Genomic DNA, 57257 nt, shown 5'->3' with positions numbered 1-57257 from the left:
AAATTACCGGCTGAGTTCCAGGGATGCACCATTCTCCACTTGACTGATTTACATAGTAAGGAATACGGAGATAGTCAAAGGGATTTAATCGAGTTGATTAATCAACAGCAATTTGATGCGGTTGCAATTACTGGGGATTTAGTTGATAAGAGTAACCCTAGTATGAAACCAGCAATATCACTAGTGAAGGGTTTGCAATCTAAACCGATATTTTTTGTTCCTGGAAATCACGAGTGGTGGACAAACTACCAAATCAAATCTTCCTTGGAAGACCAAGGAGTACATATATTGGAAAACGGGCATTTCAAATATAATATAGGCAATTCTCATATTTGGATAATGGGTGTCGACGACCCCTATCTAGGAAGGGATCAGTTAGAGAGGGCAATTGCAGGTGTCTCGGATTCTGAACCAAAGGTTTTATTAGCACATGCTCCTAACATATTTCCTAAAGCTATTAACCGCAAGATAGATTTAGTTTTGGTGGGACATACCCACGCCGGACAAGTTAGACTTCCATTGGTTGGTGCAGTGGCAGTACCAGGGCAAGGACTTTTCTCTGAGTTAGATTACGGTCAATTTACTGCCGGTTCTACTAACATGATTATTAATGGCGGTTTAGGAGAAAGCGTTCTACCAATAAGGGTTTACAATAGACCGGAAATTGTACTGATAACCTTAGTTTCTTTCCGTAAATATATTAGATAGAAAGAAGAGCTAATCTACGTGATGTGAGCTTGAAAAAGGGCTTGTAAATAAAAGGTATATCTAGGTCCACCTAGAATAGTAATTTAACACCAAAAAATGACTGCGGAAGAATAAACTCGGCAGATCTTTCTTCGACCCAGATTTAGAAGCCATTCTGGAGGCGGTAAAAAATGAATGTTTTAATTTTTGGTGGTACAGGTTTTGTCGGGAGAAACCTAATTGAAGAATTACTTGTGAATGGATATAAAGTATCTGTTGTAACGAGAAATCACCAAAAAACAGTCAACCAATTTGGCAATAAAATTCAGGTGATAGAATGGGATAATATTGCTCCTCTATCTTCAATTTATAAGTTGGATCAAATTGACGTTGTAATTAACTTAGCAGGTGAGTCAATCGGTAGTCGTCGATGGACCAATTCAGTGAAAGACGAGATTATAGCAAGTCGGATTAGAACGACTGGTGCAATAGTTGCTGCAATTAATAATGGTACTATTCAGCCAAAAGTTCTAATTAATGCTTCAGCAGTTGGATATTATGGGCTATGTGAGGATGAAGAGATAACTGAGTCTGCAGAAGCAGGACAGGATTTCCTAGCACAAGTTTGCCGAGAGTGGGAAAATGAAGCATACAAGGTTCAAAATACTGGAACCAGAGTAGCGACCATCCGGATTGGCGTAGTTTTAGGAAATGAAGGTGCACTAAACAGAATGGCATTGCCATTTAGATACTTTATCGGAGGCCCATTAGGTAACGGAAATCAATGGCTCTCATGGATACACATTCGAGATTTAACGAGTATGATAAGGTTTATAATCGAACATCAGGAGCTAGCTGGCCCTATAAATGCTGTTGCTCCAAATCCGGTAAGAATGGGAGAATTCAGCAAGATGCTGGGTAAAATTCTAGCTAGACCATCATGGTTACCAGTTCCAGAAATATTATTAAAAATCGCATTAGGTCAGATGGCGGAAATGTTATTGCATGGACAAAGAGCTGTACCGAAAAAAGTACTCAGTGCTGATTTTAAATACAAGTTTCCAAAGTTAAAAGTAGCTTTAGAGAATGCTATGGGGAACCGGAAAGGCGTCTGAGAATAATATTTTGGGAGATGTTTATGATTGGATCGAATAGTGTCGGCCGGTACATAAGATATATTGAATTAAATAGAGACAAAGTTCCTTCATTCACTGAATATCCTTTTAATTTACCAGCGATCAAGAGTTTAGACACCTTATCGTTTCATCCAAAAGTAACTTTTATTGTTGGAGAAAATGGTACTGGGAAATCAACTATCCTGGATGAACCCGAAGCGGCTTTATCGCCTTCGCGGCAAATGTCAATGATTACAAGAATGCATCAATTAATTGAAGAAGGTTCTCAATTTATTATAGCTACTCATTCCCCAATCATAATGGCTTATCCTCATTCATTAATTTATCAAATTGAAGAGGGATTTGAACATGTAACTTATGAAAAAACCGAACATTATCAAGTTATGCGAGCTTTTGTTAACAATACTCAGAAGATGTTAAAGTTGCTGTTGGAAGACGATAAAGATGATTCATGAAGGAGTGATTTGCTTGGAAGGCATACTGTTTTTGGCCCCAATGCTTATATTGTTCATCATCTATATATAAGGTATTTAGAATTGCTTCAGATATAAAGGAAATTAAAGAAACACTCAAGAACAATAATAAGATAGAACTTCAGCGCAAATAGTCCATTGAACATCAAAATACCTTTAGTTAGGAGAGTTTTAAGAAATGGCGTCAAATTATATAATCAGAAGAGCTGTCCACTCTGACGTTAACAGTCTCATTGGGTTGCTCGAAATCCTGTTTTCTATAGAAAGTGATTTTACAGCTGAAGAATTCAAGCAACGCAGTGGTCTTGAAATGATGCTGAATGATGATACGAGGCGTTGCATTATGGTTGCGGAAATAAATCAACAGGTCGTAGGAATGTGCACTGCTCAGATTCTAGTCTCTACTGCAGAAGGCGGATTTGTAGCAATTATTGAAGATTTGGTGGTACATAAAGAGTATAGGGGAAAAGGTATCGGTCGGGGATTACTTTTATCTGTTGAAAGTTGGGCGATTGCTAAAGGAGTAAAGCGGTTACAGCTCTTGGCTGATCGTAACAACACAGTGGCTTTGGAATTTTACAAAAGTTTGAGTTGGAAAAGTACTCAGCTAATATGTTTGCACAAGAAGTAATTGATATTTTTTATGGTAAAAAAGGAATTGTGCGAGGAACAGTTTTTTCAAGAATATAAAATACTGTCTGGAATGGAGTTTTAAGGAGGTAATAATTAATGAATAAGAGTCAGATGATAGAACTTTATGGTTATAATGCTTGGGCAAATAAAAAATTACTCGATACCGTAGATAACTTGGAAAATGAAGAATTTACTCGAGACTTATCAAGTAGCTTCAGGTCAATTCGAGATACAATGGTACACATTTTAGGAGCGGAAGAATTATGGTTGTCCCGTTGGACGAGGGAACAAGGCAGAACCCTTCTAAATACTGACGATTTTTCGACTTACACTACTTTAGCTGATCGCTGGGGTGATTTTAGAAATCAGATTGACAGATTTTTGGTGTCATTAACGGAAAAAGATTTGCTTGAAGAAATTAATTATAAGAATTTATCGGGGATATCGTATTCTTTAGAATTGTGGAAACAGATGCTTCACGTTAACAATCATTCAACTACTCACCGAGGGCAAGTTGTCACTATGCTTAGGCAGTTGAAGAAACAACCACCTTCACTGGACCTGATTTATTATTATTTAGGAGAAAGGTAATAGGGGGTGCGTTAAACTATTATTAGGGTGGGTGTATGCGGGTTAGCTATAATAGGAAATAGCTAATATCTTAAGAGAGGATAGGTTTTGCCGTTGTCAGTTAAGAGGGATGCTTTCAGATATTTATTCCTGGTTATAACTGTCATGATACTTGGTTTATGCAGCAGACGTTTCTCAATATTTTTTCCGAGTTGCGTTAATTTGTATTTAGGCGATGTTTTATGGGGACTCATGATTTTTTTCTTATGCGGTTTCGCATTTAAGGCTAGTGAAACAAGAGTAGTCACAGTGAGAGCACTCTTATTTTCTTTCGCCATTGAATTTAGTCAACTATACCATTCCCAATGGATTGATTCATTAAGGAAGACTAGGATTGGTGGGCTAATTTTAGGGTATGGATTTCTGTGGAGTGATTTGGTTTCTTATGCCGTAGGGATTGGAGTTGGCTTTCTGATTGAGAGCTTAGCAACGGGAGATAACAACAGGTAATCCAATAAATAGTCTAATAGTAGCCCTAGGCCGGGGGCTACTATTATTTTGAAGACTGATTGTAAATGTATTTGAAGCACAATCAGAGTTTGTTAGAAAACAATGTGTATGGTATAGTAAATCGAAAGAAAATGACTGTCACTAATAGCAATGGAGCGGGTGCGAGAAAAATGAGTGTTTTATTTAGCCGGGATTGCGGCGTCGATATATCAGGTGAACCGCTTTTTCGGCGGATCAGTTTTGCTTTAGAAAATGGAGAAAAGGCTGCCTTGGTCGGCCCGAATGGAGCGGGTAAAACAACTCTGATTCGGGCTTGCTTAGGAGATGTGCGATTAGAGAGTGGAGAGGTCCAAATTCTGGGTTCCTATGGGTACCTGCCTCAAACTCCTATTGTGGAGGCTGAAGGGAACGTCTTTGAATGTGTGATCCAAGAACGAGCGGATTTATTACAAATGCAGGAACAACTGCGTGAGTTAGAGGATAAGATGGCCTCGACTCCGAGCGAGAAAGTCATGGAACAATATGCTGCCTTGACCGAGTCCTTTGAACGTCAGGGTGGCTACGCTTTGGAAGCCTTAGTGAGGAGAATCTTGGCCGGCCTGGGACTTGAAGCAGAGGTCAATTCTCAAGTTGTTAGGTTGAGCGGAGGGCAGAAGACCCGGTTAGCTTTATGTAAGCTTTTGCTTCGCGCTCCCGAACTCTTGATATTAGATGAACCGACGAATCATTTAGATATTGCGGCTCTGGAGTGGCTGGAGGGATACCTGCGAGATTATCCTGGTGCCTTGCTGATTGTTTCACACGACAGATACTTTTTAGATCGTATAGTTTCGCAAGTTTTCTGTCTGGAAAACGGTGAGCTAAAAGGGTATACCGGTAACTATTCCGAATACGAATTATTGAAGATTTTAGAAGCAAAGACATTAGGCCGAGAAGCAGAGCGCTTAGCAAATAAAATTGCTAAACTTGAGGATTATGTCCGCAGAAATAAGGCGGGAGTCAATTCTAAGCAGGCGCGGGGACGGGAAAGTCAACTTCAGAAGCTCAAGCCAATTCAGGTTACCAAGGTGGATCACGGACTTTCTATTTCACTGGGAAGTGGAGGCCGAAGCGGAAATCGAGTTCTTTCAATAGAAGATCTATCGATTTCGTTTGCTGCCCGAAATCTTTTTTCAAACGCGCAATTGGATTTGAGACGGGGAGACAAAGTAGCCCTTCTGGGAAAAAACGGAATTGGGAAAACTACGCTTCTCAAGGCTATTCTCCAAAAGGCTCCATTTAAGGGAACCATCCGTTTGGGCGCTAATGTAAAAATTGCTTATTATTCACAGGAACATGAGAATTTAGGCACGTCAGGGACGGTAATGGATGAGATCCGGAATGTCACCAAATTAAAGGACCCGGAGATCCGGAATCTACTGGCTCGATATGGTTTTAGAAAAGATGATGTATTTAAGCTGATTAACGTGCTAAGTGGGGGAGAAAAGAGCCGTTTGGCTTTATGCAAGCTTTTCTTAGAGCAAGGAAACTTACTTTTGCTTGATGAACCAACAAATCACCTTGATGTTGAAACCCGCGGGGTTTTAGAAGAAGCTCTTCAAGAATACGAAGGAACCGTACTTGTGGTTTCCCATGATCGTTATTTTTTAGATAAAGTAGTTAATAAAATTGCGGAACTCACACCTCAGGGGCTGTTGCTCTTTGAGGGAGATTACACAGGGTTCAAGGAATATAAACAACAAGAAGAAATGAGTGCTGCTCCCATCGAACGGGCTTTAAAGCCAAGCAACCAAGATAAGCAAGAAAGCCGTAATTTGGCGCGTGAAAAGAAGCGGATGAAGCAACTTGAACTGGAAATAGAAGAGTTAGAAGAAACCCTCCAAGCGTTAGAGGCGGAGCTCGCTATGGCGGATACAAATTACGAATTGGCAATGAAGCTTCATGAAGAGTGTGAGAAAGTAAAGTTGCGTAGAGATAGTGCCTTAGAAGAATGGATTGCTGGAAATGATTGATTTCACCAAATAGCCTTTGACTCCATATATTATCCTGAAGTCGCAAGATGGAGGGATACATATTATGGGAGTAGCTATGCTTATGGCAGTGGCTTTAAGTCTGGATGGATTTGGAGTCGGATTGGCGTATGGATTACGTCGCATTCGAATACCCATAAATTCGCTTATTGCTATTGCAATGTGTACAGTTTTGGCAATGGGAATATCGATGCTTTTTGGTGGTTGGGTAACGTTATGGCTTGAGTTAATTCAGGCACGTTTATTAGGAGCTGCAATTTTACTGGTCTTAGGGATCTTTCAATTAGGGAAAGCTATCTGGAATCGTAATGAGGAGGTCTTTCCCGAAGCAGTACCCGCGATGGCTGTGACCCATCCAAAGCCAACTTTGGAACCAGTGTTCCGATTCCAACTGCGGTTTTTTGGCTTAGTAATTCAAGTACTTAAGACGCCTGATATTGCGGATGTTGATGGTTCGGGAGTCATCAGTCTACGAGAAAGCTTATTGTTGGGGTGTGCTCTGGCGGTAGATGCTTTTGCTAGTGGAATAGGTGCCGCGATGGCGGGAATGACGTTATCGGTTATCGGAATCGTGGCTTTAACCCAAATTATGATGTTGCGTCTAGGTCAACAAATGGCTGGTAAAATTCCAGTATACTGGACAAATAAAGCGGAATATTTGCCAGGTGCTGTTTTAATCTTGATCGGATTGGGAAAATTGATCTGAGGTGAGAAAGAATGTTGAACATTGGACTGACGGGTGGAATAGGTAGCGGTAAATCTACAGTAGCCCAGTGGTTTATAAAACAGGGGGTTCCAGTGTTAGATGCTGACAAAACGGTGCACCGTTTATTGCAATCGGATCAGACAACCATTTTGAAATTAATCGAGGAGTTCGGCAAAGATATTATAGATGAGAATGGACAGATCGATCGTTCCAGTTTAGGGAAACTGGTTTTCAGGGAGGAGGATGCACGAAAGCACTTAGAGCGCATCGTGCACCCTCGCGTTGTAGAATCTATGAACGAAGAGAGAGATGCACTTAGAGATACAGGAGTTAAGATCTGTGTATGGGATGTGCCTTTGCTTTTTGAAGCAGGTTTTGAAAAGTTTGTGGACGAAGTTTGGGTTGTATGGATACCACGAAACCTGCAAATTTCTCGCGTTCTTGCGCGGGACAAGCTGAGTCTTAGCGAGGTAGAAGCGCGTATAGCTTCTCAAGGATCGTTAGATGAAAAGTGTCAGCTCGCGGATGTTATAATCGACAATACTGGGAGCGAGAGTCAAACGATAGGTCAACTTGAAGATGTGTGGCAAAAATTACTACTAAGACAATGGGATTATTGCTCATAATAGTCGATGCTATGAAAATAGACTAAAATAAGGACCTTTCCTAGGTGAGAAGGAGATGGGATGGCTAAAAGGATTTTGAAGCATTGGATTAATGGCCGGAAAATTGGTATTATTATTGTTCTATCAATCCTTGGGGCTTATAGTGTATTGCAAATATCAGATTTGCAGAGGATAATCTATCCTTATCCACACCGGACAGTAGTAGAAAAATATGCTGCACAATACGGGGTCGATCCATTATTTGTACTTGCCGTAATCCGAGAAGAAAGTAAGTTTCTTCCTCGATCTGAATCTCACAAGGGTGCTAAAGGGTTAATGCAGTTGATGCCCAGTACTGCGCAATCTATTGCAGAAAGTATTGGAGATAAAGCATATAGTGAGGAGTATTTACTCGATCCTGAGAAGAACATTCAATATGGAACGTGGTACCTTGCCAGTCTGCAGAAATTGTTTTCAAATAACCGCCCTTTAGTAATTGCAGCCTATAATGGCGGTAGAGGACGTGTACAAGAATGGATCAATTCAGGTCAGATTGACCCTGAAAATATTCGCCTTGAGGATATTCCCTTCAAGGAAACTCGGGATTATGTGGATCGTGTCTTGAAAAGTTATCAGAAATACATTAAACTTTATCGTACATAGTTAGTTTAGGCAGCAACCATGGTATGCAAGAACCTGACAAGTTAATTTAAAAGGTTTGAAAAGATAAGATTAAATTAACTTGCGAAAGGAATGTGTCAATTTGAAAGAGGTCGATCCTGAAGAAGTAAAAAAAATCCTGACAAGGCTAAAGACTGTTCGTGGGCACATAGCTGGTGTAGAACGCATGATAGAGGAAGAGAAAAGTTGTGAAGAAATTTTATTACAACTTGTAGCTGTCCGCTCTGCAGTACATAAAACTTCTGTCATAATAGCACAACGTTATGCAAGTTCATGTTTGCTTGATGCGATTGATTCAGGGGAAGATCGCCAAGAGGTTTTGAACAACGCGATTGAGACTCTTATGAAACTTAATCAATAAACAAGGCTTTCACCGTCACCATTTACTGGGTGGCGGTTTTTTGTTTGATTAGATATCTAGTGGATAAGAGTAAAGACCCGTGAAATAATAGAATTAAAATGGTACTGCCAATAATTTTTGTATTTGTCTAAGTTTTGATTGCTTTATTCAGTATATTTGATATACTTTATTTGAGCATATGCCCAAAAGGAGCTGATTTAATGCCAAGGCGACGTTGTTGTGGCCTGATAGACGATGCAATAGTTTGCCAAACTTTTATTCCTCTTGGACAATCTTGTTTGGAAGAGATAATAATTAAGCTTGAGGAATTAGAGGCCATTCGTCTTAAAGACAAGGTTGGTTTGGATCAAGTCGATTGTGCAGCGTCCATGGGGGTTTCCAGAGCTACGTTTCAGCGAATTTTAGGTGCTGCCAGGTCAAAGATTGCTTCTGCTTTAATAGAAGGCCGACCTATAATCATTCGAGGTGGCCACTATTTGATGAAAAATCGTGTCTTCGAATGTGTTGGATGCAGGCATGTCTGGGAAGTTGAACCATGTGAGACTGGAGGTAAACACGGCTATGAAATCGCATGTCCAGAGTGTGGAAGCATGAAAAAAATGAAACTTGGAAACGGAAGTAAACATACTTGCAGTAGTCGGCATCACGATGGGCATAGCAAGCCCGGTTGCTGTGGAGGACACTCCTAGAAGCAATCAAAGCCTGGAAAGTAGATTAATTAGTTCAGCTGAATTAAGTCGAGACATTGAATTGACTAGAACAGATTCAAACGTTCCTCTAAATCTGCTACAGACAGGCTTAGAGTGACGTAAATAATGATTAGGAGGGCTATTTATGTCAAAGAAAATTGCAATTCCAACAAATGGTGAGGATTTAGACGCGCATTTTGGACGGGCAGCAGGTTTTACGGTGTTTGAGATTGAGGGAACTGAAGCTCGTTTTGTAGAATTACTCAGTTCTACGGGTCTACAGCATCAGCATGAAGGTCTTGCCAATATGTTCAAGAGTAAAGGCGTCGAAGCTCTTGTTTGTGGTGGTATCGGTGGAGGCATGATCAATGGTCTTAATGCAGTGGGGCTCGAAGTCGTTTCGGGTGCTTCTGGAAAAGTAGTTGATGTCGCAAATCGTTATGCATTAGGTAAGGTCGTCAGTACTGGCTCTGTTTGCGCACACGATCATGATCATGAGCATGGACACGGTCACCACTAAGAATAATCTATTCAACTTCTGATCGGCTTTAAACTTGTTTTTATACACGTTAAATTATATGCTCAAAAAGATTTCCTGCGGGATTAACACCTAAGTGGACAAACCTTGACAAATAAAGAATTTGGAGAGTAAGATGAATTTTGGTTACTCATCCATGTAAGGGTAAATAGTTTTTATTTTAGAATTGGAGGTAGTAAAGTGAGCGAATCATGTAATAGCTGTGCTGCTGCAGGCTCATGTAACACAGAAAGTTGTTCTAGTGCGCCCGAATTAACCAAGGCTCAGAAAGCCAGTAATGTTAAGAAAGTTATTGCAGTCATGAGTGGCAAAGGCGGGGTTGGTAAATCCTCTGTAACAGGTATGTTAGCCGTAAGTCTCATGCGCCAAGGATTTAAAGTAGGGATTTTAGACTCGGACATAACCGGTCCAAGCATTCCTAAAATTTTTGGAATTAAGGAAAGAGCTGGAGCCAGCCAAGGAGGGATTATTGCACCTACCAGTCGTGGCGGAATTAAAGTTATGTCACTTAATCTTATGATTGAAAATGAAGATGATCCTGTAATCTTACGTGGACCATTGATTACTCAAGTCGTCAATCAGTTTTGGAAGGATGTAATCTGGGGAGAACTGGATTATTTATTAATTGATATGCCTCCTGGGACAGGGGATGTAGCGATCACAATATTCCAATCCTTGCCGATCAATGGGGTTGTGATGGTAACAAGCCCACAGGCTTTGGCCAATATGGTGGTAAGAAAAGCTATCAAAATGGTAAGAAACTATGAACCGCCAATTTATGGATTAGTTGAAAACATGGCTTATGTCCAATGCCCGGATTGCAGTAAAAAGATAGAAGTCTTTGGGAAGCCTCAAGGGGAGGAAGAAGCTAAGCGTTCTTCTATTCCTTTCTTAGGAGCGCTTCCCCTTGATCCGGTTTTAGCTACACTGTCAGATGCAGGTAAAATAGAGGATTATCAATCCTCTGACTTTGATCATATCGCGCGTAGTTTGGCAGAGCAGATTAAGGCGGGCAGTGAGAAGTTAGCGTGATTTATAGTCTTTTATACTTGTTTATTCTTAAGGGGTTGGAGCGACCAATTTTGCAGTTATTTCAACTCCATCTAGTATTGTAAAATCAATAAAGTGGGCGTAGCGAAACTCAATCTTGCTGCGCCCACTTTATTAATTCTGAGGCTAATGGTTATTTGCGAAGTTCTAATTCTGCAATTATCTCAGCAATAGATGTTTTTAAGGTTTGAACTTCGGCTTCATATCGCCTTACAGTATGTCCAGGAAGATGCAATCCGGTTTGCTTTAGGACATAGCTTTGTTCTTCTTCTAACTCTTTAAGCTCTTCAGACAATGTTTTTAGACGTGTCCTTAAACGTGTCCTTAAATTTTCGTCGCACATGACTGATCTCTCCTTTGATTTGATAGCATCATTATAATACAAGGTAAAGATTTTAAGTGTCTTGTTTTTGACTATCAATCAGAATGTTTTACACAGATTTAAAGGTATTGACAAGAATTTTCCATTCATAATGTTCAGTAACACCATGGATGGAACGATGTCGTAATGGCAACATTAAATGCAGGATTGCGGTCAGGGTGATCACGAACATATCAATAATTTACACAGTTACATTTAAAATGATTACAGAGAATGATAGGCCGAAAGGGTTGACAAATTAACGAGAGGCGAATATATTATAAATGTGATACGGTATGGGGGTATATGGGGGCCGGGTAAAATAGTAAATGCAGAATCTGTGATATAGGGATGAGCTATTGTAACATTGGCTAAATTATTCACGATATTATATTTAAGTAATGGGTCAATAAGGGAGGTTTAATCAAATGCCAAGTTATGATTTGGTGTGCCAATCGTGTGGGCATAAGTTTTCAATCTTTTGTACGATTAGTGAAAAAGACCAACTGAGTTGCCCAATATGTGGGGGAAATCAAATAAAGCAGCGGTTTACAACGGTCAATGTCATGGACTCAAGTGGAGATAAAGGGTCCCAAGGAGCACCAAACTCAGCTCCTCGCGGCTTTGGCTGAGCAGGCTGCTAAGCGAGAAATCGTGTGTTTCTCTTAATGAGAGGAGTTGCAGATAGATGGCCGCGTTCATCTTAGAAAAACTGTGTCGAGGGTGTAAACGCTGTGTTAATGCATGCCCTGTTCAAGCGATCACTATTTTTTCACATCTGCCAGTTGTGGACCCGGCAATTTGTATTGAGTGTGAGGCTTGTATGGAATCGTGTATGCATGGCGCAATTACGTTTACTTCGTCAGAGGAGAGGGGATCGAATGGATGAGAAAGGACAATGGATCAATAAAAGAGAACCCTGTAAAGATCAGCAGAAGCTAATGCTGCTTCTAAAAGATGTGGAGGAAAAGTTAGCCGACTTAAAAGCCCGCTGGCCCTTTCATTCAGTGCAACCAAGAATGGTGTCAGAACGAGAGGACTTAGAAGAGGAACGAGAACGGTTGATGCGCTTGCTTGATGAGCAGCAATGAGGCTACAAAATTGTAAGATCAAAGCCGAATAGGCGGTCTAAACAAGACGGAATTTCGGCTGGGAGCCTCCACTATTGGGGGCTTTTTTATTTTGCCAACTACGATTTGGATTCCGATGTCAATATGTTATGTTTAGAATGCTAGAATTGCTGGAGTGAGCTAGGTCTTGTCTTCTCTGGCACATAAATTTATTGAAAAAGCACCGAAGTCTAGTCGAATTAATGTATAAGCTGGAGATGTATTTCGATTCTGGGTGTATAGGTTAATAATTGAATTTAATGAAGGACATGTAAGATGTTTGTCGAATTTCTAATTTAGGATAGTTTTAGGTATTTAATTCGGACTGTAATTTACGAAGTGTGGTTGGGGTTGATGTTGGTTGAGTATGAGCTTAGCAATTGCAGTAGCAATATATCTAGTGGTACCATTACTTCTGTTTTACAAGATAGTAACGACGATACGAGTTAGTGAAAAACTTAGGGTAATTTTTTTACTGGTGTTAATTGCAAGTTTCAGTATAGTAACGTACTTATTGTTTCAATACATCGAATATCAGATTACTAGGAATATAACGAAATAGAGTTGCTTTTTGGAAGTGAGAATACTTTTGTAATGCAATTTGGACGGGGAGGTACTAATGGTTTTCGTGAGTGTGCTTATTATCGTTGTTGTTGGGCTATTTATCTACTTATCAAGCCTAACGGATAACTTCAAATTTTCAAAGACTATGCTTGTTTTATCATTAGTTTCAATAATGGCAAATATCAGCTTAGCTCAAAATTACACACACAGTTTATTACCTGGTGTGCATGATGGAATTGGGATATCCAATAAAATTGCTTATTGGATAATAACAGATGACGATTGGAGAAATCGATGGTCGGTCGAACTATTCAAGATGTTCTATGACCGTTCCGCCATCCTTTTGATTTTAGTAATTTCTATGTTGGTATTATCCATAGTTATTGAATCCAGGTTGGATAAGTCATCCACTGATCTATAATTTCGTAATCTTTGGGGAATACCGCTTGCATCAAGCGGTTGGGACGTGAAGAAGCTACCCCGGATTTATTCTGGGGTTATTATATTTACAAGAGGCCCTCGGCATGGGATAGCAATGGCACAGGGTGTAAACGCTTTTGTCTTAAAGAGATTTGCAAAAGAGTAGTCAAGACGAGCTATTAACACCGAACATTTGATGATGAGGGGAGTGGGTAGACTTGGAGTTCAATACTCTTTTTCACTCTAGGCGTCCGGTTAAACGTTCAGATTTACGTATGCTTCTTGGGAAGTTGTATTATACTTGGCGTCGCTATTTTCAGTGGGTTTTTCATAGATCCATTAAGTATGCGTCTTGTTTCAAGGAAATTCCTCTGCCTTATCTTATCGCTAGCCATAGCACTCCATTATATAGACGCCTGCGAAATGTAGATATGTGGCTCCAGCAAAACAAGGTAACTAATCTAAAACTGGCTTCAGTTAAAATACATGGTTTAATATTAAAGCCAGGTGAAACATTTTCTCTCTGGCGTCTAGTTGGTAAACCTTCAAAGGCAAAAGGATTTAAGAAAGGGATGGTTCTAACAAACGGATCATTTTGTCCGGGGGTGGGAGGTGGCCTTTGTCAACTTTCTAATCTCATATATTGGATCGCAATTCACACACCGTTAACCGTCACAGAACGGTGGCGCCATACACATGACGTTTTTCCTGATAGTAACCGGACACAACCATTCGGAAGCGGGGCAACTGTTGTTTACAATTATGTTGACTTACAAATTAGAAATAATACTTCACAAAACTATCAACTTTTGCTTTGGATAAGCGACTCAGAACTACATGGAGAATGGAGAAGCGAGCAGTTGATGACTCGAAAATATGAGGTTTATGAAAGTGACCATCTGATTACTCATGAATGGTGGGGGGGTTACATACGTCATAATGCAATTAGGCGAAAGGTTCTTGACGCTGACAACAAGCAAATAGGTGATGAATTCATCACAGAGAATCACGCAATCATGATGTATGAACCAATGCTGCCGTCAGTGGGCGAAACTATATAATAATGAGTTTGCAGTAATTCCAATTTATTTGTATGCTTGAGTCCAACAGGCCATATAAAGCGTATGCGAGGAGGAATGTTGATGAACATCATTACAATTACTAAGGATAACCTTGAGGAAGAACATATTTGCTGTGCTATTTCAGATAACAAGGATTGTCAAGTTATGTCGAAAAAATTATGGATGGCAGAACGTTTTGCAGATGGCCTTGTATTTAAAAAAGGCGATGTCAGAGGAAAAGTCTTTATTGAATATATACCTGCTGAAAAAGCTTGGTGTCCCATAAACGCTGAAGGGTATATGTTCATTAATTGTTTATGGGTTTCAGGCCAATACAAGGGTCAAGGAATCTCCAATGAACTTCTAAATGAGTGTATTGACGACAGCAAAAGAAAAGGAAAGAAGGGATTAGCAGTTCTTTCTTCAAAAAGTAAAATGACCTTTTTGTCAGACCCCAAATACTTAAAATATAAAGGCTTTTTGTTAGCGGATACTGCGTTACCTTACTATGAACTTATGTATCTTCCTTTTGAAGAAGATATTGAGAAGCCATGCTTTAAGTCTTGTGCAAAAGATGCGAAAATAGATGAACAGGGTTTTGTATTATTTTACAGTAATCAGTGTCCCTTTACTGAAAAATATGTTTCCTTAATTGTGGAGACAGCAGAGAGCAAGGGGATAGCCTTTCGAGTGGTAAAGTATCAAACGACTGAACAGGCCCAAAATGCACCTGCCCCATTTACAACCTATAGTTTATTTTATAACGGAGAATTTGTAACAAATGAAATTCTCTCAGATAAAAAGTTTGCAAAGCTTTTAGCAAATTTATGAGTGAGGGATAAGTAGGCAGATCCTATTTTTTTACCGGACACCAAGTCAAGTGAGTTTCTTCAGATGATTATGCCATCTAGTATGGTAACTCTTCTAAAGGAAAAAAAGGATGATTGGATTTGGATAAAACGCTGAAGACAATAGAAACATACGATAAACATGCGGATTCATATCAAAGTAAGTTCATGGATTTCGAGAGTTATAAGAGTAAATTAAAGGGGTTCTGCGATATTTTATTGCCTGGTGCAAAGATTTTAGATGTAGGATGTGGTCCTGGAAATGCTGCAAAGCTCTTGATCGAATCAAATAAAGACTTAGAGATCTTAGGCATCGATCTTTCAGGAGAGATGATTAATCGTGCGCGAGCAAACGTCGTATCTCCAAAGGTAAACTTCTTGGTTGGAGATATCAGAGACCTGAATTTAAATGATGAGGTATACGATGCAGTTATATTATCATTCTGTTTACCCCATTTATTAAATGAGGAAGCTGAGAAACTTGTTAATGATACAAGTGCAGTATTAAGCAGGGATGGCTTCTTATATTTGAGTTGTATGGAGGGAGTAAAATCGGGTTTTGAAACAACTAGTTTTAGTCCTGACGATTACATATTCTTCAACTATTACTCGGAAGACTTTATTCGGAAAACACTAGGGAAGAACAATTTAAGGATACTGCAGCTTCAGCGAGATTTATACCCTGAAAGTGACGGTAGCTGCACGACAGACATGTTCATCTATGCTCAAAAGTTATCGAGATTAAGTGAAATGGAGCAATTTTAAAATGAAATATGAATGGCTTGACGAGTATTGTCTTTCTAAAAAAGGATCACAAAAGGATTTCAAGGTGGAATGGGATGCGGCAAGATATCTCATTGGTGGAAAAATGTTTGCTATGCAAGGTGGAGATAAAGATAAAAAAGCGATTATTACCTTGAAATGCGATCCCCTATTTACGCAATCCCTGCGAGAAAATTATCAACATATAGTTGCAGGCTATTATATGAACAAAGAACACTGGAACTCTTTGTATTTAGATGGCGATGTGCCCGATGATATCTTAAAACAAATGATAGATATGTCTTATGAATTAGTTGTAGGAAAACTAAGTAAGAAAGTGCAAAAAGAAATTATGGAAGAGAATTTATCGTTAAGTTAAGCTGGTTGTTAAGAGAATCGTCAAATTTCCCTAAAAAAAAGCAACCAGCGAAACTCGAATGCGGTTGCTGGCTGCTTTTGGCTTGTATACTATTGCTGGATTTCTAAAATTGCGCCTCTGTTTCCTGACGTTACCAGGGCGGCATATCTTGAAAGGTATCCCGTTACAATTTTTGGTTTCCTTGGCTTCCAATTTGTTCTTCGTTTTTCTAGTTCTTCGTCACTTATAACAAAATTGATTTCATTTGCCATAATGTCAATTTGGATAATGTCTCCGTTTTCTATCAAGGCGATATTTCCGCCTACCGCTGCTTCAGGAGAAACATGACCGATTGCTGCGCCTCTGGTAGCACCACTGAATCGCCCATCGGTAATCAGTGCGACGCTTCCTCCAAGTCCTGATCCCATAATAGCCGAAGTGGGATTTAACATTTCTCGCATGCCTGGTCCGCCTTTAGGGCCTTCATACCGGATTACAATAACATCTCCTGCTATGATTTCGCCTGAAGTAATTGCTTGCATGGCATCTTCTTCGCAGTCAAATACTTTTGCCGGGCCTTCGTGTTTAAGCATTTCTGGGGCTACGGCGGAACGCTTGACAACGCAGGAATCAGGAGCCAGGTTTCCCTTTAATACAGCAATCCCACCTGTTGTACTGTAGGGATTTTCGACAGGCCTGATTACCTCAGTGTTTTTATTCAGACAACCTGCGATGTTTTCTCCTACAGTTTTACCTGAGCAGGTTATTAAATCTGTTTTAAGCAAACCTAATTTATTGACTTCATTCATAACCGCGTAAATGCCGCCAGCTTCATCGAGCTCCTCTACAAAGTTATGCCCGGCAGGCGCGAGGTGGCACAGATTAGGAGTTTTGTCACTGATTTCATTAGCGATTTCAAGATTTAATTCAATACCGCATTCGTGTGCAATCGCAGGAAGATGCAACATGCTGTTGGTACTGCAACCCAAGGCCATATCTAAGGTCAAAGCATTTTCAAAGGCATCCTTAGTCATAATATCTCTTGGCAGGATATTCTTTTTCAGTAACTCCATAATCTGCATACCCGCGCGCTTTGCAAGCTGAATACGAGAAGAATAAACCGCAGGGATAGTTCCATTTCCTTGCAACCCCATTCCCAACACTTCTGTAAGGCAGTTCATACTATTGGCTGTATACATGCCTGAACAGGAACCACAGGTTGGACACCCTTTATTTTCAAATTCTTGTAATTTTTCTTTAGTGATTTTTCCTGCCTGAAATTGGCTGACTGCTTCTGAAACACTGGAAAAGCTAACCTTTTGCCCATCCACTTTGCCTGCAAGCATCGGCCCGCCACTGACGAATATGGTTGGAACGTTTAATCTTGCTGCAGCCATTAACAATCCAGGAACATTTTTGTCACAGTTTGGAACCATAACCAGTGCATCAAAGGCATGAGCTAGTGTCATGGCTTCAGTAGAGTCAGCAATCAATTCTCTGGTGACAAGAGAATACTTCATCCCCTGATGTCCCATCGCCAGGCCGTCACATACAGCAATCGCAGGGAAAACAAGAGGAGTTCCTCCAGCCATGGCTACACCCAATTTTACTGCGTCTACAATCTTATCGAGATTCATATGCCCTGGGACAATATCGTTTTGAGAACTTACGATGCCGATTAAGGGACGTTCTATTTCCTCATTGGTCAATCCCAGCGCATGAAACAATGCGCGGTGTGGTGAAGTCTTGGTTACTGCATCACTATTCATTCTATAAACACCTCTCTTATAATGCGTTGTATAAATATATTATAGATTGTATGATGTCCAATGTCTATAATATATTTAATGAACATTATATGGAGAGAATGAAAAAAAAGATAAAATAGGTAAACTTAAGGTGGAGGTTGAAAAAATGATAATTCGAGACATGATTGCAGAAGATATTCCTCAAATTGCAGTGCTGTACAAGCAATTTTGGAATGAAGAGTCTTCTGTTGAAAGTATGTATGAAAATTTCAGCAAGTTTCTTGAGGATGATTCATATTTATTGCTTAGTGCCGTAGAAAACAATCAGCTAATAGGTTCTGTAATGGGAATTATCTGTGGGGAGCTGTATGGAGGTTGCAAACCTTTTATGGTACTGGAAAATATGATCGTTGATAATAAATATAGAAATCATGGGGTTGGGAAAGCACTAATATCGGAGCTTGAAAAACAAGCTACCGAAAAAAGCTGCTCACAAATAATTCTTGTTACAGACACTAATAGAATTGATGCTTGTAAATTTTACGAATCCGCAGGATATAATCCTGACACGCATAAGGGGTATAAGAAGAAACTGAAATGATTTTCAGCGAGGAGAAACGATGTGAATTTTAAGTACGAATTAAATAAACAGGATCTCATTGATTTTAATATCTTCCATATTACCTATTCTAAATTAGCGAGGCGGTCGTTTTTTTTACAACGGTATATTTTTTCGTTATCTTTTTTAATCTTACCTTTCATAATTAGGAATTTTACGAATATGCCGCTAGGATACTGGTTAGCTGTATTTATTCTCTTGTACATATACTGGGTTGCATTTTACCCAAAACGTATAAGGAAGATCGTTTCAAGGAAAATCTCAAAGATGCTTGCTGAGGGAAAAAACCATAGTGTGGTTGGAACTCATAATTTGACCATATCTGAAACTGAAATTGTTGATAATAGTCAACACAGTGAAGCAAGGACACAGTTCAATGCCGTAGAAAATATTGTTGAAGACAAAGAACATATCTTTATCTATGTAAATGCTGATTCAGCACACATTATTCCGACGAGAATATTTGAGAACCATGATAAAAAGAAAGAGTTTCTGGCATTATTAAATAATAAGGTTGGTCGATTGAACTAAAGTACAAGGAGAATACCGTATGAGATTATTCGTTGGACTGGATTTGCCAGCTGAAATTAAACAAGCCCTGCTTAAATTTCAGTCAGAGCTAAGACTTCTCGGGGTTAATGGGTCCTTCAAATCACTAGATAATTTTCATATAACCCTGGAGTTTTTAGGGGAATTAGATGTCAGTAGGATTCCAGCACTTACTGAAACACTTTCTAGAGTCGCGAGTAACTATAAACCCTTTAATTTAAATATAGTCGGATTAGGGGCATTTCCTTCTTTTGAACGGCCTCATACTTTGTGGACCGCGGTAAATGGAAGTTTAACTGAACTAAATAGACTAAGGGATGAACTGCATAGTGAACTCAGAAACAAGAGCTTTGAGTTGGAAGAACGGCAATTTAAACCGCATGTAACCATGGCCTCTCGTCCCAATTTTGACAATATAGATATTTCTGTTGTTCAATCTGCGATGCTGGGTGAATTCCTAGTAAAGGAAGTTGTTTTATTTGAGAGTAGGGCTATAGGTGGAAAAAGAGTCTATACAGATTTATTTAAAGCTGGTTTAGAACCTTAAATACCTAATGCTATTATAATAGCATTAGTATTCTTCATAAAACTTTGCCATTTCTTGATAATAATTGGCCAGAATTTATTTGTTTTATTATTCCATCATCCAAGGCTGCTTTGCCATTGATGATCGTATACTTAACCCCTTTAGCCATAGTAAAGGGGTTTTTATAGTCTATTTCTGGGTCGAAGGGATAAGAGTAATTATCCATATCGATGATGGTGATATCGGCTGACTTTCCCGTAGAGAGCGTACCTCTGTTACTCAACCGGAATTGTTGTGCCGGTAAGGAAGTAATCCTTCGGATAATCTCTTCTAATCTCACCCCGTTTTGTCGGCATAAACTAATAAATAGCGGAAATGAACCTTTTCTAAATAATTCATACCAGGCATAAGGGTCGTCGAATTCCCCGGATACTCTATCCGAACCAACCATCACCAGTGGATTTTGGGCTATGCTATTAGGATAAGGCGTTCCTGGGAAATCCTGTCGGATAAGTCCTCCTTGACAGAAGGTCAGTTCATGACGATCATTTTCTAATAGATCGAGGATTAGTTCATTAACGCTCATCTTACCCTCTAAGGCAAGTTCCTTTAAGGTTCGAGTTTCCATGGACGGATCACCGGTATTGATAACCGTGAGGTGCTCTTTAAAGCGTATTCTTTTTACTAATTTACGTCTTTCTTCGGAAGTCAGGATGGAATCACGTGTAGTTAAATACTGAAATAACCGATCTTTTCTCCTGAAGTGCCCACTGCTCTTCGGGATAGTATCAACTGCGATTTCCAAGCCTTGTTGCCTGGCAACTAATATTTCATCAAATCCCTCAGGACAATTCGGCGTCAGATGGGAAACCTGTACTCGTATGCCTGTTGCTTTGCCAATAGTTACAGCTTCCCGGACGGCTTCCAAGGTGCCCAGATAGTTTCGAATATGGGATGTGTATATTCCATCGTATTTTTTTACTGCCTTGGCAAGTTCTATGATTTCATCTGTTTCAGCATATTTGCTGGGGCTATAGGTCAGGCCGGTTGAGATCCCTAAGGCCCCTTGCTCCATGCCCTCTTCAACCAAATGAATAATTTTGCTTTCCTCTTGTGCTGTTGGTTTCCTATGTTTTGTGTCCCCTATAATACTCCATCTTAAAGTACCATGCCCTAAGAGAAATCCCATATTCAAGTTGGTTCCTTTGTTCCTGATAACGTCTGTATAACTGGGAAAATCCGCCCAGGCCAATCCCACACGCTTATTTTGTTCCATTGTCTTTACTGAAATAAGCCCTTTTTTAACCATATACTTATAAATATTATCCGAAAAATAGGGAGTTATGGAATGCCCACAGTTTCCGCTAATCGTCGTCGTTACTCCTTGACGTAAATACTCTTCAAACCTACCACTGGATAAAACGGTAAGCTCTTCATGCGCGTGGGGGTCGATAAAACCAGGGCATACCGTTAAGCCAAAAGCATCAATGATTCTTTCAGCTTGGAATTCGATTTTGGTCGATATTTTGATGATCTTTCCTTGAGATACAGCTAGATCACCATAGAATCCAGGCTTTCCTGAACCATCAATAATAAAACCATTCTTTATTAAAAGATCACAGTACACTTGATTTCACCACCCAATTACTCTAACTTTGTTTGCTTTTTTTAACTGTATATCTTAAATCGAGACGAGCTAGTGGTGTTAAAAGATTAGGAGTGAGAGCAATGCTCCGGAGATTATGATCCAAAACAGTTGATCCATCAAAGCTTTCCAATTGGAAAAGTGAATAGTCAGGAAAGTAAACACTAGGCTTGTGGCACCTACACCCTTAAACAACGCGGTTACTAAGGGAATGTCGTTATAGTTCAGATAAAGGTGGGTAAGAATGACCATGAGTATAAAACAAGGAATTACGAAAAAAACCGTGGCAACTAAGCTCCCGGAAAAACCTTTCATAGCCAATGTATGAATTCGGATTTACAGCAGGTGCTCCGGGCAAGAGCTGGGAAAGAGCTACCCCGTTTAGATATTCCTCATCTGTCATCCGGTTTTTCTTATCGACCATGGATTTCTTGGCTTCACCAAGCGCGGCGACACTATACGACACGAGTCCAATGTGAAGAACCGTTCTGGCAATTTCAAAGAGGCTCACCAATCTGGGTATATATGTACTCCTCAGTTAGGGTCACAGTGCACATAGGTTTATTGTGTTTATTCTACTATTATATAAGCAAACCGTCAATCATTTGGACATGAAAGGAAAACCTGAACTAACTTAGAGCCTAAGAAGACTAAAAAAACATTTTTAGTCTATGTATTATTATCATTCGGGAAAGACTATAACAAGTCGATCTATATATAAAGGAGGGTACTATTGATGTCTGAAGATCTTCATATACTAAAAGATCACTATGAATTAGCTATTATAGGGTGCGGACCAGCAGGGTTATCAGCGGCCCTCAATGCTAAAATACGAAATCGTGATTTTGTATTACTGGGTTCTGAATTTTGCAGTCCCAAACTCTCGAAAGCTCCACAAGTGGACAACTGGCTTGGTTTCCCGGAAATTGGAGGGGAAGAATTACGGCAACGGTTCCTAGACCACGTAAAGGAAAAGGACATACCAATCATGCTGTTTAAAGTGACAAATATTTATCCTGGGCCGCCATATACACTGATGGGCAAAGAAAAATCCTTTGAAGCGGATACCATAATTATTGCAACAGGTGTATCAGCAGGAAAACTATTGCCCGGGGAATCAGAATTACTGGGTCGCGGAGTAGGGTATTGTGCAACATGTGATGGACCCTTATATAAAGATAAAAAGGTAGCTATCATTTCTTACAATCAAGAAGGGGAAGACGAAGCAAACTATATGGCAAATATTTGTTCTAATGTCTACTATATTCCTTATTACAGTGAAATACTGAATCTTGATACACGAGTTGAGATTAAAAAAGGTAAAGCTAAGAAAATCACAGGGGATCAAAAGGTGGAGCAACTCGACCTAGGGGAGGAACAATTAATCGTTGATGGGGTCTTTATATTGAGAGACACCTTACCTGCCGAGCAGTTGGTGTCTGGCTTGGAAATGGAGGAGGCCGCTATTAAGGTCAATCATAAACTGGAGACAAGTATGCCGGGTTTATATGCTGCGGGAGACTGCACCGGCCAACCTTATCAACTGATTAAGGCAGCTGGAGAAGGGGGAACAGCAGCCTTGCAGGCAGTCAAATACTTAGATAGCTTAAAATTTGCAGATCCTCATGAGGTTGTCTCTATCCACTGAAGTATTAGAGCCGCTGTATGCTGACATTAATTCGGCAAACAGCGGCTGATTAGGCGCTAGCCAATTCTCTTTATACTAGAATTACTGTGGTTTCTTGAAAATCGACCATATTGGCCACTTTAGTATATCTTTATATTTTTCTAAGTCCAGTTGGAAATTATCTTTGCGGGTGGTGTTAAATATGGGAAGCAGTGTTTCCAGTATTTTTGAAATTCCCGGAGAGAGTGGAGATGGCTCAGAAGTTGATACTGAGGAATTTTCCTTTTCCTTTAACTCCAGTGGTCGAATAATGAGTTCAGATACTTGCTGTTCAGGATCAGGTAAATCTTCTTTAGTTAGTTGCTCATGAGATGCGTCATCCGTTCCCCTATTTTTCTTGAATAATTGAATTGAGTTATAATTTTTATTCATAGGATTCTTCTTCCCTTCTAAGCGCTGAAAATAATATTGGGTTTCTATTAGGATATGTCAGATTACGTCCAATTGTTTATACAACCAGAGCATAAGGTTAGTGAGCGTTTGTCCACTTTTAATATACTTGCAACCAAAGACAAATGAAGGGTGAAATAAAGAAAAGCCCACCTTTCAAGGCGGGCTGGATGATTAGATAAAGCAAAGATTATAGACGTTCTGCAGTGAGAGCAAGTCCTATATTGACTATATGGAACACATAAAAGTTGCCTAAATTGATGAAGCTCCGTTCGCATCAATCTCAAGGACCATAGCCTGAGCGTTGATACCGTGCTTTTCTAACATATTTGTCATGATTAGGGAGACATCCTCTGTAAAGCTTCTAGGAATGAGGGTCAACAGTGTAGGGCCGGATCCACTAAGTGCAGCACCATAAGCCCCGGCTTGAAGAGCCGCTTCCAGTGTTTCGAGTAAGCCGGGAATAAGCGCAGCGCGTTGGCTTTGGTGAAGCTTATCACACATGGCTTCCTTTAAAAGGGAATACTCTTCACGAATGAAGGCTTCAGTAAGCAACGAAACATGAGAAATATTAAAAACGGCATCCTTACGATGAACTTGCGGCGGCAGGATACCGCGCGCTTTTTTGGTATTGAGGGGTGTATCTGGGATAATGACTACCGCCTTTAGATTAGGGGATTGAGCTAAGACTCTTGGAAGTACTCCCTTTTCTGTGGGAACAGATAAAGTCACGCCACCATATAATGCGGGAGTAACATTGTCCGGATGTCCCTCTAAGGCATTGGCTATCTGTAGTAACTCTAACTTTGTATAAGGTGATCCGGCTATTGCGTTAGCAGTCGCAAGTCCACCAACGATGGCTGCAGAACTGCTGCCTAAACCTCGAGCAGGAGGAATGCAATTTTCAAAGGTTAAATCGACAGTTGGGACAGGGTAGTGGATAAGGTCCCAAAAATGACACATAGTTCGCCAGACAAGATTGCTTTCATCTGCTGGGATGCCCTCTTTGTAAGAACCAGTTAAAGAAATTCGAAAGGGGCGTTTAGTCTCTACAGTGATCGTATTGTAAAGTTGAAGGGCCATTCCCAAACAATCAAAACCAGGTCCGAGATTGGCGGAAGTTGCAGGTATCTTTATTCGGAACATCATATTCCTCCCTCATTTTAAATGGGATATTTATGATTTCTGGTCCTCTTTCTCAAAACGGATGACATTGTCAATGCTAAGGACCTTGCTGTAGGCCTTGACAGAATCAAGGGCTTCTTGAAGTGCTCCTTCACGGCAGGGGTGAGTAACGAGGACTATTTCTGCCTGATCCGCGCCGCGAGGTTTTTGGATAATGGAAGCAAAACTAATGTTCGCTTCAGCGAAAAGTAAAGCTAGGGTAGCAAGGACACGGGGTTCGTCTTTAACAAGCAAACGGATATAAAAGGCAGTATAGAAATCCGAGACAGCCTTAAGGGGCAGGTCCAGGTAACAAGTACAATTAATAGAAGAAGTTGAGTTGGATTGGATGTTGCGTGCTATGCGCATAATATCAGATATTATCGCACTGCCTGTGGGGAGTGAACCTGCTCCGCGCCCGTAAAACATAGTTTCTCCAACAGCATCTCCTACTACATAAATAGCATTAAAAACACCGCTTACAGAGGCAAGGGGATGAGAAAGAGGCAATATAGCCGGATGAACTCGAACTTCGATACCTTTATCTTGGTGTTTAGCAACAGCTAAAAGCTTGATAGTACAACCAAGCTCAGCAGCATAGGTCAGATCCTCGCGAGTGATTTTAGAGATACCTTCTACAAAGACGTCGCTGAGAGCAACTCGTGAATTAAAGGCGAGAGAAGCAAGGATAGCAAGTTTACGTGCTGCATCCAGGCCATCAACATCTGAAGATGGGTCAGCCTCTGCATACCCCAATTGCTGTGCTTCAGCTAAGACTTCGGCATACTCGCGCCCCTGTTCGGCCATGGCAGTAAGGATGTAGTTAGTCGTTCCATTGATGATTCCAAGTACATGTGTAATTCGATTGGCAGCCAGGGATTCTTTTAGAGCCGCAATAATCGGAATTCCACCTCCGACACTTGCTTCAAAGTAAAGATCTTTCCCTGCGGCATTGGCGGCATCAAGAAGTTCATGACCATGAACTGCAATTAGATCTTTATTTGCGGTAACAACACTTTTTCCATGTTGCAAAGCGTCTAAGATAAATGTACGGGCAGGTTCAATTCCACCCATTACTTCCACAATAATGTCGATTTCAGGGTCATGAAGAACTGCCTCCGGTTGATCAGTGAGGAGAAAGTCTCCGCTAATATCCCTTGCCCGTTGAAGGTCGCGGTCAAGTATTGCTTTGATTTGAAGGTCACAGTGGGTGCGAGTTTGAATGTCGACTGCATTCTGTTGCAATACTTGAACTACACCGCATCCAACAGTGCCTAACCCCAAAATACCTATTTTAATGGACATGATAATTTACTCCTCTCAAAAAAACAAATGTATCTGCATAGTGGACATTATACATTGTTCTATCCAGCTTTGACAAGGAAATTCTAAAGGAATTTCGCACCATATTAGTAAATTAGGGTTGACACTTTAGAATGTATTCTGTATCATATACACAACGTTCTCGATACAAATGTAATACAACAGAAAAGGAAGTGTACCTAGGGTTCCGAGGTACTCTCCCGCCGTAAGATCCGCCTTAAGGGCTAGAGGTTACGGACCGGGGAGAAACCTGGCTGGTCCAAGCGGTACAGAATCCATAATGGGTTTACACCGTGGGTAGAAAAAACCCAAGCGGAAAGTTCCACGTTACTAGGGGACTGCGCTTGGGGTTTTTAATTTTTACACTAGTTTAAAGGAGGGTTGGTTAGATGGGTCTGATTATTTACTTGAGTGGTTCTTATGTTTCTGAAGAAGATGCAAAAATATCCGTTTTTGATCACGGTTTTTTATATGGTGACGGTATTTTTGAAGGAATTCGCGCCTACCATGGTCGAGTGTTTAAATTAGAAGAACACTTAAAACGCCTCTATGAATCTGCGAAATCGATCAACTTAACCATTGGTATTAATAAGAGAGAGATGCAAGAGGTCATTTTGGAAACGCTTCGCCAAAATGGTTTGAAAGATGCTTATATTCGCTTAGTGGTGTCACGAGGTAAAGGTGACCTGGGCCTAGATCCGCGAAAATGTTCAAAGGCTACTATCATTTGTATAGCTGCACAAATTAAGCTCTTTGAGCCAAGTATGTATGAGCAAGGTTTAGAAGTAAAAACTGTGGCGATCCGTAGGAACAATCCGGATTCCTTAAACCCAAGAATTAAATCTCTTAATTATCTTAACAATATACTTGCGAAAATCGAGAGCACTCAGGCTGGTGTCATAGAAGCTATTATGCTCACCCAAGATGGATATGTGGCAGAGGGGACGGCGGATAATGTTTTTATCTATCGTAATGACGTCTTATTGACCCCTCCTCTTTCGGCAGGAATACTAGAGGGCATTACGCGAAATACTGTAATTCAGCTCGCTAAAGAACTGAAAATTGAAGTGAAGGAAGAGCTATTTACTCGTCATGATTTATATACCGCTGACGAGTGTTTTCTCACTGGTACGGCAGCTGAATTGATTCCGGTAATCAATGCAGATGGACGTGAGATCGGGGATGGTGTTCCCGGTCCAGCGTTTAAGCAACTTCTGGAGGCATTTAGGGCGCTTACTCATGTCAATGGTCCTGATATTTACAGCAGTTAGAAGCAAATGTTTAGGGAGGGAAATGTATGAGTGAAGAAAAAGCTGGAATTAAAGGGGCCACCATCTTATTGAATGCTTTACAGCAAGAAGGTGTTGACGTCATTTTTGGTTATCCGGGTGGGGTGTTACTTCCATTATATGATGCCCTTTTAGATAGTCCAATTCGACATGTGTTAGGACGTCATGAACAAGGGATCGTTTTTGCAGCCGATGGTTATTCAAGAGTTACTGGGAAAGTAGGGGTTTGTTTAGGTACCTCCGGACCGGGAGCTACGAATTTGGTGACAGGTATTGCTAATGCTTTTTTAGACTCTATTCCATTAGTTGTTTTGACAGGACAGGTCTCTACAGGTTCCATCGGCTCAGATTCTTTCCAAGAGGTGGATATCATCGGGATTACAATGCCAATTACCAAGCACTCATATTTGGTTAAGGATCCGCGGGAGCTGCCTAGGATTGTTAAAGAGGCTTTTTATATAGCACGGACCGGTCGCCCCGGGCCCGTTCTCATCGACCTTCCGAAGGACGTTCTAGCTCAAGAAAATGTGGTTCCCTTTTCAAACGAGATGAAATTGAAGGGGTACAAAGTTTTTGGACAAGCAAATAACGGTAAGATAGAAGAAGTGGCCAAGGTGCTTTCAGAATCTCGTAAGCCTGTGCTTTATGCAGGTGGTGGGGTTGTCACTGCCGGAGCCGAAGACGTCTTAAGACTATTTGCAGATAAAACGGCAGTGCCGGTTGTCACAACCTTAATGGGAATTGGCAGCCTTCCGTTAGAACATCCTAATTCACTTGGTATGGTAGGAATGCACGGAACTGTGACTGCAAACTATGCTGTGGATGATTGTGACTTGCTTATTGCAGTGGGTGTGCGCTTTGATGACCGTGTAACAAGTGGCATGGGGCATCGTTTCGCGACTAAGGCTAAAGTTGTTCATATTGACATCGATCCTGTAGAGATCAGCAAAGTTGTAAAAACAGAGATCCAAATTGTTGGGGATGCCCGCCAAGTCTTGGCGGAGATTCTGGAAGCCTTGCCAGGATTCGCAAATCCTGATGTGACAGACTGGTGGAATCAGTTGCGTGACTGGAGGGAAAAAAACACTATCCAGTATGACAAGGACAGACTCACTCCACCGATGGTCATGGAATGTCTGGGAGAAATTGCTGGAGGAGATACGATTGTCACTACAGATGTAGGACAGCATCAAATGTGGGCTGCTCAATATTATCCGACAGTTAATCCACGCAATTACGCGACCAGCAGCGGACTTGGTGTGATGGGTTATGGGCTGCCTGCCGCAATTGGAGCACAAATTGCTCGTCCGAAGGATAAGGTCGTATTGATAACCGGGGATGGATCTTTTCAGATGTCGATCCAAGAGTTAGGGACAATTGCTCAGAATAAACTTCCTGTTAAAATTATCTTGCTAAACAATGGGGTTCTTGGGATGGTTCGACAAATGCAGAAAATGTTTTATAACGAGCGATATAGTCAAATTGAACTGCAAGGTAACCCGGATTTTGTTAAAGTAGCAGAGGCCTATGGAATTCGTGGAATCAGTGTTAATTCCGCAGATCAGGTACGCGGTGCCCTTGAGGAGGCGTTTAAACATCCTGGTCCAGTTCTGGTTGACATTACAATATCAGAGCATGAAAATGTTTTACCCATGGTTCCACCTGGTAAAGACATTACTGAAATGATTGTGAGGTAATAATATGTTGCATACACTTGCAGTCCTTGTGGAAAACAATCCTGGTGTATTGATCCGGGTGGCAGGATTGTTCACACGTAGGGGTTATAACATCGATAGTCTCACGGTTTGTCAGACGGAAGATACGGAGCTTTCACGAATGACAATTGTCGTAAATGGGGATGATCAAATTATTGAGCAAGTAAGGAATCAACTGAGTAAATTAGTGGTTGTTCACTCAGTTTCAGATTTGACTGGCGAAAGTGCCGTCGATCGAGAACTGGCTTTAATTCGCATTCAGGTCAGCGCGGAAACACGATCCGCTGTGCTTCAAACGGTTGATATTTTCCGAGGTCGGGTTGTGGATATGGGAAGGACAAATATTACCGTAGAGTTAACGGGTGATATCCCGAAAATTGATGCGTTTGTTCATGCAATTCAACCTTATGGATTACTTGAGTTAGTTCGCACTGGCAAGGTTGCAATTTTGCGATCTGAAGCATAGAGAAAGATTTCCATTGTGTAGTATAATATACATGGTTTACTTTTAGAAAAGGTTAAAGTTGAAAGGAAGTTATAAAAATGGCAAAAATGTATTACGAAGTAGATGCTAATCTGGAGTTATTAAAAGGCAAGGTAATCGCAGTTATGGGTTATGGCAGCCAAGGACATGCACAGGCTCAAAACCTGAAAGATTCAGGACTTGACGTTGTAATCGGACTTCGTCCAGGCAGTGCTCGTACAGAACGTGCACAAGCAGCAGGATTTGAAGTTATGACAGTTGAAGAGGCAGCCAAGCGAGCCGATGTTATTCAAATTCTGCTTCCAGATGAAACCCAAAGTAAAGTTTATAATGAAGAGATTAAAAAGCATCTTACCTCAGGAAAGGCTTTAGTCTTTTCTCACGGATTTAATATTCACTTTGGACAAATTGTTCCGCCAAGCGATGTCGATGTCTTTATGGTGGCACCAAAAAGTCCAGGCCATTTAGTGCGCCGAACCTATACAGAAGGTGCAGGAGTGCCAGCCTTGATTGCCGTTCATCAGGATGCCTCTGGGAAAGCCAAAGAATTAGCCTTGGCCTATGCCAAAGGAATTGGCTCCACTAAAGCGGGAGTTCTGGAAACGACCTTTGGAGAAGAAACAGAAACTGACCTTTTTGGTGAGCAGGCAGTCCTTTGCGGAGGAGCATCCGAACTGGTTAAAGCTGGTTTTGACACATTGGTCGAGGCAGGCTATCAGCCGGAAATTGCTTACTTTGAATGCTTGCACGAGCTGAAACTCATAGTTGACCTAATGTATGAAGGCGGCATGAGTTGGATGAGATATTCGGTGTCAGATACTGCTCAATATGGAGATATGACTGTCGGTAAGAGAATTGTTAACCAAGAAACCCGTAAAGAGATGAAACGCGTGCTCGAAGAAATTCAAGACGGTCGTTTTGCAAAAGCTTGGTTACTTGAAAACCAAGCAAATCGTCCGGCCTTTAATGCTATGACTCGTAACGAAGCAAATCATCAGATTGAAAAGGTTGGAGAACAACTCAGAGGGATGATGAGTTGGTTGAAAAAGCACGAATAGAGTACGCTTTTTAAAGTAAAGTTATATATTTTGGAAGGAAGTTAAAGGGATGCGCCGGATCGAGATCTTTGATACTACGCTTAGAGATGGTGAACAATCTCCAGGAGTAGCACTTAACGCAGATGAAAAATTGCAAATCGCACATCAATTAAGTAAGCTAGGGGTTAATGTTCTCGAAGCGGGATTTCCTATTGCCTCCCCTGGAGATTTTGAGGGAGTGCGCAGGATTGCTCAAGAAGTAAGAAACGTAAGTGTGGCTGCCCTTGCGCGGGCCAATGCCAAAGATATTGAACGTGCTTGGGGAGCAATTTCCGGTGCAGAGTCTCCACGCATTCATACCTTTATTGCCACCTCACCGATTCATATGCTTTATAAATTACAAAAATCCCCCGAAGATGTTCTTGAACAAGCCATTCAGGCAGTTCGATTGGCAAAATCCAAAGTAAGTGACATTGAGTTTAGTGCCGAAGATGCGTCCCGCAGTGATGTGGATTTTCTGGCTAAAGTTTTCTCTGGAGTTATTCAAGCAGGAGCAACGGTCCTTAACATTCCGGATACTGTAGGGTATGCTACACCCGAAGAGTATGCTGCATTTTTGCAATCCATCATGGAGCGTACAGTTGGGATTGAGAAGGTCAAAGTCAGTGTCCACTGCCACAATGATTTGGGCTTGGCAGTGGCGAACTCCCTTGCCGCTGTTGGGGTAGGTGTGCATCAGTTAGAGTGTACGGTTAATGGGATCGGGGAACGGGCAGGGAATGCGGCTTTAGAAGAACTTGTTATGGCTTTGCACACCCGCAAGGACCAGTTTAATGTTGAAACTAGTATTGTGACAGCGGAAATTGCCAGAACCAGTCAATTGGTAAGTCGTTTAACAGGCATGATGATTCAACATAACAAGGCGATTGTGGGTAAGAACGCTTTTGCTCACGAATCGGGTATTCACCAAGATGGAATGCTTAAAGAACGTTCCACTTACGAAATCATGTCACCGAGTGTGATAGGGATTGATGTTGAATCTATCGTCTTAGGAAAACACTCAGGGCGACATGCGGTTCAGCAACGGCTGACAGATCTGGGGCTGAATTTGGAAGAGGGCCGATTTGAAGAGCTGTTTTCTCGGTTTAAACTATTGGCAGATCGCAAGAAAGAAGTAACAACATCAGATTTGTTCTCCCTGGCAGACGAGCAAAAAGAGAAAGCGGATCTGATAAACTTAGATTATTTGCAGGTCTCAAGCGGGACCCATCTGGTTCCTACGGCTACTGTCGGGCTCATGTTTCAGGGGCAACGGTTAGCAGATGCGGCGTGTGGGGATGGACCAGTTGATGCGGCATTTAAAGCCATTGATAAAGTTCTGGGAACCCAGGGTAAATTAATTCACTATTCCTTGCAGGCTCTCGATGGTGGAGAAGATGCCCAAGGAGAAGTAACGGTTAGTGTGAAATTCGGTGAGAATTTAGTTGCTGGGCGTGGAGTAAGCACAGATATAATTGAAGCAAGTGTACGCGGTTATCTCCAGGCTGTAAACCGTGCCTTCTCACGAGGGTGGATTGAAATACTAGAGAAATAAATCCACTCCTGAGCTTTTGGCAGCACATTGCATGGAAGATGCAGGAACACAGTTTGCTCAGGAAGTTAAGTCTGGAGACCTTATGGTCGGCGGCAAAAACGTCGGATGCGGTTCCTCGCGCGAACATGCTCCGATCGCCATTAAAGCTTGTGGTATTAAAGTAGTAATTGCCGAGTCGTTTGCGCGGATTTTCTATCGCAATGCGCTTAATATTGGATTGTCAATTATGAAATGCCCTGAAGCGGTAGCCGGAATTTCTCCGGGAGATGAGATAGAAGTAAATCTTGCGACAGGTATTATCGAGAATAGGACAACAAATAGCCAGTTCCGAGCTCGCTCCTTTCCTCCTTTTATGTAGGAATTGATACGTGTGCTGGTGGTCTTATTCCTTATATTGAAGGGAGAAGAAAAAATGCCTAATGTACTAGTTCTTCCAGGAGATGGTATTGGGGTAGAGATTACTCCGGAAGCCGTTAAGGTGTTAGAAGCGGTCTTGAAAGGTAATTCTACCAGTTTAAATTTTGAGTATGGCTTGATAGGTGGAGCCGCGATTGATGAAGTGGGCAAGGCTTTGCCAGATGCAACATTAGCGGCGGCTCAAGCAGCCGATGCGGTTTTAATGGGTTCCGTAGGAGGCCCTAAGTGGGATACCCTTCCAGCTCCGCAACGTCCAGAGTTAGGAGGACTGCTCCCGATTAGAAAGGCCTTGGGGCTGTTTGCCAATATTCGTCCTATAAAAATGCTGCCCATGTTAGTGGATGCCTCGACTCTTCGCAGCGAAGTAGTTAAGAACGTTGATCTGGTTGTTCTTCGTGAATTGACCGGCGGACTTTACTTCGGTGAGAAAGGGAGAGGAACAAACCCAAGAAGTGCCTTTGATACGTTGATTTATACAGAAGAAGAAATTAAACGCATTGTAGAACTCGGTTTCCAAACGGCAGTTAAGCGACGTAAGAAACTTTGCTCAGTAGACAAAGCGAATGTATTAGAATCTTCTCGTTTTTGGAGAGAGATAACCCTTGAAGTTGCAAAGAATTATCCAGAGGTCGAATTGACCCATATGTATGTGGATAATGCAGCTATGCAATTAGTGCGTTTACCGGAGCAATTTGATGTTATTGTTACGGAAAATATGTTCGGAGATATCCTTACAGATTTGGCGTCTATGTTAATGGGGTCGATCGGCATGATTTCCTCGGCAAGCTTAAACGGGAGTAAAGGACTCTACGAACCAGCTCATGGTTCGGCACCGGATATTGCAGGTAAGAATATTGCCAATCCCTTAGCTACAATTCTCTCGGGGGCATTGATGTTACGCTATTCATTTGGATTAGAGGATGAAGCTCAGAAAATCGAGAGAGCGGTTGAAAGCGTTTTGCAAGAGGGGTACAGGACTCCTGATTTAGCAAAACCAGGGGATAAAGTACTGGGAACTCGAGAAATGGGCAATGCTGTGGTTGAGGCGCTAAGGTAGGTCGTGTTTGCTTCGGTTTGTAATAAGCTAATATTTTTATTGACACTTGAAATATTTGGATCAATGAGATAGAGTATAGTTAACTAGATATTGAATAAAGCATGGGATCGACCCAGTATGGTAAACGGTGGTGTTCAGAGAGAAAAGCAATTGCTGAGAGTTTTTCCGCCTTCGATATCAGAACCCCAGTCGTGATGCTCTGATGAAGAATCGGACGGTTTTTCCACCGTTATGCGGAATTTTGTTGGATCAATCTGGCACTATAGAGTTGGCATTGGCAATAAAGGTGGTACCGCGGAAGGCTTCTTTCGTCCTTGATGAGGATGAAAGGGGCCTTTTTTTAGGTCTTTAGGGTCTGTGAAAGTCAGGGGAAATTGCTCGTTCACTGGCTCGTTAGATGCTGAAGGAATTTCGCCAACCTCTGGGTGGCGCAGGATGTGAACCTGGGCGAAATTGGCCCTTCACATCGGCACTCGCTTTAGCGTGAACTCTCACGAATGGGTTCACTATGCAATTGTCCCCTTTCTTTCTGGTCGACGGGGGTGGGAACGGGGGACGTTGGGGACGGTTCTTAGATTTATTCTTGGGGTCGTGAAAGTAAGGAGGCAATGGGGGTTTTAGAAGTTCTGGAAGTAGGGGCAATGCCCGTTCACATATGTTGGGTTTACTGGATCGCTGGATTGGCATGCTATTAAAGGTAGGCCAAGGTTATTAAGATTAAAGGGTTATGAAAGGGTGTAAAGAATGACTCAGTCTATTGGTTTTATTGGTGGGGGAAATATTGCGGAGGCTATGATCAGTGGTCTTAAGCAGTCAAATAGTTCATTTGAGATTCGAGTGACGAATCTTTCCAATCGCGGACGGCTCCAAGGCTTGGTTGATAGATATAATGTTATTGCAGCCCCATTGATTGAGCTCGTGGAAGATTCTCGCGTTTTGATCATTGCTGTGAAACCGAAGGATGTTCAAGCTGTCCTTAAAGATTTAAAGGATTTTCCATTGAAGGATAAACTGGTTATTAGTGTGGCAGCGGGTGTCCCATTGAAGGTCTTTTATAAATACTTGCCGGGAGTTGCTGTGATACGGGCAATGCCAAATACTTCAATGGCAGTGCTTCATTCCATGACTGGATTGGTACGCGGAGATAATGTTACAGAAAAACAGGCCGAGATAGGGGAGAAGATCTTTTCGGCTACTGGGCGGATCATGTGGGTTCCGGAAAAAAATATCAATGCCTTAACAGCAATTAGTGGAAGCGGGCCAGCATATTTTTATCTATTCGCCGAGAGCTTAATAAAAGCAGGCGTAGAATTAGGGCTTAGCGAAGAAGAGGCTGAGATATTGGTTCTTGAAACTTTGATTGGTTCGGGGAAGATGATCGCAGAAAGCGATAAATCGCCGGGAAAACTGCGGGAAGAAGTGACTTCGCCTAATGGCACGACATATGCGGCTTTAAATGTATTTACGGATGAGAAATTGGCTGAAACCGTGCTGAATGCGGCAAAGGCTTGTGCACGGCGCGCGGAAGATTTGGAAGGAGAGTATTCAGAGTGACATTAAGTGAGGTGCGCAGGGTTGTCTTGAAAATTGGGAGCAGCAGTTTGAACCATCCTCATGGTGGTTTAGATGAACAAGCCATAACTGAGATCGTCTCAGTTGTCGCCGCCCTAAAGGAAAATGGGGTGGAGTGCATTATTGTTTCTTCGGGTGCGGTGGCAGCTGGAATGGGTCAACTGAAGCTCCAAGCTCGGCCCCGGGATTTAGCAGGTAAACAAGCCGTCGCTGCTGTGGGTCAAGGGGTGCTCATAGAGATGTATACTCGAAATCTCGAACGGCATGGTATTGTAGGGGCCCAAGTTTTATTATCTCGTATAGATTTGGCACAATCATCACACTATAGGAACGCTCAAAATACTCTGGAGAAATTACTGCGTTTACAAGTCGTGCCTATTATTAATGAAAACGACACAGTTGCAGTGGATGAGCTCTGTTTTGGAGATAATGATACTCTGTCAGCCTTAGTGGCAGGGCTTGTCGGTGCAGACTTGTTAGTTATTTTAACAGATGTAGATGGCTTGTATACCGCCAATCCCAAAAAGGATGAGTCGGCACAGCTTATTAAAGAAGTAACAGAGGTCTCTGCAGTTGAAAGCATGGCCAGCGGGGCTGGAAGCCTATTAGGGACTGGAGGGATGGTTACTAAACTTAGGGCAGCTAAAATAGCTACTCGTTTTGGAATTGGGATGCTGCTTTTGAATTTTACGCGACTCCGAGAACTCACCTTCTTGACCAGGGGTCAAGGACCAGAGGGAACATATTTTCGGCCCTTAAAGCATCGTCTTGCAGGTCGGAAACGCTGGATTGCTTATGCAGGGTTAACTGAAGGCAGTATCCAAGTCGATGATGGCGCAGCCAAGGCCCTTGTGAAAGAAGGCAAAAGTCTGCTGGCGAAAGGAATTATAGTTGCTGAGGGGACTTGGGAACGTAAAGAAATCGTTCGGATAGTCAATACGCAGGGAGAGGAGATTGCCAGAGGAGTGGTAGAGTTGAGTAATGATGAAGTTCAGACGGTAAAAGGATTGCATTCTGAGAAAATTCATCAACTTATTGTAGACTTTGACGGTGAAGAAGTAGTTCACCGTGACAACATGACACTTATGGTGGATTAAATACTCAAATGATTTATTAGAAGGTTAAGTTTAATGGTAGGAGGTCACTGCTTATGTTTCACCCAGAATTAATTGAAATTGGGCAAAGAGCTAAACAAGCGGCTCGTCAGTTGGCTTTTGCCAGTACAGAGTCCAAAAATGATGCGTTAATCTTAATGTCCGAGGCGCTCCTGAAAAATGAGGGAGAAATTCTTAAGGCAAATAGCCTCGATGTTCAAGCGGCTGAAGAGAAAGGTCTTAAGAAGAGTCTTGTCAATCGTTTAAGGTTGACTTCGGCGAGCATTGCACAGATAAGTCAATCCCTTAAAGAGGTTGTTGCATTACGAGACCCTGTGGGAGAAGGGGAAGTTTGGACGCGTCCGAATGGCTTGCGTATTCAACAGACTCGGGTTCCTTTAGGGGTTGTGGCAATGATCTATGAAGCACGACCCAACGTGACGGTCGATGCGGCTGCCTTGTGTCTGAAATCTGGAAATGTGGTCATTCTCAGGGGAGGGTCGGAGGCTTTAGAAAGCAATAAGGTTTTGGCAAGAGTAATTGCGGAAGCTGCTGAAGAGAGCAGTTTGCCCTCAGGATGTATCCAATTGATTACAGAGACTAATCGAGAATGGGTTCAGCAACTGATGCGTTTAAATGATTATGTTGATGTCATTATTCCCAGAGGGGGTGCTGGGCTGATTCAAACAGTAGTACAAAATGCCACCGTACCGGTGATTGAAACCGGAACGGGTATGTGTCATGCTTTTGTTGATCGAGACGCAGATTATGAAAAGGCCATTCCCATTGTTTTAAATGCTAAGACCCAAAATCCAGGAGTCTGCAATGCCTTGGAAACTATGCTCGTAGATGATGCAGTTGCAGAAAACTTTCTCCCACTAATTGGAGAGGAGCTTAGGAAAAATCAAGTCGAAATTAAAGGTTGTTCTAGAACGTGTGAAATCTTGCCTTATGCCGTTCCTGCTATAGAGGAAGACTGGGTGGCAGAACATCTGGACCTGATTTTAAGCGTTAAAGTTGTGTCTGGGCTTGATGGTGCACTCGATCACATTTACAAATACAGTACCAAACATTCTGAAACGATTATCACTGAGAATTATACAAGGGCTCAGCGGTTTTTAAGAGAAATTGATGCGGCAGCTGTTTATGTCAATGCTTCAACTCGTTTCACAGACGGTGGACGATTCGGCTTTGGAGCTGAGATTGGAATAAGTACTCAAAAGTTACATGCCCGTGGACCAATGGGTCTGAGAGAATTGACGACGATCAAATATATTGTTTATGGGGATGGTCAAATAGTAAAATAACTGGTTTGAATAGAAGGCCGCCATTTATGTGGCGGCCTTCTATTCAAACGGATTTTCAGTAGTCTTACACAGTGTAAGGGAAATTTGTTGCAAGAGTGGATTTGAAATTTCTGAAGTGAAACAATTAGTACGGAATAACAAGGTTTTACTCAGGGGAGAGTTCCAGTCGATCGTATAGACTTTTGCTTTTGAGTAGGTTATTCTAATTAAGATAATGAAACAGAGCATCAAATAGTGTTAAATTGTATTTGTCTATTTAGGTAGGGTGTGGCTGAGAAGGGTTTACAAAAAAACACATAATTAAAGGCCGCCACTTACTGGCGGCCTTTAATGTAGACTGCCACAATTCTATAAAAGATATTTTTAAGATTCAGTGATACTTAAGTTCATATCAGGGGAATTATGAAGACCTGGTGTAACATTAAATAAAGGGTGTGTGCCTAATAGAATGAGATATTGTTGTAGAGAGAGAATTAAGTGAATTAAAAGTCACATCTAATGGAGAAAATGAGCTTGTTACAGTAAAGGGAGATTCTAACAAATTCGAGTGTAGGTGTAGGAACAGATGCCGCGGTATTTCGTTTTTTGTATTTGCCACACTACGCTTTCAAAGTGTTTAGTAATGACAAATTAGGTAAGTTAGAACAAGAGAATGAGGTTTATTTAAAACTAGGTCACTCGGAGTATTTTCCTGTGTATTATGGCAGAGGATTTGATTTTCTTGTAATTCGTTTTGAAGAGGGAATAACTCTGTACGATTGTCTATTGAAAGGCATTCATATCCCAAAGCAGGTCATTGAAGACGTAGATAATGCGATAAACTATGTACTCGGCAAAGGATTAAATCCTAGAGATATTCATTTAAAGAACATACTCCTCCAAGAAGGCAAAGCTAAACTTCTGGATGTCTCTGAATATATGAAACCGGGAAACGATAAAAGGTGGGAATACTTGAAAGAGGATATAAGGAATATTACCACTTGTTTAATGGAAGAGCCTTTCCGCATCGATAATAGAGACTGTACGTAAATGGTATAACCAGGCGAAGCCTGAGAGTCAAAATGTTCAAGACTTTATTAAAGATCTCGTTGTACTTTTTCGAATGGGTAGTAAGTGAATAAATCCACAACCTTCTGAGCATTATAGAAAAAAGTCCAAGAGGAAGTAAGTTTGAATTTTAACACGGGTTCAGTGTAATGAAATTCTTGTCCATCATTTATAAAAAACAATTGATAAGAAATAATAACATATATTAAGTTGCAATCAGGCAGAAGAGCCTATAAAGTTGAAGTGATAGAATTAGAGACGTTGTTCCGTCATTATGAATTTCACGAAGTGAAGGATGGAGAGAAACATTTTAGATTTGAATATAGATTGGAAAAAGAATATTATCCTGTTTTTAACTAGCCAGACCATATCACTTTTTGGATCATCACTGGTTCAGTATGCAATTATGTGGCACATCACATTAACAACACAGTCAGGTATCATGATGACGATCGCCATTATTTGCGGTTTTCTCCCGACCTTGCTTCTTTCTCCGTTTGCAGGAGTATGGGCTGACCGTTATAATCGAAAGACATTAATTATTCTTTCCGATTCTATGATTGCATTATCAACATTAGTTTTAGCCATATTGTTTTTGACGGGATCAGGTTCGCTATGGTTGCTCTTTGTGACATCTGCCATACGAGCACTAGGGTCAGCAATCCAAATGCCTGCGATAGGAGCCTTCCTTCCGCAAATTGTACCGGAGGATAAACTAACTAAGGTTAACGCAACAAACGGAAGTATACAGGCTATAGTTATGCTGGTGTCTCCTATGGTGAGCGGTGCACTGCTCACCATGGTTACCATCGAAATGATTTTCTTTATAGATGTTTTCACAGCGGCCATTGCGGTTTTGGTTCTAATTTTGTTTTTGCATGTTCCTGTTCATGAGAAAGCCCAAGCAAAGCAAACAACGAGCTATTTCAGTGATATGCATGAAGGGTTTAACTACATTGAAAATCATGCGTATATCAAGAGGTTCTTTCTGTTTTGCACATTCTTCTTTTTTTTAATTGCACCTGTTTCCTTTTTAACGCCGCTGCAAGTTGCACGAAGTTTTGGTGACGATGTTTGGCGTTTAACGGCCATCGAAATAACCTTTTCTGTGGGCATGATCTTGGGTGGCCTGATTATGGCTTCTTGGGGTGGTTTTAAAAATAGGATTCACTCGATGACATTGGCAAGCCTTCTTATTGGAATCTGTACCTTTGCCCTTGGAGTGGTTCCTGTTTTTTGGATTTATCTAACTATCATGGGGTTAGCCGGAATTGCGTTGCCGCTCTTTAATACACCCTCTACGGTATTATTACAGGAGAAAGTAGAGGCCAATTTTCTAGGAAGAGTATTTGGTGTCTTAGGGATGATAGCAAGCACGATGTTGCCATTAGGAATGCTTTTGTTTGGACCACTTGCTGACATCATTAAAATAGAGTGGCTCCTGATAGGAACTGGTTTGCTTCTGTTTATTCAAGGATTTTTCTTGCTGGGTAACAAAGTATTAATTGAGGCTGGAAAGCCAATCTCAAAGCCTGAACTGTAACTATGCATATTTTGGATTATCCTATTGAATTCTTGATGAGCTAGAGATCATGAGATTTAGGGTTTTACGAGGGAAATACAACCAATTAATATACTGAATTCGTTAAATTATTAAAGAGGACTTGTGATCACTCGAAAAGTGGTACAGGTCCTTTGGCTATTAAACATTCATGAGTGAGTTTACTATTGCCAATTTTTTCAAAATCCAGTCAATCGTCCAAAGACTTTTTAACCTAATTTTAAGAATTTCCTAAGAATTAGCCTAACATTATTTTAAGAACTAAAACTTATAATGCAGTTATGACCTAAACGATGTTTTTTTTATCAAATCGTTAGACTCTCGCTTTTACAAGTGTGAGTAGGAGCACGTGCGCTGATTCGGCGGAGGTAGAATCCCACCGAAGTCTCGATGTATATCTTGAGTAAACGAGTTCACTAAGGTGCGTCGCTATATAGCCTGGGCGGTTCATATTACTAATAGCGTTTTAAAGAAGGTTATTGAGAAAGGGGTTTAGAGTTGAAGCAGTTAAGGATTCTCGTATTTTCTGCAGCATTTGGAAACGGACATATGCGGGCGGCTGAAGCAGTTATTGAGGGACTGCATTTATCAAGGAACCTTCGGCAATTGTGACTCATTTAGATTTTGGTGATTTTTTAAGTAAGCGATTTAATAGCGTGGTAAAAAAACTCTACTTTGAGTTGATCAAACATTCACCAAAGCTTTGGGGGAAATTTTATTATCGAACATCGAAGCTAAGTCCTAATTCAAGGATTCAGTGTTTTTTGAACCAATTAGGTCGATCTGATTTCCTCAAATATATTCAGGAATTTAACCGGATTTTATTGTGTGCACTTATCCTACAGTTTCTTCGATTCTAGCTCAGCTGAGGCTAGAACATATTCTCCAGGCTCCGGTGATTACAGTAATTACGTATTACACTGTTCACAGTCATTGGGTGCATCCGGGTGTGGATTGCTATATAGCGGCTTGTGAAGAAGTTAAGGAAATGTTAGTGACAGAGGGAATCCTCTCGCAAAGGATTACACGTGACAGGAATCCCAATTAGTCCGAAATTTGAGAAGAAGATAGATCGAGAGTTAATAAGCTTCAAACTGGGTATCAAACAAGATCTGCCTACCTTTCTGGTAATGGGAGCGCACGGAAGTTTGGAAAGTACAAAAAGAATTTGCAAAAAGCTTGCAGATTCAGAGGTCTCGGTACAGTCAATTATTGTTTGTGGAAATAATAAAAAATTGTATAACTCTTTGCATGAAGTGGCTGCAAAGGCTCGTAATCCCATGGTACGGTTAGGATACGCAGATAACATGGAAGAACTAATGTCAGTAACCGATCTGATCATAACCAAGGCAGGAGGTTTAACGGTTACTGAGGCGCTCACGAAGCACTTACCGATTGTGATTTATCAGCCCATACCAGGTCAAGAAGAAGAAAATGCAAATTTCGTGAAACGCATTGGTGCGGGACAGATTGCAGGTACAGAAGAGGAATTGGAAGGATTACTTAGTCGCTTCTTGAGTTATCCACAGGAGATTGAGGAAATGCGGGAGAAAGCGTCATACGCTTTACTCGGTCACTCCGCAGAACAGACTGTGAATAATATGCTTGAATTAATGAGGAATCCAAGAAATAAGAAAAAAACCGGTTGATTTTGAATAGAGTTATCAGTCGAAAGGAAGATTAAAGAGATGCAAAAGATCATTAAAAATCTCATGCCTCTATGTTTAATGTTGTCAATTCCGATTTCGAATATTATTTATGTTATGCTCAATAATGCTAACCGGGGTACCCATAGCTTAGTTACCGACTTAGACCAAGGTGTTCCATTTCTAAAAATTTTTATTTTGCCCTATTTATCATGGTATTTCTTCATATTTGGAACGTTAACTTTCTTTTGCTTTAAAGATAAAAAAATCTATTACCGGACGTTGTTGTCTATTAATCTTGGATTGTTGATATCTTACGGGATTTATTTCTTTTTTCAAACAAATGTTCCAAGGCTCGATATTGTGGGTAATGACTTTTTGACTATGCTGATTGCGTTTGTTTATAATAATGACCAGCCCTTTAACGCCTTTCCAAGTATTCATGTTCTTTTGAGCTTTTTAATGATTAAAGCGATTAACAAGTATCCTGCTAAAAATTATTTAAATGTAACTGTAGTATATATCACCGCTATCTTAATTATTTTGGCGACCCAATTTATTAAGCAACATGTTATCTTAGATCTTTTATCTTCAATAATATTAGGCGGCTTGATTTTTGACCTGGTTTTTCACGTAAACATAGAGGGATTACGTGCATGGCTAAAGGAACCATACTTGTGGTCGATGATGAAAAAGAGATCAGAGATTTAATTGATATTTATCTTAAACATAAAGGTTATCACGTCTTAAAAGCTTCGGATAGCAGGATGGCGTTGGGTGTATTGTTATCCTTTGGCTTCTCATGCGTCAGAATTACCCAATGAATCACGTCTGTTCATAAAAGGGAGGTGATATACCTTCACTCTAATTTTTAGAAGGAGAATGAATTAGCAACATGAACAAACCGGCTAAATTGAAGACTTTGAAATGGATAGTGGTGGCACTCTCTTTGTCCCTTCTTATAGGATGCTCCCCAGCAAATTCGCAGAGTGAAAAACCGCCGATTCAACCAGATTCTGCTGCTCAAACCCCTCCATTCTCAACTGCACCTCAAACCTCAGATGCCATGAGAGAGTTATTATTGAATATGAAGCAATTAGCGGAGCAAGGGAAAGTCATTAACAGTACTTTTCCAGTGAAGGCAACCGTAATAGAAGATGTAAAGAGTCAATGGGGGGAACCTGATAAAACCGATTGGGTCGCTGCTGCCAAAGGTACTTATGCTACCTATTCAAAACATGCAGTGGTTTTTGGTTTTAACAAAGGTTCCCGGATTTTTGAGGTTCGCTCCTTCGATAAACAGCTGCAGCAGCTTTCTCTTGAGAAAACTAAAGAAGTATATGGAACTCCAGCTTATGACGTGAAAGTTAATGGAGAAGAAATCATCGGCTATACAGCTGGGCCGGAATTTAAGATAGAGTTTGTATTCCCACTGACGACTGCTAGCAATTCTGATCCTGTGATGGATCATTATCTTGTGCTTCATCCTGCAGGTACCGTTAACAGTATGGCTGATGATCCGGGGCGACAGTGGTAACTAATTGCAGAGGGAGAAATTATGAAACTAATTAAATTAATTGCTATTTCCTTAGTTGGGATATTTATGCTTTCTGGATGCGGTTCAGCTAACTCCCAAAATCCTGGGGATTTACAAGGTGTGAATAAAACAGATATTGTTGGTACCGTCATCAAGTTGACTAAGAACCAATCAGGGGAGATTCTTGGAACTATTGTAGTCGAAGGGAAAAAAGGCTCTAAGCCTTATGACCAGGCTTCAATCAAAGTAACCCGAAAGACTAAGATCAATGAAAAATCTGCGGACAATATTGTGAATTCCAATTTTGATGTTTTGCAGGAAAACCTAAAAGTGGAAGTGAGGTTCATAGGGCCAGTTGCTGAGTCATATCCGGTTCAGGCAACAGCTGATGAGATTACAATCCTGAAAGATGAACAGGCTGATACTGATATGCGCCCGAGCATTGGACAGATCCGACTTGGTGACAGTCAAAGTCAGGTTAATGAGATATTAGGAAGTGTCTTTAAGGAGGAGTACCACGAAGAGCCAGGTCATTTTCCAGAGTCTTGGAATAAGAGAACCTATGATAAAGGAGTTACCGTTATTGTAGGAAAGGACTCCGGACAGGTTCTTGAAATTGAGACCACCTCGGCACAATTTCCGACAAATAGGGGAAGTAAAATAGGAGATATGGCCAAAGACGTGTTTGATAACTATGGTTCGAATTATAAAAAGTTAGAAAGTAGGCACGGGGAAGGTAGACTTGAAGGTTTTTACGATCTGGGAGATGGGCAGTTAATTATTTTTGACTTAGACAAAGATGATAATGCGCTGTTAAACCAGGATGTGAAAGCAGATTCCAAAGTAGAAATGATTCGATTAACAAAGAGCAACTTTTTAGATTAGTATAGTGATTGAATAACCGGAAACCAAGCCCATAATACTTAGAAAGCAAGCATTATGGGCTTGGTTATTACGGAGAATATGAAAAAGGGGTTCTCGGAATACACTTCTGGGAATCCCTTTTTCTGCCTTGAAACAAGCCTTTATTCGAGCAGGGTTACCTGGGGGCATAGCCAACTACTGTCCAAATGCCTCTTTGATCTTGGCGAATTAAACGTTTTGGTAACCGCCTTGACCGGACCCTCTAATATTTGAATCGTCGCGTCTGTACCAGTATTGGATGTAACTTTTAGGGACCGTCACTATCCGTGGCGGTCTTTTACGTTGTTTGACTTTACGTGTCAGAAAGTCTATACTAAGTACAGTGAATTAGTAATTTACTAAATTACTAAGGTTGATCAAAATTTTGGAGGTTGAGATAATGAAAATACCGACCACTTTAAAGCATAAACCAGTTATTATTTCGGAGAATTATGAAAATGTTGATGGCAGATATGCCTATAATTCAGATGCAAAAGGTCTTTCATTAGGTTTAGCCCAGTGGAATGATCGAGGTAAGGTAGATGTATCCGCTAAAGTATGGAGATATACGGGAGAAAAATGGTCAAGACAGTCTGAGGAACTACCCCTTCATCGTGTCCTTGATCTTGCAATTTTAATATGCAGAGCAAAACTGCATTTCAGAGAGGCTTATCGATATGAAAAATTATACGATACTGACAATCCTGTCATAGACAGGGTGGGCTTACAAGGGGATGCTATGACAGTAGCAGTATGTACGGATAATGAAAAAATTAATGAAGACATAAAGTTATTTAGCCAGGCGCTCAGTATTGATGACGAGTTGATGGGGGAACGGTTGAGTACTCTAAGCAGGATTCTTAAGGAGATGGGATATTAAACTAATGGACAGAAAGAAAGAGTTGAAACAACAATATCTACAAATGAAACCGGATATGGGAGTTTTGATTATCCGGTCTAAGCACAATAATAAATGTCTAATTGAAGGAACACAAAATTTGAGAGCGACCCTAAACAGCATCAAGTTCAAATTGGAATTGGGTGCTTATCCTAACCGAGAGTTACAGAAGGAATGGAAAGAATATGGGGAAGAGAGTTTCACAATCGAGGTGTTAGAGAATCTTGAATACGACAAGGATGAGACAAAAACCGATTATAAAGATGATTTAGCATTGTTACAAATGGATTGGGAAGAAAAAATGGCGAAACAAGAAGTTAAGTTTTATATGAAATGAAATCGGAAACGGCCACGCGTATGCGTGGCCGTTGATGTTATTTGGTGAAAATTTTAACTTTCATCGAAACAAGATTGCCTTATTAAGCTGGATTAGCAAATTAATTCTTTACACAGCTTTTAAATATTTGAGGAATGTTTAATAGATACGTTTCGCTCCCACATAGGCATTTGCCCAATAGGGAGTAAAGCTATAAATAGCAATTCCCTTACTGCTGGTTGCACTGATAAATTGATTATCTCCAATATAGATGCCTACATGACTTACTTGCTTTCCTGAGACAAGGTTAAAGAAAACCAAGTCACCTGGAATAAGATTGTTAAAGGCTACTGGGGTTCCTACTCCATATTGATCAATGCTGACACGCGGCAAAGAAATATTTTGGCTGGCAAAAACATAACGGGTAAAGCCAGAGCAGTCGAAGCCTGAAGGAGTGGTGCCTCCCCATTTGTAGGGAACGCCTAAGAAACTTTTGGCTGTACTTATTATTTGGTCAGTTTTTTCCTGAGGCGAAGTATTTGCTTTTAAAATACTTGCATTTGAAATGTCTGAATTAGAAATAGTTACTTTTTTCAAGGCTTCTTGTGTTTGTGGACCGACAATTCCATCCACTAATAAATTATTGTCACGTTGAAATGCCTGAACAGCGGCTCTGGTTTTACTTCCGAAAATTCCGTCCACCGGACCAACATCGTAATTTAAGGTTTGGAGCTCTGATTGCAACATAATGATTTCTGAACCTGTTGAGCCTGCCTTTAATGTTGCAGCTTGGGTTACGGAAGCTGAGGCGATAATAGCTATTATAACTAATGTCATTAATAAAATACTTTTTTTCACTAGTACTACCCCTTTCCTGTTGCTTACTATCTTTAAGGCCTCGTACAGTGAAGTATACATGCTGACTACCTAAAAATATAGTACAAGTTGTTGGTTGAACTTCCATAAATGACCTTATCTATATTTCCAGGTTTAATAACCGTTTCGGGTACTTTTTCTTTTTTAGGGTACGATAATGATAACAATAAGTTGCCAAAGTGAGGAGAGAGAGTATGCAAAAGGTATTAGTCGCCGAAATTGGTAATGATACAATAGTTGTGAAAGCATTTGCCAATTTAGACACGGAAAATCCACTTTTACTAGGGCAAGGGATCTCTCTGACGACTGAATACGATGGGGATTATCGAACTGGGTTACAATTTGCTGTTACTGACTTAGAGAAAGATATCGGACCTGTTGGTTGTTTAGGGGATATACCTTTTTATGCTGTAAGTTCAGTGCCGACAATTCACACTATGAAAGCGAATGGACCAATTGTTCTCACGGGCGGGATTTTGCCGGCTACTGAAGCTATTATGAAAGCTGCTAAACTGATCTATGAGGAAGTAGGAGAAGTCCTGGTACTTGATGTTGGCGCGATAGCGACAAATTTGTATTTGCTAACTTCTGGACTAGGGCCTCAACGAAGGGTTGAAGAGGATTTGGGTGTTCTTATTGATCCTTTACCCTTGGTAAAGCTGATAGGTGAAAATAGAATCGTAGAGCATCATGGAGAAGAATGGGAAAAACTTATTTCATCCAGACCAGAAACACCTGAACAGATAGTCTTTAGCTCTGAGATAACTGCTGCAGCAATAACAATTGCGCTAAAACGACATTGTGGTGTCTGGGGCAATTGTGAGGAGAGAGATTTAAGTAATGTCCGGTGGATTGTTGGAACAGGTGTGGCACTAACTCAGTTACCTAATGGCCTTGAAATTTTGCGGGAGAGTATTATGGGTAGGGCGGGTACACTGTTTGCAGAAGAAAAAAACGCAATTTTATTAGATAAAGATAGTATTATGTCATCCTTAGGAATTTTAACAGCCACCTATCGAAAAGCGGCTTGGCAATTAATGCGTGAATCATTTGGAGTAGAAAATTAGATCAGGATAAGGGCCTCCCCAGAGATTCCATTCGGAAGGAGTCTTGCTCTAATGAATAATCAAAGCAGTAAGCTGTCACTTGGAGTGGCATTGTTTTTTGAGATAATTCTTATATATACGGCTATTGTAGATATTGCGTTTAGACAATGGAAGAACTTGAGTTTGGCGATGCTCGCTGTCGTTTGTCTTATTGGTCCTTTTATAGTTACCCGCATTGCTAATCAAAGAAATATACTTCTACCTTCTGGCTTTCAAACAATAGCACTAGTATTTATCTTTTTTACACAATTCTTGGGGGAAATCAAGAATTTCTATGTAATATTTTGGTGGTGGGATTTATTTCTCCATGCAATATTTGGGAGCTATGCTGTTGTCATAGCACTTTATTTAATAAAAGGAATTTTCCAAAAGAGACAAGAAATTACGGAGCAACGATTCAGGCTATTTGCAGTAATACTTGCTTTTAGCGTTGCAATTGCCCTAGGCACCCTATGGGAAATGTTTGAGTTTATAGGGGATTACTTATTTAAGACGAACATGGTAAAGGGTGGACTTGAAGACACTTCAACGGATCTTCTTGTAAAAATTACAGCGGCTTTTTGTACAGCGATTTTATATTATTATCACGGCTTGAAACATAAAAAGCACTAATAATATAGTGCTGGCAGGATTATCAGATTTTTTATCGAAATCTTGAAGGGAACTAATTTCACAATTTAAATATACGACTTCTCCCAATTTCTAATATTAGTTGAAGAAGAAAGGTTTGAGCGGTATGATTTCAGAAAAAATGCATGAGCAGGTAAAAAACAGTTCTGTAATTCGGGCCATGTTTGAGGAGGGTAAAAGGTTAGCAGGAATCTACGGTGCGGAAAATGTTTTCGATTTTAGCCTCGGAAACCCCAATGTTGAACCGCCTGAAGAAGTGAAGAAGGCAATTTTAGAGATTGTAAATGATAACGATATAGGTATTCATGGGTATATGAATAATTCAGGGTATGAAGAAGTTAGGGCAGCGATTGCTAAATCTATCAATGATAAATTTGGTACCACAATTACCCACAACAGTATTCTTATGACCGTCGGCGCAGCAGGCGGGTTAAATGTTATTTTAAAAACCTTACTTAATCCAAAGGATGAGGTAATTACTTTTGCACCTTTTTTCGGAGAGTACAGAAACTACGTCAAAAACTTCGAGGGTGAATTAATTGCAGTGTCTCCTAATACCATCGATTTTCAACCAAATCTTAAAGAATTCAAGGATAAAATCACCCCTAGAACCAAAGCGGTTATCATCAATTCTCCTAATAATCCAACAGGGGTTATCTATTCGGAAGAAACTATAATCAAGCTTTCTGAAATACTGAGAGAGAAGCAAAAGGAATTTGGCACAGATATATATCTGATTGCTGATGAACCGTATAGAGAGCTTGCTTATGATCAGGCTGAGGTGCCTTACCTATCAAAATATTATGCAAATACCATCGTCGGGTACTCGTACAGCAAATCCCTTTCACTTCCTGGCGAAAGAATAGGTTATCTTATGATTTCAGATCAAGCTGCCGATTTTGAAAATATTATTTCTGCAGCCAATATTGCAAATCGCATTTTAGGTTTTGTTAATGCACCGGCGTTATTCCAGCGTGTCATTGTAAAATGCTTGGATGCAAAGGTGGATCTTGAGGCTTATAATAGGAATCGGGAACTTCTTTATAAAGAGCTCTTATCCTATGGCTACCAATGTATTAAACCCGAGGGTGCTTTTTACATGTTTGTCAAATCCCCCATTGAAAACGATGCCGAATTCTGCAGTTTGGCTAATAAGAAAAATATTCTCATAGTTCCTGGGTCTGCATTTGGATGCCCCGGTTATGTCCGAATTGCCTATTGTGTTGCTTATGAAACAATCGTGAAAGCACTGCCCGGATTTAAGGCGTTGATTGAAGAACTAAAATAAGACTATGGGTCCGGGTGTGAATAAGAGCAAGAAGCTAAAACCCTTTAACTGGGTGCTTCTTGCTCTTTTAGGTAATTATCTGGTAGGAAAGATAGATTGGGAATAACTTCTACTTAGGATAGAGAGGAGATAAATAGGGTGTACATTTCGTGCAGTTCAGAACGAAAAATCTTGGAAATTCCCGATGAAGGGGAAACGATCATCGCAGGGTATTGGAGCCATGAACTGGGTATGTGTTCTAAACCTGTGCTTTTAAAATGGAAGGATGGCAAGGTCAACTCATTGAAGGCTTTAAGTCATTTAGAAAGTCACACTGAACCGTCGTTGCTATGGAGCTCCTATTTCCTTTTGCCTGGATGGTTAGATGCCCATGTTCATTTAGCTTTAGACAGCCTGGATTTTTATCAGTGCTTAGAAAATTGGGCTCAGCCTCTTTTGATCGAGGACAACATTAAAGTGTTTTTACAGCGATATCTGGAGATGGGAATTGTTGCTATTCGCGACGGCGGAGACTTACCGGGATTTTCCTGGAAAGCAAAAAACAAGGTTAATGAAGGATTGTGGTCTGGGCCTAAGGTCATATCAGTTCACGAGGCTGTGGGTCGAGGGGGAATGTATGGCCGTTTTCTTGGTCGGGGCTTTCAAGACCTTAAGGAATGGCAGGAAAAGGAGAGCGACTTCTTCGATCAAGGCATAGACCAACTTAAAGTTATAGTTACAGGATTGATTCGATTTGATGATTTTTCGAGAGTGGGTCCTAATCAGTGGACGGTAGAGGAATTAAGGGAAATCGTCGAAGCGGCTCATGAACGTCAAATACTTGTCATGGCTCATGCCAGTGGGGAAGAGGGGATCTCATTAGCTGTTGAAGCCGGAGTTGATTCAATTGAACACGGATATTATATGACGACCAAAGATCTTGAGCGGATGAGAGAAAAGAGCATTGCTTGGGTTCCAACGGTGTCACCGATAGGGAACATACTGAAATATCCAACCGGTCGTTACTCCCCACATGAAGTTGATACTTTGAAACGTATTCTGGAGGCTCACTTGGCGAAAATTTACGAAGCTTATTGTTTAAACGTCCGACTGGGTGTTGGCACGGATGCCGGCGCTTATCAAGTGCCTCACGCTGAGAGCTTGTATGATGAGATAGACTGGATGGTTCAGTCTGGAATCCCAAGGCTGGAGGTCTATGGTATGGCAACGCATGAAAATGCTCGGATCTTTGGTAGACCTGAATTGGGAAGGTTAGACGTCGGAACTTCGATGAATCAATTACAGCTTGTGAAGAACATTCAATAGGAGTTTTATGTCTATATGTGTCTCGAAGAGATCTTTTGAAACATTACCAGAAGTCCAACGCAGAGCCTATAGATTGAATCAATGTGAAGATTGTCTCCTGCTGTACTATCGAAAAAGACATTGAGCTTAGATTCTAGATCCTCTTCTGGTTTCTTGTAACAAATAAGTAAAGGAATCTTAGGCAAAGGGTATAATACAAGCGAAATATCGGAGGTGAAACTAGTTTCTACTGGCTTTCCGTTAAAAATATAAATCAAATCTTCAATAAGATCGGGATAGCTATCTATTAGTTGCTTTAAAGGTTTTTCGAACCTTTGTTCGAAAAATGAATTCCATACCGTGTCGCTGCTAAGCTCCCTAAAAGGAACCCATTTTTCAGAAGGATCAATTCCCGCGCTTCTGATAATGTAGTTGAGTAATGGCACAATTACCCAGACATTAATATGACAGTCAGATATAACATTACCCTTAGAATCAACTGTGAAGTCTTTGCCAAGACACTTGACTGTTAACTTATCGCCCGAAAGCTTAGCTCCCAATCGTTTCACTGAAGCAGAAAAATCTACTTTGATAATTTCTTCTTTCAGCGGGACGAGTACCTGCTTCAACTGCTCTTCAGGAGTCATTTGTCTGATAATCTTACCATCGAGTTCTTTGATTGCATTGTGCTCCAGATGAGGGCATTCTTTGAGACGTTTGTCACCCTTGATTACAGCAGCGGCAAACGCCAAGCATGTCGCTACCCCACAAAGTTTGCAATTTAATTTTGGAAGTAACTTGTATATATTTAGCGGATTATCTAGCTTTGACATAGGCTTTAAACTCCTTTCAGTAAATAGCAACTTAATAATTGGCGGAAAAAGGGATGTTCGGAAACTTTTAAATATTTAGATTCTATAAATAATCCCGATTTCCTCCATTGTTGCTCATTTCTGTAACAACAATCTCATATGCCTCAATATGGATTACCCTTCAACGGGGAAGGGTTGAAATTCGTTGTTAATCTTTTCATGAATGGCAGCCTTTTAAGTATTTTCATATGGTCTTCCTTCTTTGGAGAGTGTGATATAGAATGTATTATAGAACTTTTAGAAGGAGAGTTATGAATTATGGAGAATTTCTTCGGGGGACTAGGGTTTCAAGAGATACTAATTGGAGGTTTAGTGATCGCTACTGTCGGCTTCATTCTTAAGAAGTTATTTAAGTTGGCCATTAGCATAGTATTTATTATTGCCCTTGTTTATTATGGATTACCTGTACTGCAGACAGTGATGACTAAATAAAATAAAAGGAGGGTGTAAATGAATATAATTGGCAATATTATTTGGCTATTAATTGGAGGTATTATTGCTTCAGTTTTATGGTCTTTAGCAGGGGCCTTATTGTGCATAACAATCATTGGTATACCCTTTGGCCTCCAGCATTTCAAATTTGCTAAACTTGGGCTCATACCTTTCGGGGCGAAAATACGCTAGCATAATGTTGCTTTTCAGTGACATATTATACAAAGGCTATATCATTTTTCGGAAAGGATGAGTAGTTTGATACGCATTGGGGTTATCGGGCAATCAGGGGATATATCTGCTGAACTGCAACAATTGGCCCAAGAAATGGGGCGGGAAATTGCTCTTAGAGGTGCAATTCTCTTAACGGGTGGTACAAACGGTGTGATGGAGTGTGCTTCTAAAGGAGCCAAAGAGGCTAATGGTCTAGTAGTAGGGATTTTACCAGGAGACACGATGGATAGGGCTAATAATTATATTGACATTCCTATTAATACAGGATTAAGTTTTGATTATCGGAGCTTAATTCTTGTTCATTCTTCGGATGCCTTAATAATGGTGGGTGGAGGTAATGGCACACTGGGGGAATTATCGGCGGCATACCTGAATCTTAAACCTGTCGTAATTCTGGAACCTTCAGGCGGATGGGCTAAAAAAGTGAGGACCATAGCGTATGAAGAAGAGTATTTAGATGAAAGAAGAAGCATTAAACTGGATTATGCACAGACGGTTAAAGAGGCCTTGGATTTGGCCTTAAGCCGAATAAAAAAGTAAGATCTCACTGGCATGAGACATTTCAGGTAATGGTTGCCACGGAAATAATATTATTGAGAACAAAGAGACGGTCCGACTGAAATTTTCTACGCTGATAGATATAACTTTTTGGAGGGATATTTAATATGATTCGTGAACTTATTGAAAAAAACCGAACTTATCGTCGATTTTATCAGGACGCAGAGGTAACCCGTGAGACTTTAAAAGACCTCGTTGACCTTGCAAGGCTTTCTTCAACGGGGGGGAATCTTCAGGCGCTAAAGTACATAATATCTCAGACGTCTGAAATAAATAATCGAATTTTTAAAACCTTAAAATGGGCTGGCTACTTTAAGGACTGGGATGGGCCTCAAGAAGGGGAGCAGCCTAGTGCATACGTGGTCGTGCTTCATGATCAAAGGATTAGTAAAGGTTTCTTTTGGGACCACGGAATTGCTGTTCAGAGCATATTGTTAGGTGCTGTCGAAAAAGGTTTAGGAGGATGCCAATTTAATTCGATTGACCGTGTTGCACTAGCTCAAGAATTAGATCTGCCTAACCATTTCGCTATTTTAACAGTGATTGCCCTGGGTAAACCAAAAGAAGTGGTGGTCATAGACAAACTAGGCGAATCAGGAGACATAAAGTATTGGAGAGACCAGCAAGGGATACATCATGTGCCCAAACGTGCTCTTGAGGACATAATAATAAACTTATAATCTTAAACAAGATTTGATGTACCCTTTAGCCTCTTGCCAAACTGGGTTGTTAAAAAATATTTTGATGGTACATCCTACTTCTAAATATAAGATCCAAGTTCTTGGAGAGACGGTATATAACCCTAGCCATAGGAGGAAAAAGAAAATGCTGACATTTTATTGCTTTCCCCAGTGAACGACTTGCCGTAAAGCAGAAGCGGGTCTTCTGCAGCAGAATGTTAAGTTTGAATACCGCAATATTGTGAAAAACCCTCTCTCTGTCGAAGAACTGACTGACCTTGCTAAACTTGGGGGTGTTCTCGTTCAAAGTTTGCTGCAAAACCTACAAGGAACTTGGGAAAGAACTTGAGGACTCTAACGAATTGGCTGTAGCCAATTTTCTGACTGTAAATCCAAAGGCTATTATCCGCCCCTTAGTTGTACGGAATAACGAACTGATTATAGGTTTTAAGGCAGAGGGAAGTCTAGTTAAACCCCACAATTCCCCTCCGTTTTAAGGAATTGTGGGGTTTTTTACTGCGAAATGAAGCCGGATGTTTTTATTTAGTTGGGCAATGGTATGAGGTGAAAAATGAGTAAAGAAGAGACAGAGAGTCAACTAATCAGTAAGAGACAAAGCATACTTGAGGCAGCTAGTAAATTGATTGCTGAGTCAGGCAATTATGTTTGTCAATAAACAACACATCAATGGTAAAAAGCGTTTTTCTGTGTTGCTCAAGGATGGCGATGAGTTGGCATTACTCAGTCCTTCCAGTGGAGGGTAAATGATCTGCAAATTATCAGGAGTTACAACAAAACCCCCATTAATGACGTGGTAATGGGGGTTTTGTTTATGAAAAATGAGATTATCCCTATTTTTAAAGTGATTAACTTTAACTATCTGGTTCGTGGTTACAACTGAAGTGATTTTCTAGTACTCGTAAAAAATCTGCTGGAAATGGAGCTTCAACTGCAATTTCATGCTCCTCAACCGGGTGCGGGAAGTGTAAAAATGAGGCGTGTAAAGCTTGACCCGTTATGAATGGCGAGCCTTTTCCATACATCCTGTCTCCAATAATTGGATGCCCAACGTGAGTTAAATGAACACGGATTTGATGAGTCCTGCCGGTGGCTAGAGTTAGTTCTAACAGTGAAGCTTCAGAAAAGCTCCGAATCGTTTTGTAATGGGTAACAGCTTGGTCCCCTTTGGGATTTACCGCGCGCCGGTTCGGCTTGGTAGGGTGTGAGCCGATTGGGGCATTGATGGTTCCGGCTGGAGGATCCATAAGACCATGAACCACGGCTTGGTAAGTGCGCTTTAGAACTCCTTCTTTCAGCAAGCCATCTAATAAGGCTTGGGTATGGCTGTCTTTGGCAAATACAACACACCCTGAAGTTTCTCTGTCCAGGCGGTGTATTGGACGAACTGTGCAGATTGCTCCCTGCTGTTGATAGTAATGGGCAAGGTAATTGCTTAACGTACCCCGGGAAGTTTGGCCCGCAGGATGTACCAATAGACCAGAGGGCTTATTCAATACTATTAGATAACTATCCTCGTACAAGACTTCAACTGGACCTGACTCCGGTTCAACTCCGTAGGACGAGTCTTCAAGGGACAGTACACGTAAAATATCTCCCGTTTTAACCTTCTTCTGTAAGAAAACGGGCTTTTTGTTAAGCAAAATTCCTTTTAGTCGGGTTAGCTTCTGAATCTTTCTTCCTGAATACTTCTGAACCTGTTTTAGGTAGACCTCAATCGTAAGACCTTGATGCTCCTCATCAATAGGGTATGCATTATATGACTTCATAACGCCAGTTCCAATCTTTGCACTCTTGTCACAACATTTCCTGTGTATTTTAATGATATTAAGCTAATACTAAAAGGGGAAAATTCTCCCTCTACACTACCATATTTTCACCTCATTATCATATAAAAAACCATTTTAAACTAAGTTTTTTAAATATGAATGCATAGATACTTCATTTCACTTATGATAGTGGATAGAAGCAAATCAATGATTTTCTTTGGTTGGTTAATGAAGTATGATCTAAATTAAATACAGCTAGGAAACATGATAGTTTCCTAGCTGTATTTTGCATTTTAAAGCTTGCTTAGAAGTTCACGCAGGCTCCACTGCCCATTCCGCCCCCAAAGCCCCCTCCAGTGCGTTGACCTGCATTATTCCCTTTTCGCCCCATACCCTGACCCATTCCTTGGCCCTGCCCCAGACCAAATCCGGCTCCGGTACTTTTCGCAATTGCTGCACTGCCTGTTCCGTCGCAGGTGGCTTGATTTGTCTTCAGTGAGTTATAAATAGCGTCCGCTTGTTCCTGAGTAAGGTTGCCGGCTGCTACTCTTTGGTCAGGGATTGCTTTCTTTTGCTCAAGAGTTTGTGCCTTGAACTCTTCTAACTTCTGCTTCATCTGCGATAGTAGCGTATGTCTTTCCCGTCGACTTTAACACACTTCATAATCCTTATGCGTCTCGCCGAATGACTGCTTACGCCAAAAATGGTATGGTAGCCTCTGCCCAGCCTCTTGCAGCTGAAGCTGGGTTATCTGTCTTGAGAAAAGGCGGAAATGCGATAGATGCAGCGATTGCCACTGCCGTATGCCTGACGGTTGTGGAGCCGACCTCGAACGGAAATTGGAGGAGATGCCTTTGCCTTAGTATGGACGAAGGGTCAACTTTATGGGCTTAATTCAGTGGGCCTGCACCTCAACAGCTCACCTTGCAGACTTTAAAAAATGCCGGGTGTCAAGAAATGCTTGCTTATGGATGGTTCCCTGTCACCGTTCCGGGAGCGCCAGCAGCTTGGGCCGAATTATCAGCCCGTTTTGGTAAGCTTCCCCTAACCGTGGTGATGGCACCTGCCATAAAGTATGCGGAAGAAGGTTACCCCATTTCTCCGACGGTAGGAAGGAATTGGGAGATCTCCTTTGACCGATATGTTCATAAGCTTAAAGGCGAGCAGTTTGAGAACTGGTTTCGAACGTTTGCTCCTCAAGGGCGTGCTCCAAAAATTGGGGAACTCTGGAGGTCTGCGGATCAGGCCCGAACGTTACAATCGATTGCTGAAACAAAGGCTCAATCGTTTTACAATGGAGACATAGCTGATAAGATCGTTCAATTTTCTCAACGTCACAACGGTTTTCTAAGGAAAGCTGATTTAGCTACTTTCAAGCCTGAATGGGTAAACCCGATCTCCGTAAATTATCGTGGCTATGACGTATGGGAGATTCCTCCTAACGGACATGGATTAGTCGCGTTGATGGCTTTAAATATTTTAAAAGGGTTTGATTTTGAGATGAAAGAGTGTGCGAATTCCTATCATCTTCAAATCGAGGCCCTAAAGTTGGCATTTGCTGACGGGAAGAAATACATAGCCGATCCATCTCAGATGTCATTAAATATTGAAGGTCTTCTTTCGGAAGGATATGCTGCGGATCGCCGAAAGCTAATTGGAGAAAGAGCTCTTCAGCCCGAACCTGGCAACCCGCCGAAAGGGGGGACGGTTTATTTGGCAACAGCAGATGGGGAGGGAAACATGGTTTCGTTTATTCAAAGCAACTATGATGGATTCGGTTCAGGATTGGTCGTCCCAGAGACGGGGATTAGCCTTCACAATCGCGGGAATAATTTTTCCCTGGATCCTAACCACGCTAATTGTCTTCAACCGGGTAAAAGGTCTTACCATACTATCCATTCCCGGATTCTTAACTAAAGATAGCCTTCCAGTTGGCCCCTTCGGAGTTATGGGAGCATTTATGCAACCTCAAGGACATGTTCAGGTTGTAATGAACACTCTTTCTCAGAGCATATTGCTCAGGAACTTGTCTGCAGGGGACATGACATAAAATGGTCGATGGATACATCCAGTTTTGGACGCGGTTAAATCATCTGGAGAACCGCAGATGGGATGTTAGCAGGAGGCACTGAGCCAAGAGCGGATGGGCATATTGCCATGTGGTAATTAGCGGAGGTTTTTAGTAACTCCTAGATAGAAGCATCTAGAAGTTTTTTGCTCCTGTTTTTTTGTT

Annotated in this window: 62 protein-coding genes and 5 pseudogenes (1 of these 67 running past the window's edge); 56 read left to right on the top strand and 11 right to left on the bottom strand. The window is 41.0% G+C overall.

Annotated elements, in window-relative coordinates; all coding sequences use genetic code 11:
* From LJE72_RS18470 to LJE72_RS18405, 14 genes are all read left to right on the top strand, one after another.
* On the top strand, positions 1-708 hold the 3' portion of the coding sequence (locus tag LJE72_RS18470; protein ID WP_229249468.1) for a metallophosphoesterase. The gene continues 117 nt to the left of window position 1, outside the view; only the last 708 of its 825 coding nucleotides appear in the window; its start codon lies beyond the left edge, outside the window; its stop codon occupies positions 706-708.
* Positions 709-878: 170 nt separating this feature from the next.
* Positions 879-1802, top strand: a complete 924-nt coding sequence (locus LJE72_RS18465) for a TIGR01777 family oxidoreductase (RefSeq protein ID WP_229249467.1) — start codon at positions 879-881, stop codon at positions 1800-1802.
* Between the two features lie 23 nt (positions 1803-1825).
* A complete protein-coding gene (locus LJE72_RS18460) occupies positions 1826-2278 on the top strand; it encodes an AAA family ATPase (protein WP_248286453.1) in 453 nt (150 codons plus the stop codon).
* Between the two features lie 196 nt (positions 2279-2474).
* Positions 2475-2927, top strand: a complete 453-nt coding sequence (locus tag LJE72_RS18455; protein ID WP_229249466.1) for a GNAT family N-acetyltransferase — start codon at positions 2475-2477, stop codon at positions 2925-2927.
* A 98-nt stretch (positions 2928-3025) separates the two neighbouring features.
* Positions 3026-3520 carry a DinB family protein gene (locus LJE72_RS18450; protein ID WP_229249465.1) on the top strand — a complete coding sequence of 165 codons (495 nt, stop codon included), beginning with the start codon at positions 3026-3028 and terminating at the stop codon, positions 3518-3520.
* Positions 3521-3664: 144 nt separating this feature from the next.
* Positions 3665-4009: a ribosomal maturation YjgA family protein gene (locus LJE72_RS18445; protein WP_229249486.1), complete on the top strand. Its 345-nt coding sequence runs from the start codon at positions 3665-3667 to the stop codon at positions 4007-4009.
* A gap of 170 nt (positions 4010-4179) precedes the next feature.
* On the top strand, positions 4180-6021 hold the full coding sequence (locus LJE72_RS18440; protein WP_229249464.1) for an ABC-F family ATP-binding cassette domain-containing protein: 1842 nt from the start codon (positions 4180-4182) through the stop codon (positions 6019-6021).
* A gap of 64 nt (positions 6022-6085) precedes the next feature.
* On the top strand, positions 6086-6745 hold the full coding sequence (ytaF, locus tag LJE72_RS18435) for a sporulation membrane protein YtaF (RefSeq protein WP_229249462.1): 660 nt from the start codon (positions 6086-6088) through the stop codon (positions 6743-6745).
* Between the two features lie 11 nt (positions 6746-6756).
* The gene (coaE, locus tag LJE72_RS18430) at positions 6757-7371 is read left to right on the top strand and encodes a dephospho-CoA kinase (protein WP_229249461.1); all 615 of its coding nucleotides are present in this window, start codon (positions 6757-6759) and stop codon (positions 7369-7371) included.
* A gap of 60 nt (positions 7372-7431) precedes the next feature.
* On the top strand, positions 7432-8013 hold the full coding sequence (locus LJE72_RS18425; protein WP_229249460.1) for a lytic transglycosylase domain-containing protein: 582 nt from the start codon (positions 7432-7434) through the stop codon (positions 8011-8013).
* 100 nt (positions 8014-8113) lie between these two features.
* Positions 8114-8392, top strand: coding sequence for a metal-sensitive transcriptional regulator (locus tag LJE72_RS18420; protein WP_229249459.1), 279 nt, complete (start codon positions 8114-8116; stop codon positions 8390-8392).
* Positions 8393-8592: 200 nt separating this feature from the next.
* Positions 8593-9081 carry a DUF134 domain-containing protein gene (locus LJE72_RS18415; RefSeq protein ID WP_229249458.1) on the top strand — a complete coding sequence of 163 codons (489 nt, stop codon included), beginning with the start codon at positions 8593-8595 and terminating at the stop codon, positions 9079-9081.
* A 145-nt stretch (positions 9082-9226) separates the two neighbouring features.
* Positions 9227-9601 carry a NifB/NifX family molybdenum-iron cluster-binding protein gene (locus LJE72_RS18410; protein ID WP_229249457.1) on the top strand — a complete coding sequence of 125 codons (375 nt, stop codon included), beginning with the start codon at positions 9227-9229 and terminating at the stop codon, positions 9599-9601.
* Positions 9602-9799: 198 nt separating this feature from the next.
* Positions 9800-10651, top strand: coding sequence for an Mrp/NBP35 family ATP-binding protein (locus LJE72_RS18405; protein ID WP_229249456.1), 852 nt, complete (start codon positions 9800-9802; stop codon positions 10649-10651).
* 151 nt (positions 10652-10802) lie between these two features.
* Here LJE72_RS18405 and LJE72_RS18400 read toward each other — a convergent pair whose 3' ends face one another.
* Positions 10803-11012, bottom strand: coding sequence for a hypothetical protein (locus LJE72_RS18400; RefSeq protein ID WP_229249455.1), 210 nt, complete (start codon positions 11010-11012; stop codon positions 10803-10805).
* A 446-nt stretch (positions 11013-11458) separates the two neighbouring features.
* On the opposite strand from LJE72_RS18400, the gene LJE72_RS18395 reads away from it, so the two are divergent.
* From LJE72_RS18395 to LJE72_RS18360, 8 genes are all read left to right on the top strand, one after another.
* Positions 11459-11662: an FmdB family zinc ribbon protein gene (locus LJE72_RS18395; RefSeq protein WP_229249454.1), complete on the top strand. Its 204-nt coding sequence runs from the start codon at positions 11459-11461 to the stop codon at positions 11660-11662.
* Between the two features lie 56 nt (positions 11663-11718).
* Complete coding sequence (locus tag LJE72_RS18390) at positions 11719-11919, top strand: DUF362 domain-containing protein (protein WP_229249453.1); 201 nt, start codon at positions 11719-11721, stop codon at positions 11917-11919.
* Complete coding sequence (locus tag LJE72_RS18385) at positions 11912-12121, top strand: hypothetical protein (protein WP_229249452.1); 210 nt, start codon at positions 11912-11914, stop codon at positions 12119-12121. Before LJE72_RS18390 ends, LJE72_RS18385 begins: the two co-directional genes overlap by 8 nt.
* 637 nt (positions 12122-12758) lie before the next feature.
* The gene (locus tag LJE72_RS18380; protein WP_229249451.1) at positions 12759-13124 is read left to right on the top strand and encodes a hypothetical protein; all 366 of its coding nucleotides are present in this window, start codon (positions 12759-12761) and stop codon (positions 13122-13124) included.
* 274 nt (positions 13125-13398) lie between these two features.
* The gene (locus LJE72_RS18375; protein ID WP_229249485.1) at positions 13399-14184 is read left to right on the top strand and encodes a VanW family protein; all 786 of its coding nucleotides are present in this window, start codon (positions 13399-13401) and stop codon (positions 14182-14184) included.
* Positions 14185-14265: 81 nt separating this feature from the next.
* On the top strand, positions 14266-15015 hold the full coding sequence (locus LJE72_RS18370; RefSeq protein ID WP_229249450.1) for an N-acetyltransferase: 750 nt from the start codon (positions 14266-14268) through the stop codon (positions 15013-15015).
* A 119-nt stretch (positions 15016-15134) separates the two neighbouring features.
* On the top strand, positions 15135-15797 hold the full coding sequence (locus LJE72_RS18365) for a class I SAM-dependent methyltransferase (protein ID WP_229249449.1): 663 nt from the start codon (positions 15135-15137) through the stop codon (positions 15795-15797).
* 1 nt (position 15798) lies between these two features.
* Positions 15799-16173 (top strand): MmcQ/YjbR family DNA-binding protein, encoded by a 375-nt coding sequence (locus tag LJE72_RS18360; protein ID WP_229249448.1) that lies wholly within the window; start codon positions 15799-15801, stop codon positions 16171-16173.
* Between the two features lie 89 nt (positions 16174-16262).
* Here LJE72_RS18360 and ilvD read toward each other — a convergent pair whose 3' ends face one another.
* The gene (ilvD, locus tag LJE72_RS18355) at positions 16263-17921 is read right to left on the bottom strand and encodes a dihydroxy-acid dehydratase (RefSeq protein WP_229249447.1); all 1659 of its coding nucleotides are present in this window, start codon (positions 17919-17921) and stop codon (positions 16263-16265) included.
* 145 nt (positions 17922-18066) lie between these two features.
* Between ilvD and LJE72_RS18350 the strand changes: the two genes are divergently transcribed.
* From LJE72_RS18350 to thpR, 3 genes are all read left to right on the top strand, one after another.
* Positions 18067-18501 (top strand): GNAT family N-acetyltransferase, encoded by a 435-nt coding sequence (locus LJE72_RS18350; RefSeq protein ID WP_229249446.1) that lies wholly within the window; start codon positions 18067-18069, stop codon positions 18499-18501.
* A gap of 180 nt (positions 18502-18681) precedes the next feature.
* Entirely contained in the window at positions 18682-19050 is a 369-nt protein-coding gene (locus tag LJE72_RS18345; protein WP_229249445.1) for a YcxB family protein, read from the top strand.
* A gap of 19 nt (positions 19051-19069) precedes the next feature.
* The gene (thpR, locus tag LJE72_RS18340; protein WP_229249444.1) at positions 19070-19615 is read left to right on the top strand and encodes an RNA 2',3'-cyclic phosphodiesterase; all 546 of its coding nucleotides are present in this window, start codon (positions 19070-19072) and stop codon (positions 19613-19615) included.
* 34 nt (positions 19616-19649) lie between these two features.
* Here the strand turns inward: thpR and LJE72_RS18335 are convergent, their stop codons facing one another.
* A complete protein-coding gene (locus LJE72_RS18335) occupies positions 19650-21221 on the bottom strand; it encodes an N-acyl-D-amino-acid deacylase family protein (protein ID WP_229249443.1) in 1572 nt (523 codons plus the stop codon).
* A gap of 78 nt (positions 21222-21299) precedes the next feature.
* A pseudogene (locus LJE72_RS18330) lies at positions 21300-21705 on the bottom strand (chromate transporter).
* A gap of 270 nt (positions 21706-21975) precedes the next feature.
* Between LJE72_RS18330 and LJE72_RS18325 the strand changes: the two are divergent.
* Positions 21976-22887 carry an NAD(P)/FAD-dependent oxidoreductase gene (locus LJE72_RS18325; RefSeq protein ID WP_229249442.1) on the top strand — a complete coding sequence of 304 codons (912 nt, stop codon included), beginning with the start codon at positions 21976-21978 and terminating at the stop codon, positions 22885-22887.
* Between the two features lie 81 nt (positions 22888-22968).
* Here the strand turns inward: LJE72_RS18325 and LJE72_RS18320 are convergent, their stop codons facing one another.
* From LJE72_RS18320 to LJE72_RS18310, 3 genes are all read right to left on the bottom strand, one after another.
* Positions 22969-23298: a hypothetical protein gene (locus LJE72_RS18320; RefSeq protein ID WP_229249441.1), complete on the bottom strand. Its 330-nt coding sequence runs from the start codon at positions 23296-23298 to the stop codon at positions 22969-22971.
* 270 nt (positions 23299-23568) lie between these two features.
* Entirely contained in the window at positions 23569-24462 is an 894-nt protein-coding gene (gene thrB, locus LJE72_RS18315) for a homoserine kinase (RefSeq protein WP_229249484.1), read from the bottom strand.
* Between the two features lie 30 nt (positions 24463-24492).
* Positions 24493-25785: a homoserine dehydrogenase gene (locus tag LJE72_RS18310; RefSeq protein ID WP_229249440.1), complete on the bottom strand. Its 1293-nt coding sequence runs from the start codon at positions 25783-25785 to the stop codon at positions 24493-24495.
* 407 nt (positions 25786-26192) lie between these two features.
* Here LJE72_RS18310 and ilvE point away from each other — a divergent pair, with 407 nt between their 5' ends.
* The 19 genes and pseudogenes from ilvE to LJE72_RS18215 all read left to right on the top strand — a co-directional run bounded on the left by ilvE (position 26193) and on the right by LJE72_RS18215 (position 45298).
* On the top strand, positions 26193-27074 hold the full coding sequence (gene ilvE / locus LJE72_RS18305) for a branched-chain-amino-acid transaminase (RefSeq protein ID WP_229249439.1): 882 nt from the start codon (positions 26193-26195) through the stop codon (positions 27072-27074).
* Between the two features lie 26 nt (positions 27075-27100).
* Positions 27101-28789, top strand: a complete 1689-nt coding sequence (gene ilvB / locus LJE72_RS18300) for a biosynthetic-type acetolactate synthase large subunit (RefSeq protein ID WP_229249438.1) — start codon at positions 27101-27103, stop codon at positions 28787-28789.
* 4 nt (positions 28790-28793) lie between these two features.
* Positions 28794-29273 (top strand): acetolactate synthase small subunit, encoded by a 480-nt coding sequence (gene ilvN, locus LJE72_RS18295; protein ID WP_229249437.1) that lies wholly within the window; start codon positions 28794-28796, stop codon positions 29271-29273.
* A 77-nt stretch (positions 29274-29350) separates the two neighbouring features.
* Complete coding sequence (ilvC, locus tag LJE72_RS18290) at positions 29351-30349, top strand: ketol-acid reductoisomerase (protein ID WP_229249436.1); 999 nt, start codon at positions 29351-29353, stop codon at positions 30347-30349.
* 25 nt (positions 30350-30374) lie between these two features.
* Positions 30375-31922: a 2-isopropylmalate synthase gene (locus tag LJE72_RS18285; RefSeq protein ID WP_312038946.1), complete on the top strand. Its 1548-nt coding sequence runs from the start codon at positions 30375-30377 to the stop codon at positions 31920-31922.
* Positions 31918-32342 (top strand): annotated as a pseudogene (locus LJE72_RS18280) (LeuD/DmdB family oxidoreductase small subunit); the annotation flags it as partial. The gene LJE72_RS18285 and the pseudogene LJE72_RS18280, both read left to right, overlap by 5 nt.
* Positions 32335-33396: a 3-isopropylmalate dehydrogenase gene (leuB, locus tag LJE72_RS18275; RefSeq protein WP_229249434.1), complete on the top strand. Its 1062-nt coding sequence runs from the start codon at positions 32335-32337 to the stop codon at positions 33394-33396. The pseudogene LJE72_RS18280 and the gene leuB, both read left to right, overlap by 8 nt.
* Before the next feature lie 744 nt (positions 33397-34140).
* Positions 34141-34950 carry a pyrroline-5-carboxylate reductase gene (proC, locus tag LJE72_RS18270; RefSeq protein WP_229249432.1) on the top strand — a complete coding sequence of 270 codons (810 nt, stop codon included), beginning with the start codon at positions 34141-34143 and terminating at the stop codon, positions 34948-34950.
* A complete protein-coding gene (gene proB / locus LJE72_RS18265) occupies positions 34947-36065 on the top strand; it encodes a glutamate 5-kinase (RefSeq protein WP_229249424.1) in 1119 nt (372 codons plus the stop codon). The genes proC and proB overlap by 4 nt, the downstream gene beginning before the upstream one ends.
* Positions 36066-36118: 53 nt before the next feature.
* Positions 36119-37369, top strand: a complete 1251-nt coding sequence (locus LJE72_RS18260; RefSeq protein WP_229249422.1) for a glutamate-5-semialdehyde dehydrogenase — start codon at positions 36119-36121, stop codon at positions 37367-37369.
* 693 nt (positions 37370-38062) lie between these two features.
* Positions 38063-38398, top strand: coding sequence for an RIO1 family regulatory kinase/ATPase domain-containing protein (locus LJE72_RS18255; RefSeq protein WP_229249421.1), 336 nt, complete (start codon positions 38063-38065; stop codon positions 38396-38398).
* Between the two features lie 313 nt (positions 38399-38711).
* A complete protein-coding gene (locus tag LJE72_RS18250) occupies positions 38712-39959 on the top strand; it encodes an MFS transporter (RefSeq protein WP_229249419.1) in 1248 nt (415 codons plus the stop codon).
* A gap of 516 nt (positions 39960-40475) precedes the next feature.
* A pseudogene (locus LJE72_RS18245) lies at positions 40476-41626 on the top strand (MGDG synthase family glycosyltransferase).
* A gap of 39 nt (positions 41627-41665) precedes the next feature.
* Positions 41666-42334: a phosphatase PAP2 family protein gene (locus LJE72_RS18240; protein WP_229249418.1), complete on the top strand. Its 669-nt coding sequence runs from the start codon at positions 41666-41668 to the stop codon at positions 42332-42334.
* Positions 42280-42405 (top strand): annotated as a pseudogene (locus LJE72_RS18235) (DNA-binding response regulator); the annotation flags it as partial. The gene LJE72_RS18240 and the pseudogene LJE72_RS18235, both read left to right, overlap by 55 nt.
* A 113-nt stretch (positions 42406-42518) precedes the next feature.
* Positions 42519-43160 carry a YjgB family protein gene (locus LJE72_RS18230; protein ID WP_229249417.1) on the top strand — a complete coding sequence of 214 codons (642 nt, stop codon included), beginning with the start codon at positions 42519-42521 and terminating at the stop codon, positions 43158-43160.
* 21 nt (positions 43161-43181) lie between these two features.
* Positions 43182-44045 (top strand): DUF3221 domain-containing protein, encoded by an 864-nt coding sequence (locus LJE72_RS18225; protein WP_229249416.1) that lies wholly within the window; start codon positions 43182-43184, stop codon positions 44043-44045.
* 418 nt (positions 44046-44463) lie between these two features.
* The gene (locus LJE72_RS18220; protein WP_229249415.1) at positions 44464-44943 is read left to right on the top strand and encodes a DUF6530 family protein; all 480 of its coding nucleotides are present in this window, start codon (positions 44464-44466) and stop codon (positions 44941-44943) included.
* A 4-nt stretch (positions 44944-44947) separates the two neighbouring features.
* Positions 44948-45298, top strand: coding sequence for a GIY-YIG nuclease family protein (locus LJE72_RS18215; RefSeq protein WP_229249414.1), 351 nt, complete (start codon positions 44948-44950; stop codon positions 45296-45298).
* Positions 45299-45436: 138 nt separating this feature from the next.
* Here LJE72_RS18215 and LJE72_RS18210 read toward each other — a convergent pair whose 3' ends face one another.
* Positions 45437-46114 (bottom strand): C40 family peptidase, encoded by a 678-nt coding sequence (locus LJE72_RS18210; RefSeq protein WP_229249483.1) that lies wholly within the window; start codon positions 46112-46114, stop codon positions 45437-45439.
* Positions 46115-46347: 233 nt separating this feature from the next.
* Between LJE72_RS18210 and LJE72_RS18205 the strand changes: the two genes are divergently transcribed.
* The 4 genes from LJE72_RS18205 to LJE72_RS18190 all read left to right on the top strand — a co-directional run bounded on the left by LJE72_RS18205 (position 46348) and on the right by LJE72_RS18190 (position 50482).
* Positions 46348-47220, top strand: coding sequence for a glutamate mutase L (locus LJE72_RS18205; protein ID WP_229249413.1), 873 nt, complete (start codon positions 46348-46350; stop codon positions 47218-47220).
* 51 nt (positions 47221-47271) lie between these two features.
* A complete protein-coding gene (locus LJE72_RS18200; protein ID WP_229249411.1) occupies positions 47272-47871 on the top strand; it encodes a hypothetical protein in 600 nt (199 codons plus the stop codon).
* 124 nt (positions 47872-47995) lie between these two features.
* The gene (locus LJE72_RS18195; protein WP_229249409.1) at positions 47996-49177 is read left to right on the top strand and encodes a pyridoxal phosphate-dependent aminotransferase; all 1182 of its coding nucleotides are present in this window, start codon (positions 47996-47998) and stop codon (positions 49175-49177) included.
* Positions 49178-49315: 138 nt separating this feature from the next.
* Positions 49316-50482 (top strand): amidohydrolase family protein, encoded by a 1167-nt coding sequence (locus LJE72_RS18190; RefSeq protein ID WP_229249408.1) that lies wholly within the window; start codon positions 49316-49318, stop codon positions 50480-50482.
* A gap of 11 nt (positions 50483-50493) precedes the next feature.
* Here the strand turns inward: LJE72_RS18190 and LJE72_RS18185 are convergent, their stop codons facing one another.
* Positions 50494-51294, bottom strand: a complete 801-nt coding sequence (locus tag LJE72_RS18185) for a DUF3786 domain-containing protein (protein WP_229249398.1) — start codon at positions 51292-51294, stop codon at positions 50494-50496.
* Positions 51295-51591: 297 nt separating this feature from the next.
* Between LJE72_RS18185 and LJE72_RS18180 the strand changes: the two genes are divergently transcribed.
* From LJE72_RS18180 to LJE72_RS26800, 6 genes are all read left to right on the top strand, one after another.
* Positions 51592-51765: a hypothetical protein gene (locus LJE72_RS18180; protein WP_200797963.1), complete on the top strand. Its 174-nt coding sequence runs from the start codon at positions 51592-51594 to the stop codon at positions 51763-51765.
* Between the two features lie 18 nt (positions 51766-51783).
* Positions 51784-51957, top strand: coding sequence for a YccF domain-containing protein (locus tag LJE72_RS18175; protein WP_229249397.1), 174 nt, complete (start codon positions 51784-51786; stop codon positions 51955-51957).
* A gap of 57 nt (positions 51958-52014) precedes the next feature.
* Entirely contained in the window at positions 52015-52539 is a 525-nt protein-coding gene (locus LJE72_RS18170) for a TIGR00725 family protein (RefSeq protein WP_396391421.1), read from the top strand.
* A gap of 125 nt (positions 52540-52664) precedes the next feature.
* Complete coding sequence (locus LJE72_RS18165) at positions 52665-53237, top strand: nitroreductase family protein (RefSeq protein WP_229249393.1); 573 nt, start codon at positions 52665-52667, stop codon at positions 53235-53237.
* Between the two features lie 293 nt (positions 53238-53530).
* Positions 53531-53734, top strand: a complete 204-nt coding sequence (locus LJE72_RS26805; protein WP_396391419.1) for an arsenate reductase family protein — start codon at positions 53531-53533, stop codon at positions 53732-53734.
* Between the two features lie 165 nt (positions 53735-53899).
* The gene (locus LJE72_RS26800) at positions 53900-54001 is read left to right on the top strand and encodes a MoaD/ThiS family protein (RefSeq protein ID WP_396391418.1); all 102 of its coding nucleotides are present in this window, start codon (positions 53900-53902) and stop codon (positions 53999-54001) included.
* Positions 54002-54109: 108 nt separating this feature from the next.
* Here the strand turns inward: LJE72_RS26800 and LJE72_RS18160 are convergent, their stop codons facing one another.
* Positions 54110-55024: an RluA family pseudouridine synthase gene (locus LJE72_RS18160; protein ID WP_229249391.1), complete on the bottom strand. Its 915-nt coding sequence runs from the start codon at positions 55022-55024 to the stop codon at positions 54110-54112.
* A gap of 304 nt (positions 55025-55328) precedes the next feature.
* On the bottom strand, positions 55329-55640 hold the full coding sequence (locus LJE72_RS18155; protein WP_312038945.1) for a DUF2680 domain-containing protein: 312 nt from the start codon (positions 55638-55640) through the stop codon (positions 55329-55331).
* Positions 55641-55708: 68 nt separating this feature from the next.
* On the opposite strand from LJE72_RS18155, the pseudogene LJE72_RS18150 reads away from it, so the two are divergent.
* Positions 55709-56941 (top strand): annotated as a pseudogene (locus LJE72_RS18150) (gamma-glutamyltransferase family protein).
* Positions 56942-57257 lie beyond the last annotated feature (316 nt).

Source organism: Desulfosporosinus shakirovi (genome assembly GCF_020595055.1).
In the GTDB taxonomy this organism is placed as follows: domain Bacteria; phylum Bacillota; class Desulfitobacteriia; order Desulfitobacteriales; family Desulfitobacteriaceae; genus Desulfosporosinus; species Desulfosporosinus shakirovi.
The sequence above is the reverse complement of the archived record's forward strand: the minus strand, read 5'-3'. Positions and strand labels throughout refer to the sequence as shown.

Coding starts and splice junctions, on each gene's coding strand:
- LJE72_RS18240 (WP_229249418.1), top strand. CDS start 41,666: ATGCAAAAGATCATTAAAAATCTCATGCCTCTATGTTTAATGTTGTCA.
- LJE72_RS18250 (WP_229249419.1), top strand. CDS start 38,712: ATGGAGAGAAACATTTTAGATTTGAATATAGATTGGAAAAAGAATATT.
- LJE72_RS18220 (WP_229249415.1), top strand. CDS start 44,464: ATGAAAATACCGACCACTTTAAAGCATAAACCAGTTATTATTTCGGAG.
- ytaF (WP_229249462.1), top strand. CDS start 6,086: ATGGGAGTAGCTATGCTTATGGCAGTGGCTTTAAGTCTGGATGGATTT.
- LJE72_RS18205 (WP_229249413.1), top strand. CDS start 46,348: ATGCAAAAGGTATTAGTCGCCGAAATTGGTAATGATACAATAGTTGTG.
- LJE72_RS18360 (WP_229249448.1), top strand. CDS start 15,799: ATGAAATATGAATGGCTTGACGAGTATTGTCTTTCTAAAAAAGGATCA.
- LJE72_RS18440 (WP_229249464.1), top strand. CDS start 4,180: ATGAGTGTTTTATTTAGCCGGGATTGCGGCGTCGATATATCAGGTGAA.
- LJE72_RS18320 (WP_229249441.1), bottom strand. CDS start 23,298: ATGAATAAAAATTATAACTCAATTCAATTATTCAAGAAAAATAGGGGA.
- LJE72_RS18215 (WP_229249414.1), top strand. CDS start 44,948: ATGGACAGAAAGAAAGAGTTGAAACAACAATATCTACAAATGAAACCG.
- LJE72_RS18325 (WP_229249442.1), top strand. CDS start 21,976: ATGTCTGAAGATCTTCATATACTAAAAGATCACTATGAATTAGCTATT.
- LJE72_RS18185 (WP_229249398.1), bottom strand. CDS start 51,294: ATGTCAAAGCTAGATAATCCGCTAAATATATACAAGTTACTTCCAAAA.
- LJE72_RS18165 (WP_229249393.1), top strand. CDS start 52,665: ATGATTCGTGAACTTATTGAAAAAAACCGAACTTATCGTCGATTTTAT.
- LJE72_RS18225 (WP_229249416.1), top strand. CDS start 43,182: ATGAAACTAATTAAATTAATTGCTATTTCCTTAGTTGGGATATTTATG.
- LJE72_RS18390 (WP_229249453.1), top strand. CDS start 11,719: ATGGCCGCGTTCATCTTAGAAAAACTGTGTCGAGGGTGTAAACGCTGT.
- LJE72_RS18370 (WP_229249450.1), top strand. CDS start 14,266: ATGAACATCATTACAATTACTAAGGATAACCTTGAGGAAGAACATATT.
- LJE72_RS18345 (WP_229249445.1), top strand. CDS start 18,682: ATGCCGCTAGGATACTGGTTAGCTGTATTTATTCTCTTGTACATATAC.
- LJE72_RS18455 (WP_229249466.1), top strand. CDS start 2,475: ATGGCGTCAAATTATATAATCAGAAGAGCTGTCCACTCTGACGTTAAC.
- LJE72_RS18415 (WP_229249458.1), top strand. CDS start 8,593: ATGCCAAGGCGACGTTGTTGTGGCCTGATAGACGATGCAATAGTTTGC.
- LJE72_RS18155 (WP_312038945.1), bottom strand. CDS start 55,640: ATGAAGCAGAAGTTAGAAGAGTTCAAGGCACAAACTCTTGAGCAAAAG.
- ilvD (WP_229249447.1), bottom strand. CDS start 17,921: ATGAATAGTGATGCAGTAACCAAGACTTCACCACACCGCGCATTGTTT.
- LJE72_RS18170 (WP_396391421.1), top strand. CDS start 52,015: ATGAGTAGTTTGATACGCATTGGGGTTATCGGGCAATCAGGGGATATA.
- LJE72_RS18180 (WP_200797963.1), top strand. CDS start 51,592: ATGGAGAATTTCTTCGGGGGACTAGGGTTTCAAGAGATACTAATTGGA.
- leuB (WP_229249434.1), top strand. CDS start 32,335: ATGCCTAATGTACTAGTTCTTCCAGGAGATGGTATTGGGGTAGAGATT.
- LJE72_RS18445 (WP_229249486.1), top strand. CDS start 3,665: ATGATACTTGGTTTATGCAGCAGACGTTTCTCAATATTTTTTCCGAGT.
- LJE72_RS18465 (WP_229249467.1), top strand. CDS start 879: ATGAATGTTTTAATTTTTGGTGGTACAGGTTTTGTCGGGAGAAACCTA.
- LJE72_RS18400 (WP_229249455.1), bottom strand. CDS start 11,012: ATGTGCGACGAAAATTTAAGGACACGTTTAAGGACACGTCTAAAAACA.
- LJE72_RS18175 (WP_229249397.1), top strand. CDS start 51,784: ATGAATATAATTGGCAATATTATTTGGCTATTAATTGGAGGTATTATT.
- LJE72_RS18160 (WP_229249391.1), bottom strand. CDS start 55,024: ATGAAGTCATATAATGCATACCCTATTGATGAGGAGCATCAAGGTCTT.
- coaE (WP_229249461.1), top strand. CDS start 6,757: ATGTTGAACATTGGACTGACGGGTGGAATAGGTAGCGGTAAATCTACA.
- LJE72_RS18350 (WP_229249446.1), top strand. CDS start 18,067: ATGATAATTCGAGACATGATTGCAGAAGATATTCCTCAAATTGCAGTG.
- proC (WP_229249432.1), top strand. CDS start 34,141: ATGACTCAGTCTATTGGTTTTATTGGTGGGGGAAATATTGCGGAGGCT.
- thpR (WP_229249444.1), top strand. CDS start 19,070: ATGAGATTATTCGTTGGACTGGATTTGCCAGCTGAAATTAAACAAGCC.
- LJE72_RS26800 (WP_396391418.1), top strand. CDS start 53,900: ATGTTTGTCAATAAACAACACATCAATGGTAAAAAGCGTTTTTCTGTG.
- LJE72_RS18230 (WP_229249417.1), top strand. CDS start 42,519: ATGAACAAACCGGCTAAATTGAAGACTTTGAAATGGATAGTGGTGGCA.
- LJE72_RS18310 (WP_229249440.1), bottom strand. CDS start 25,785: ATGTCCATTAAAATAGGTATTTTGGGGTTAGGCACTGTTGGATGCGGT.
- ilvC (WP_229249436.1), top strand. CDS start 29,351: ATGGCAAAAATGTATTACGAAGTAGATGCTAATCTGGAGTTATTAAAA.
- LJE72_RS18200 (WP_229249411.1), top strand. CDS start 47,272: ATGAATAATCAAAGCAGTAAGCTGTCACTTGGAGTGGCATTGTTTTTT.
- LJE72_RS18450 (WP_229249465.1), top strand. CDS start 3,026: ATGAATAAGAGTCAGATGATAGAACTTTATGGTTATAATGCTTGGGCA.
- LJE72_RS18380 (WP_229249451.1), top strand. CDS start 12,759: ATGGTTTTCGTGAGTGTGCTTATTATCGTTGTTGTTGGGCTATTTATC.
- thrB (WP_229249484.1), bottom strand. CDS start 24,462: ATGTTCCGAATAAAGATACCTGCAACTTCCGCCAATCTCGGACCTGGT.
- ilvB (WP_229249438.1), top strand. CDS start 27,101: ATGAGTGAAGAAAAAGCTGGAATTAAAGGGGCCACCATCTTATTGAAT.
- LJE72_RS18425 (WP_229249460.1), top strand. CDS start 7,432: ATGGCTAAAAGGATTTTGAAGCATTGGATTAATGGCCGGAAAATTGGT.
- LJE72_RS18260 (WP_229249422.1), top strand. CDS start 36,119: ATGTTTCACCCAGAATTAATTGAAATTGGGCAAAGAGCTAAACAAGCG.
- ilvN (WP_229249437.1), top strand. CDS start 28,794: ATGTTGCATACACTTGCAGTCCTTGTGGAAAACAATCCTGGTGTATTG.
- LJE72_RS18395 (WP_229249454.1), top strand. CDS start 11,459: ATGCCAAGTTATGATTTGGTGTGCCAATCGTGTGGGCATAAGTTTTCA.
- LJE72_RS18195 (WP_229249409.1), top strand. CDS start 47,996: ATGATTTCAGAAAAAATGCATGAGCAGGTAAAAAACAGTTCTGTAATT.
- LJE72_RS18375 (WP_229249485.1), top strand. CDS start 13,399: ATGCTTCTTGGGAAGTTGTATTATACTTGGCGTCGCTATTTTCAGTGG.
- LJE72_RS18460 (WP_248286453.1), top strand. CDS start 1,826: ATGATTGGATCGAATAGTGTCGGCCGGTACATAAGATATATTGAATTA.
- LJE72_RS18410 (WP_229249457.1), top strand. CDS start 9,227: ATGTCAAAGAAAATTGCAATTCCAACAAATGGTGAGGATTTAGACGCG.
- LJE72_RS18385 (WP_229249452.1), top strand. CDS start 11,912: ATGGATGAGAAAGGACAATGGATCAATAAAAGAGAACCCTGTAAAGAT.
- LJE72_RS18210 (WP_229249483.1), bottom strand. CDS start 46,114: ATGACATTAGTTATAATAGCTATTATCGCCTCAGCTTCCGTAACCCAA.
- ilvE (WP_229249439.1), top strand. CDS start 26,193: ATGGGTCTGATTATTTACTTGAGTGGTTCTTATGTTTCTGAAGAAGAT.